The following is a 57671-nucleotide window of genomic DNA, read 5'->3' on the forward strand; positions in this document are numbered from 1 at the left end:
ATACTTCCGAATACAATGACTCGCTTCATTTTATCTCTACTCTCCTTGCAGAGGTGGTTGGTAGTTTACATCGTTTTTGACTTCAAACTGACACGCCGTTCTCGATCTAGTTCTGCAACGAACATAGTTGGGCACACTGCATTGTTCTTGCCTATGACAACTTGATTAACTGTCTTGAGCAAAATAACAATGTCCAACCACATACTTTGTCGCTCTACATAGTCGCGATCACATTGAAATCTCGCTTGCCACGACAACATGTTGCGACCCGAAATTTGTGCTAGCCCTGTAATGCCAGGTCGTACGGTAAACCGAACCCGCTCCGCTTCGTAATAGTAAGGGTTGTATTTGCTAGGAAGTGGACGTGGTCCTACCAGACTCATATCGCCCTTTAACACATTGAACAGCTGCGGAAGCTCATCCAAGCTGCTCATGCGAAGTATATTGCCTGCTTTTGTCAAGCGCTGCTCATCAGGCAGCGGCTCCCCATTTGGCAGGACTTCATCACTCATGGTACGGAACTTATATAATTTAAATGACCTCATGTGCAAGCCCGTACGTTCCTGATTGAACATAACGGGCTTGCCAATAGTCATCCGTACATATATCGCGATTAAAAGCAGTAATGGGCTCAGGAAGACGATTAAAATTAAAGATAATACAACATCAAACAAACGTTTCATAATAATCTCCTTTAATATCAAAAGAGTTGTTCACAGCGACTACATGTATCATCCATTTATACAGGCTTGATCATCATTCAAGATAAGGAATAGATGGGTCGAAGAGCGGATTGCACACCTTCAATGACTCTGTTCTGATCATCAACTGCCAAGCTTGAGCCTGATGGCAAACAGATTCCTCTCTCGAACAGCATGTCGCTAACACTCTCATTTTCTTCATGCCGGTAATAACGACAGCCTTCGTACAGCGGCTGTACATGCATCGGTTTCCATACTCGACGAGATTCAATGTTCATGACTTCCAGCTCCTGCACCACATCAAGCGGTGTAGCCTCAATAAGATGAGGGTCCAGCGTAAAGGTCGTAAGCCAACGCGTCGAACTTCCCCATAATGGATCTGGCATAAATGAAATGCCTGGTCTGTCTCCGAGCGCCTGTTGGTATCTTTCAAACACAGCTTTACGCAGTGCAATCCGCTCGTCGATCACATTCAATTGGCTGCATCCAATAGCAGCAAGAATGTTGCTCAGCCGATAATTATAGCCGACTTGATTATGCTCATAATGATAGGCAGGCAGCTTGGCTTGAGCTGCCAAATAACGTGCATAGTCCAACTTGTCGGTATGATTGGATACAAGTGCTCCACCTGCTGATGTCGTAATCAGCTTATTTCCGTTGAAAGAGTATATCCCGTAATCCCCAATCGTTCCCGCCATTCGTCCCTTGTATGTCGCTCCGAGTGCTTCTGCTGCGTCCTCAATCACACATATGCCGTACTGCTGGCATATTTTCATAATGGCATCCATATCTGCGCATTGGCCGTATAAATGCACAACGATGACTGCTTTGGGCAGCTGACCAACCATGCTAGCCTCATACAGAGCCCTTTCTAATGCGCGTGGAGACATATTCCACGTCTCAGGCTCCGAGTCTATAAATACAGGCTCTGCACCTAAATAACGAATAGGATTCACACTAGCAACGAACGTAAGCGAAGAACAAAACACGATATCCCCCTCTCTTACCCCAGCCAATTCGAGCGCAAGATGTATCGCTGCTGTGCCAGAGCATAGAGCTACCGTTCCTTCTATTCCTACTAATTCGCTTATCTGACGTTCAAACTGCTCAACCATGGGCCCTAAAGGCGCAATCCAGTTGCTGGCAAAAGCCTCTGCAATCTTCGCCAGCTCATCTCCGCTCATATGCGGGGGGGATAAGTATATACGGTCAGACATCTTCAACATTTTCACCTTCTAATCATTAAACTGGTACTCTCAATGATGTTTCCCGCTGCGGCACAAATGGTCTTCCCATTGAAATATATTCAAATCCTAGTTCGGCCATCTTTTCTGCCTTCCAACAATTTCGACCATCAATAACTAAAGGTCTGGACATCGAACCATGCAGCGTCTCCCAATCGGCTTCAACGATCTGTTCCCATTCCGTCAAGATCAAACATGCATCGCAATACATAACTGTATCCTGTACAGAAGGCATATATACGACTTGATCACCTAGTACATGACGAGCCTCATCGGCAGCAACAGGATCATAGGCACGAACGATAGCACCAGCTTCTAGAAGCTTTGGAATAATCGTCAATGAAGGTGCATCCCTAACATCATTCGTATTCGGCTTAAACGCTAGGCCTAGAACTGCAATTCGTTTGCCTGCAAGCGAACCAAGTGACTGCTGCAGCTTATCAATGACGATAAGACGCTGCTTTTCATTCGTATCAATAACGGCTTCAAGAATCGAGAACGGGCAGCCAGCTTCTTTCGTTAAATGACGAAGCGCGTACGTATCCTTAGGGAAGCAAGAACCTCCATAGCCGATTCCTGCCTGCAAAAATCGATGACCAATTCTACTGTCGAGCCCCATGCCTTGAGCCACTTCATCTACGTCAGCGCCAAGCTGATCACATAGATTAGCAATGGAATTGATATAAGAAATTTTCATAGCCAAGAAACAATTAGAAGCATACTTAATCAGCTCCGCGCTCTCGATAGATGTCTTTAAAACAACAGTGCCGAACGGCTCGTGAAGCTCTGCAATAATAGCTGCAGCCTCAGGCCGATCGGCACCAATTACTGTCCGTTCCATATTCAAGCAATCATAAACGGCTGACCCTTCTCGTAAAAATTCAGGGTTGGATACGATGTCAAACGAATATTGATTGTTCGATGCCTCTCCAATCCACTGAGCAATCAAACGTCCTGTTCCAACCGGAACCGTACTTTTGGTCACGATTACTTTGTAGCCATTGATCACTGTTCCAATCATACGTGCAGCTTGCTGAACGTAGTCCAGATTGGCTTCCCCCGTCTGCGACATAGGTGTCCCAACTGCAATAAAGATAACATCTGCTGCTTGAATAGCAGCGGCTATGTCCGTCGTAAAGCTTAATCTTCCTTGCTGCATACCTTCCGCTACCAATTTATCAAGTCCAGGTTCATAAATAGGAATTTCACAACGTTTCAATCGTTCTATTTTAGTTGCATCCACATCGCAACAAATCACTCGATGCCCCACATGAGCGAAGCAAGTGCCTGATACGAGCCCGACATAACCCGTGCCAATTACCGCTATTGAATAGCTCTTCATCCTATGATCCTCCCGCCGTATATTCCATCAACTGATTACGTCTATCTGCAGCAACAGCGCCGTTCAGCACGGAATGCTGCTCGACAGTCTCTATGAGATACGCAAGCATGTCGTTAGACAGTTCCTCTCTCCTCAGTGCAAAATCTACCGTCGCTTTCAAGAAGCCAAGCTTATCCCCGACATCATATCGAGTGCCTTGGAACTCATAGGCAAGTACCGCCTGCCACTGATTCAGCGTCATTATTGCATCTGTCAGCTGAATTTCATTGCCAGCCCCAGGCTGCTGATGCTCCAGCACTTCGAAAATTTCAGGTCGTAACACATAGCGTCCCATAATGGCATAGTTCGATGGTGCTTGCCCTACTGGGGGCTTCTCCACTAAGGATTTCGTATGCATAAGGGAAGGCTCTACGGAAGGACCAAGCGGATCAATGATTCCATATTTGCGAACATCCTCATCTGGAACATACTGTACGCCTACGACAGAACTATGGTACCGATCGAACACGTCCATCAACTGTTTGATACAAGGAACTTCCGACTGCACAATGTCATCGCCAAGTAAGACAGCAAACGGCTCATTTCCAATAAACGTTCGTGCGCACAATATGGCGTGACCTAAACCTTTAGGTTCTTTTTGACGGATATAATGAATGTTAGCCATTTTTGAAATATGTTGTATCTCTTCTAGCGCATCTAGGTTCCCCTTCGCTGCTAGGCTTTCTTCCAACTCAAATGACTTGTCGAAATGGTCCTCGATCGCCCGCTTGCCTCGACCGCTAATAATCATAATGTCCTCTATACCCGATGCGATCGCTTCTTCCACAATATATTGAATCGTCGGCTTATCTACGATCGGCAGCATTTCCTTGGGCTGTGCCTTCGTTGCAGGAAGGAATCTCGTACCTAAGCCAGCAGCTGGAATAATTGCTTTTCTTACTTTCATTTCTTTCCCTCCATCCAGTTCTGTCTCTACCCCATAAAAATATTAATAAGCACCTCTCAGGACTGATACGGAATTGCGTCCAGCATCTTTTGTATAGGCCAGCGTACGTGCAAGTCCAGCCTGCAGGTCTATCGTAGGCTCCCAGCCCAAGCGATTACGCGCCTTTGCATTGTCCAAATAACTATGCTCAATATCTCCAGTACGCGGTTCCAAATATATCGGATCATCTACCCCTGTATGTGCTTGCAGTTGTCGATACAACTCGATCACACTCGTAGGCTCACCAGTGCTAATATTGACCGTCATACTTCCTTCGGACGTCAATGCCAGCACATTCGAACGGGCAACATCCTCTACATGTACAAAATCTCGTGTCTGATTGCCATCTCCGTAAATAATCGGGCGCCTGTTATTAAGCATTTGATCGACGAAAATCGATACAACACCGCCCTCACCTTTCGAAATTTGCCGTTCTCCATATACATTGGCATAGCGTAAAATGGAATACTGCAAATCAGGCAGTTGTTCATGGTACATTTTGATATATCTTTCAGGCGTATATTTGGAAATACCGTATGCTGACATAGGTGCTATCGGATGCAGCTCATCAATGGCTAAGTACTGCGGATTTCCATATGCAGCAGCCGAAGAAGAGTAAATAAAGCGGCTAACATGGTATTTTTCGCAGCACTGTAACAAGCGAATCGTACCTACAATATTTACTTCCGCGTCAAATATCGGCTCACGAATCGAGCGCTGCACATCGATCTGAGCAGCCATATGAACGATGGCATCAGGCTGCTCTTGTTCAAATACTTCAGTCAATTGCTCATCCATAATCGACATCTTATATAGCTTCGCTTCATTCGGTACATTCGCTACATTGCCGCTGCTGCCGTCATCAATCACAATTACGTTATGATTCGCCTGCAACAATTGATCAACAACATGCGATCCTATAAACCCAGCTCCACCCGTTACGAGTACGTTCAATGAAATCCCTCCTCCCTACTGCTATTTGCATAAGTAGCCTGTTCATGATGATCCGTTTTGGCTTTACCACGACTAACCCGTTGTTTATGCAACGAATGATAGAAATAAGCATGTGCCTGAACAACATCTTCAGGATCAAAATCCCGCAGCGCCCGAATATGTCCATTCACCCCTAAACGGACACACTCCTCAGGGTGCTTGATAAGCCAAATCATGCGTTCGGCCAGCTCGTGCATATCACCTGGCTCAATTAACAGACCCGTAATTCCATCCGTAACGGAATCCATCATTCCCGTTGTTCTTGTGGCTATCGTTGGTTTACCTGCGACCGCAGCCTCGATCAGCACATTGGCAAACCCTTCACGATACGACGGCAATACTAAACAATCTATCGCTGCATAAAACACACCAAGCTCCCTCTGAAATCCTACATGAATGATGCTGTCATCATGTTCAATCGTTTCTACTGTTTTTTCGGAGATCGGATCCCCTTGCTCCTTTTCTCCAACAAGAAGTAGTACAGCATGAGGAATGACTTTTTTAACGAGATGAAAAGCCTCGACGAGAATATCTACCCCTTTGTCCTTTGTTAATCGACCAATAAAGCCAATTACGGGTGTATCCTGAGAAATACCCAATGACTGGCGCAGTGCTTCTGACTGCTTTTGCCGTTCATCTGTCAAAATAAACGGCTCCGCCTTCACACCTTTACAGCTGCCATTATGGAGCACTTCCACCTTCTCAAGGGCACATATACGATTGCGATGCAAAACGTCCTTCAAACTAGGACTAACCGCGATAACTTTATGCGCACAAGCTGCCGACAGGCGCTCAGTCGTAACCATTAGAGCCCGCTTCCATCCCTTTAACGTTTCAAAACGCAATCCATGGCATGTATAAATCCGAACTGGCACTCGGCATAACCAAGCTGCAATACTAACGAGCAAGCCAGCCTTTGGCGTTCCAGCATTAACGATATCCGGCTTAATGCGCCGAATAAGTCGAATAGCATTCCATAGCGACACGACGTCTTTCGATAATGATATTTCACGCTCTATGGTGAGCTTCATGTGCGTCGCTCCTTCTAGCGCTTGTGAAGAGGGAGCACCGTCACTCATAACAAACACCGCGTATCCCTGCTCCTGCAAGTAACTGAGTTGGCGTTCAAGAAAAGATACTCCGCTCTCAGCAGTAACGGCGAATAGGATGCGATGATTTGCTTTCGCTGTTTTAGAAGCTTTAGCTGGTTGTGGTATTATGGAGTTTTCAGACTGCTGTAGAGCAGGCGATGATGGTTTTTCCTGTGTCGCAACTGCTGATTCGCGTTTATCCGACCTCGACATAGTAGCCTTATCCTCCTTGTACTCAAATTTCAACGTGCTCCTTTTCCAGTCAAAACGACCTTGATCGTCTTGAGAAAAATTTTCGTCTCCATCCGTACAGAAGGATTGGTTATGTAATGCATATCATGTTGAAACTTCTCTTCCGGAGTGAGATCGTACCCACCATTTACTTGTGCCCAACCTGTTAACCCAGGCTTAACGAGCACTCGATTCATAAAGCCGGGTATTTCTTGATTAAACTGCTGCATGAACGCATTTCGTTCGGGGCGAGGCCCGATGAGACTCATTTCGCCTTTTATTACATTGAGTAGTTGCGGAAGCTCATCTACTCTTGTCTTACGAATGAATTGTCCAACCTTAGTAACACGCGCATCATGCGTGGCTGCCCATCGAGGACCGTCCTTCTCTGCATCGATGACCATAGACCTTAATTTAATGAGCTTAAATTCCCTACCTCTATAGCCAACGCGATCCTGCACATAGAAAGCCGGACCTGTGGATTCCATCTTAATGCATACAATGACTGCCACTACGATAGGTGCAGTTAGCAAGAGAAGCATTGTCGCAAGCACAAAGTCAATGATTCGTTTAGCCAGTAGAAATAAGATGGAATCGTTCACTTTGGGCTGAATATATACCGTTTCCGAGCTCTTTTCACTTAACGTGAGTTCTGTTATTTGACCCATAACGAACCTCCCACAGCAAGAACTGGTATCCTAGTGAATGATCAGCCTAAACCTCATCTATACGTGAATCACACGCTCTGCTGTACGCTGCTCTTTATAGGTCAAATACCATTCAGCAAAGCGTTGAATGCCAACTTCAATCGACGTATCCGGATGGAAATCAATATCCTGCTGCAAGCTGGATATGTCCGCATAAGTTTGCGGCACATCACCAGGCTGCATTTCCTTCATCACAAGCTCGGCTTGAACGCCAAGATGCTTCTCCAATACACGAATGAAATCTAGCAATTGAACAGGTTGATGATTGCCAATGTTGTACAGCTTGTATGGAGCTTGTTCCCCATCTCGTTGTGGAGCAAGCGGAAGCAGCCTCATAATTCCTTCTACAATGTCATCAATGTAAGTGAAGTCGCGCATCATATTGCCGAAGTTATAGACATCGATCGGCTTGCCAGAAGTAATGCGTTCTGCAAATGAAAAATAGGCCATATCAGGTCTTCCCCAAGGTCCATACACCGTAAAGAATCGAAGACCCGTTGTCGGCAGATCATACAAATGACTGTAGGAATACGCCATTAACTCATTCGATTTCTTCGTAGCTGCATACAAACTAACAGGGTGATCGACTCGGTCCTCTACGGCGAATGGAATTTTCTTATTCGCCCCATACACAGAGCTAGAAGAGGCGTAGAGCAGATGCCCTACGCCTTGTAAACGGGCAGCCTCCAATATATTGGCTGTCCCAACGATATTCGATTGAATGTAAGCTTGCGGGTTCGTCAAACTGTAGCGAACGCCTGCCTGGGCTGCCAGATGCACAATTACATCCGGCTTTGTCTCCCGCATTAATTCGTGAATTCTGTCACCTTCTTCAATAGATAAGCGATAAAAGCGGAACGGTTCTTGCGGAACTTCTGCTGCTTCCCCTGCTTGCAGCAATACTTTCGATTGTTCCAGCAAACGTTCCAGTCGCTGCTCCTTCAAAGTGACATCGTAATAATCATTCATATTGTCTATGCCGACTACTTGATAGCCAGCTTCCAAACAGCGAGCCGCAACATGAGAGCCTATGAAGCCAGCGGCGCCTGTAATCCAAATGTTCATCCTTTCACCATCCCCGAATTCGATAAAATGGACTGGCGTACCGCTTCTTCTTTGAAAGACTGCCAAAAAGCTGTACGTCTCTTATCCAAAACATCCTTTGTATATTGTTGTGCAGTCGTAAAGTTAGTTGCAGCAGCATTCCGCTTCATGTCACGATTACTTATCATTACTTGCATCTTCTCCGCTAGCCCAGCAGCATCACCAGCTCGGAATATCCATTCCTCCGGCAGCAATTCAGGGATTCCTCCTGCGGTAGAGCCGATAGCCGGCAGCGCGCGGCTCATTGCCTCAATTAATGCGCGAGGAAGTCCTTCTTGGAAGCTCGGCTGCATGTAGAAATCTAACTCGTCTAGCCAACGGAATACTTCTTCACCGCTTGGCACAGGATCACAGAATTCCACGCGATCGGCTACGCCCCAACGTGCAGCGAGCTCGACCCATTTTCCTTTATCCCCTTCACCTAATACCCGAAGCCGAAGCATTTGTCCTTTTAACATGGATAGTGCTTCGATGGCGGTATCAACACCTTTGTTATTCGATGCCAGTGAGCCAACAATCCCTACCGTTTGCCAACCATCTGTTTGTTCATCCACACGCTTCAAACGATGATCCAGCACTTGTTGAGGTACTGGTGGAACCTCAACATTTGAACAGTTGATATGGTATCCCCAGCTTGGATAATGATGCTGTAAAAACGCACGGGTTACATAGAGCGCATAAGGAGCTTGTCGAACCGCATTCTTCGTTCTCCACGTCATAATCGGTGCATAACATTTGCCCTGCCATGAGCCATGATTCATCAGCGCATCCCATGCGTGACCAACAACTTCAACAGCCCACGGCTTGCCAAGCCGCTTAGCGACAGCAATCGCTACTGTCCCAATCTCGCTTGGTAAGCGTGCAATCAATCCATCGGCATCTTTAAGCTGCTCCTCTATGATGCGAGTAACCTCTTTGCGCTTGGTTAACTGCGAGACTGGGTTGCTTATGGAAGGAACACCATGAAAGCTCACGTTAGGACCGCTCGATAGTTTACGGTTCAAGCGTGGTTCATTCTCTCCAACCTCCACCACTCTCGTTACAATGGCCAGTTTCTCACAGACTTCCAAGTAACGAGCCCATACGGTGTAATCAAAATAATTATGATAAAGCTGCTCTGTACCTCTTACTTGTTCAATACGCACATCATAGGCAAAGACGAACTTCATCGCGATACTCCCTTCCTCACTGTACCGTCTTCCTGGGAAATGGCTTCAGTCGGACTAAAGTTATCTGGAAGCGGCGTTTCTTCAATTCCATGCTTTTTCAATACATCGCAGATAAGCGCTTCATACTGTTCAACGACATAAGATAGTGTAAATTTGTTTAAGCGCTGAAACTGAGTATCTATAGAATCCGCATGAGAGACTGCAATTTCACGGCTGGACTCAGGTTCAATGAAGTTGCCAGCATACTGCTGACTCCATACACTCGGTACCTCTTCATGCTGCCGTTGGGCAGTCAATTTCACCAAATGTTTTTCTAGTGCATCTGCCATTCCTTCAACATCCCCACACGGCACCAGTAGAGCAGAATGAATGCCTTCCAACACCTCTTCTGTACCTGTTGCCGTACGTGTAGCGACGATGCTCGTGCCCAAAGCCACCGCTTCGATCAGCGCTGTAGGCAACCCCTCTACATCAGAGCTCTGGACATATATATCAGCTTGACGCAGAATGGGCAGTGGGTTAGATGCATATCCTGGAAGTTCTACCCATGACCTTACATCTCTATCCGCGATAAGCTTTGTTAGACGTTCACGCTCTGCACCTTCACCGATAATAAGCGCTCTAACTTTGTATCCTCGCTGATGAAGCAGATACACGGCCTCGATGAGCAAATCATATCGCTTTTCAGGCGACAATCTTCCGAGCCCTAACAGCACGGGTATTCTCGTTGCCTCTACCTCTTGATTACCATCTGTATTTGCTGCATCTTCAATGATCTCGCTAACGTTTCTTGTTCTAGCTTCCACCAGCCCCTGCTGCAGCCAGTGATGCTCATAGTTTTCATTAGCACGTCTATAGAAACTGTCATTCAACACCGCATTATAGATGACATGGACCAATGACCGAGGAACTTGAAGAATATACTTCAACTCTTCTCCCATCATGTGCGAGCAGCCAACAACCGCATCGGCTCTCTTATAGCACCAACGTCTCATCATGTTTACACCCTTACCTCGATGGCGGCTAATCGAGCTGTGTTCACACAGCACGGTAGCAAACCGCAAACCTGATAAGCGACGCCCTACAACATTAAGCACATTGTTTTCCCACATATGCGAAATGACTACATCAGGACGAACTTGACGCAGCACTCGAATATAAGCTTTCCAAGCACTTCGGAGTCGAGGCGCGTTCATTTCGGATACCTGTACATAAGAAGGAAGGAGGGACATATAGGGTCCCTCCTTCCAATTTACGATAAGATGAAGTTCATATCGCTCGGGATTGAATCCCTGAAGCAGCATACTGACAGCCTTCTCCGCACCTCCGCCAGCCAATGACGTAATTAGCATAGCAACACGCAGTTTTTTGCGAGTCTCCCCAATCATTGCTCTCACCTCAAATTAGCTACTTCCTTTAGCACGAAACGTATTCGCTTTATGACGTTCTGGAATCCTCTTCATAATTTGCTCTAGCACTTTCGGTCTCATAATCGCTGCCAATACCACAATAAATATGACGAATACAAAAGCATAGGCTATATCCATCACGACAACGTTCATAGGACTTCGCTGGAACATGATCGCTAACGGCAAGCAAATATATTTGAGCATCGAAGTGCGAGATATCCACACTAACAGCACACCTACTACAAAAAATTGCACCACTATTCCCATGTGTCCCCCAACCATCCATGCTTGTGCAATCGGGGAGAACCCTCTTCCTCCGCCTTCATTAAAGATGTACGGATAAAAATACCACACATACCAATCACCCAACGTTCTTGGTTTCCCATGCCCGAATACAGATTGATAGACGACAGAAGGTAGCATATACGCCACTGATGTTAAGTAAGAAGGGTCTGCTTCTGGATAATGGTCAACACTAGTAATATCTAATGTGACAAGAAAGCCCGCTCCTGTCTCCCCAGTAGAAAATGCCCATCGCTCAGGAGGAAAAGAAGATAACGGAACATCTTCAATAAGACTGAGCCTTGCATTATTGAACAGCGACGAAATAAATACCATCATAATTAGAATAAGGACGACATGTTGGAATCGACTTATACGGATGTAACCACGATCGATAAAGAGCGCCAAACTTGGCAGCAACGCGATGACAACGTAGAGACGACTTCCTATCAAGAAAAAGAAAAAGAACGTTAGCAGCAGTACAATAAAACCAAACAGTTTCAGTTGAGCGCGCGTGCGCACAGACATCGCCAATAACAACAAGGAGCTCGTTATAATAGATTTCCATGGCAGTGATATTCCCTCAACAGTGCTAATAGCTTTAAATCGTTCAATTCGATTAGCTGCTCCTAAAGAGGCGAATCCACCTAAACGTGTTTGATCATAGGCCATAATCGCAATTCCAATTAGTAACACAATTAGCGCAGGCCAGAACAGCAGCGGCCTGAAGAGACGATTTTCTGCTTCTTTCTGCTCGATATGTTCGGGCGTCCACAGCGATTTACTAAATTTGGGGCGCCCTTTTTTCAAGCGAATGACCGATGCTACCGTTATACCGATCAACATGCAAATATTCGCCAATACATATAACTGTATAACGTTGACCAGTTCTTCTTCCGTTCGTTCATGAAGCGAACCAATAATATGATCCAACGGATACGTAATGCTGTAAAGGGTGAAGAACAGTAAAAATAACGTAATCAAATTGTTGAACATGGAGCGGATTTGATTGCGTTTGCCATACCATATACTGAACGATAAATTCATACCCACAAGCAGCACGATATAAAATAATAATGGCTGTTTGTCCAGCCACTCATACATTCCATATATGATAGCCAGCATAACTAGGCCTGATAGGACTGTTACTATTGCTAGTTTGTATGTACGTCCCATTTGTCACCCACCTGTCTTTTCAGAAAGAAGTACGTTAGTTTTCAATTTTTGACGCATCAGGACTTTCATACAGTTACGCCAAGCAACACCCGCCAAAGCAACAGATAGCGAATTGGAGACCAGCAGTACGTAACCAGTACTTTGCATAGGCATATCCATAACGGTTACCGTATATTGCAGCACGATAGTGATAAGCACGGTACATAAATGAATAACAAGTTGTGCCCGAAACACTCTTGCAGCTGTCAAAGCAAATCCAAGCAAGGAACCGATGCAGCTAAACGCGGTTGAAATCGTTAGGATCAGGAACAAGTCACTATACTGTGCATAATCAGCTCCATACAAAATCGTTAACAGCCAAGAGCCCAGCAACCAGCTTCCTAGAGTCATCCCTACTCCAATCGCGCAAATCATATAAGCTGCCTTTCGCAGGACGGAACGAAGCGCTGGGCGATCAGCTGCTGACCATGCTCTTGCAAGATGCGGGCTAATGCTCTGACCGAGGGCTGAAACGACAGTAGTAGCCGCTACCATCACATACATGAGAGCTGAGAAATAGCCAAGTGCAGCCTCGCCATAAGCATCAGAGATGAAGTAGCGAGGTACGTTCGCTTGCAGAGATACAAGCATCATCACGACTCCCATCGGCCAACATTGCTGCAATAGTTTCAGCCCTGCCCGTCTGCTTCCGCTCCATGTAAAACCTTCGAGCCGCCTTGCTCTCGGTATATCAAAGGCAATCAGTATGCATCCCCATGTTAGAGCGTACACAGTCAAAGCTGCGAGCAAACTTTGTGTGTATAGATAAGCTCCACTGAATAAAGACAAAGACAGCAACCCACGCAGGATGAGAGATTGTGCACTCCAATCCATACGATGATGCTGCTGCCACCATCCATACAATAATTCACTAATGGATTCGAACCATTTCGATATCCCGATTAACACAATAGCCATACATATTTCCCAGCTTGAAATATACATCGCTGCACATCCGAGTGTAGCGATTAATGCTAAAAAAGAACTTATGATGCGAAGCTGAACATACACGCCAGTAGCGTACAATTGTTCTGTATCGGTAGCCAATATTCCGCGCAGCTGCATATTTGTAAATAAAAAAATAGGTGCGCTAATCGCCAAAGCTAACGAAAACACACCGACATCTTCTACAGATCCACGCTGTGCCAGCACGATCAACAACGCCCACTGACAAGCGGCATACAATACATTGCCTGTAAGCGTCCACGAGAACAGATGCCACAAGGAAGTCCGTCGTGTGTGCGCATTATGATTGGCCCCTGCCATGCGCTTGCCCCGTCTACTTAGAAGACTTCCCATCCATCTCTCTCCTTTTCGTTATACCAAAGACAACTTCTGCTCTCTCCAATCGACAACCGCTTTTTTCTCATCTGGTTCTTCCATACACGTAGTCGCTGCAACCTGATTCGTAAATCCATCTTCGTTAGGCAGCATATAAGTCGGGATTAGCCGCTGCAGCGCTTCACGTATAGGTGGATTTTCTTCATTGAGGATTTCTTTTATAGCAATGACTTCCTCTTCAAGTACCTGCTGCGGTACAATTGGTGGCCGTCCCACAAAAATACGTGAATGTTTCGTTACGTTCAATCCTTCTTCTACAGTGAGCATTTCCTCAAATAACTTCTCACCAGGCCGTATCCCTGTAAATACAATTGGAATATCAACCTCAGGCTCATAGCCAGACAAGCGGATAACCGCTCTAGCCAGATCCACGATCTTAACTGGCTCGCCCATGTCAAGCACGAACACTTCTCCGCCTTCTGCATAAGCGCCAGCTTGCATAACAAGCTGAACAGCTTCCGGTATCGTCATAAAATAACGGATCATATCAGGATGTGTAACGGTGACAGGCCCTCCACTTTGAATCTGTTCTTTGAACAAAGGAATCACACTGCCGCGGCTGCCCAACACATTGCCAAATCGAACGGCTGCGAACACCGTCGAGCTTTGTTTGCTTAAGCTTTGAATATACATTTCAGCTGCGCGCTTCGTCGCTCCCATGACACTTGTCGGATTAACCGCCTTATCGGAAGAAATAAATACAAAACGATCTGCACCGTAGCGATGCGCTGCCAAAGCAACATGAATCGTTCCAAATAAATTGTTCTTCACTGCTTCCGTTGGATTGCGCTCCATTAACGGAACGTGCTTATGAGCGGCTGCATGGAATACGACCTGCGGCTCATAGGTAGCAAATATACGATCAATGCGAGCTGCATCTTTCACATCAGCGATTATCGTTTCTAACTTCAATCTTGGATACTTGGAGCGCAATTCACGCTCGATGACATAAATACTGTTCTCCCCTTGTCCCAGCAGCAGTAATGCATGTGGCTCGAAATGAGCAATTTGCCGACAAAGCTCTGAACCTATCGAACCTCCTGCTCCGGTAACAAGCACCGTCTTCTCATGCAAATACGTAGAAATATGGCCCATATCAAGACGGATTTGTTCTCTACCGAGAAGTACTTCAATGTCGACATCACTAATCTTGTTAATCGTTACTTTTCCTTGAATCAGATCATTCAACAGCGGAATCATCCTCACTCTAGCTTTCGTTTCGATACAAATATCGACGATAGGCTTCAACTGCGACATGGAGAGTGATGGGATGGCAATGACAATTACTTCAACGTTATATTCCTTCACAAGTTGAGGAATATCCCGCAGCATCCCCGCAACAAGAACCCCATGAATTTCACAATGAAGCTTAGAGATGTCATCATCAACGATACATATTGGCTCCATCGGCTCCAAGAAAGTAGATTTCTGTTTAAGCATCTCTCTCGTTATAAGACTGCCACAGCTGCCAGCCCCAACAACGAGTGTCCTCGTCCGTTCGGATTTCATTTTTGAGTGTTCGCGACCTGAACGCACTTGGATCAGACGTCGGATAAATCGGATCGCACCGATTCCAATCAGCATCGTTTCCAACAACGTCAAAATAATGCCAACCGACATATTTCCACCCAAACACAGCCATGTAACACAAAAGGCGATCAATACACTTGTACAGAGTGCCTTAACAATGGAATATAGTTCTCCTACACTTGCGTACTGCCATACTCGATGATAGAGCTTACATATGTATAAGCTTGCTAGTGAGAAGACGACTGTTAATCCACCAAACAGCATTCCGTGCGGCATAAACTGTTCTTTCCACCCGCTCCCATATTGCAAATAAAAAGCGAGCACAATACTACTGCTGACGACAGCTGCATCCAGACTCATCAGAACGAATAACCGCTTGGCTTTGTTCATGCTATGAATCGTCCCTTCTTCCCTTTTGACCTATTAAAAGATACAGCTATGTCGTTTATGCCACAACATGACATGGTCGTAAACGACACAACTCTCTCTTTTACAAGAGACATAGGGCATTTAACCCTTCCTCACATCGCACCACCGACGATAAACGTCTAAGGCGAAAATTCGCCCACAGTACGACCGAGTACCTCCAATGATATAGGTGTAGGAGATATTACCTTGCCTGCGAAAATAATCACAAACGACATTAGCCAGTTACTTGCTTGCTGCAGACATCTTTAACCCTTGCTGGGACCGAGCCCCTTTTTTCATCCATTTCTTATCCATATGTTCCTCACTTGCATTCAGCACCGTGCCAAGTATATGAGCATGAACGCGTTCCAATTGGGATTGAGCCTGTTGCAACGCCTTCCATTTTGTTTTGCCTGGTTGAACAACGAGCAGAACACCATCCGAACGAACCGCAATTTGCTTTGCTTCGTTTACAAGCAGCACTGGCGGTGCATCGAACAAAACAATGTCATAGGCTTCGCGGGCTTGTTCAATGAATTGATCGAACTCGGATGAGGCAAAGATTCTACCTGGATCGTCCAGGAGATCTCCCGCACTGATGAGGTCTAAGTTGTGAATCGATGTTTCTTTGGCAAATTGTGACGGGGGGGTTGAAGTCTGTAATAGTTGTAACAATCCTTTTGAACCATCTATGCCAAATACTTCATGCAGACGGGGTCTTCGCAGGTCTCCATCTACAAGCAGCACCTTTTTACCTTCTGAGGCAAAGGCTACAGCTAGATTCGATACCGTTGTCGTCTTCCCCTCACTCAAACGTGAGGATGTAACCGTAATAACGCGCGGCGCATACATTTCTTCACCTCGCTGAACGAACTGCAATTGTGTACACAATGAACGATAAGATTCAGCTATTGGAGAAAAGGGCTGCCGCTCCATAATTCGCGCGTATTTATCACTGAGTCGTAACATAAGCGTCCCCTCCTGACGTTGTCGATCTTTGTTTAGACGCTCTATCATGCTTGCTGCGGACATGCTTCCTATTCATCTTAGGAATAACCGCCAACGTCGTAAGACCCGTTGCCAATTCAATATCTTCTTCGGTATACACACTGTCGTCGAAGAAAGAGATAACAAGTGCCAAGCTAATTCCTGCAACAAAAGCAGCGATAGCAGCGATAATGACATTCATAAGCCGATTGGGCTTAATCGGGCTTGCATCCGCATTTTTATCAGCTGAGGTTAATAATGTGACATTGTCTACGTGCATGAGGCTTGGTATTTTTGCAATAAACAAAAGCGTTACTTCGTTTGCAATCCGTGCTGCCATCTGGTAGGACTCATTCTCTACGGAGATCGTTACCACTTGTGTATCATTTGTTGAAGACACCTTAACCATCGAGAGCAGTTGAGTAGTTGTGTACGGGATGTCAGCATTTTTTCGCAGTACCTCTTTTAAAATCCAATCCGTACGAATTAACTCTTTATAGGTCTGTATTAGCTTAATATTCGCATTTAGCTCGTTAATGTTGATCGTTCCTTGCCCCTCTTCAAATTGCGTCTTATTGACAATAAATTTGGTCGATGCTTGATAAACAGGCTTTAACACCAAATAGCTGTAATAAGATGAAGCAATTATGCCGATAACTACAAAGAAAGCTATTATCCCCTTTCGCTTCCATATCGTCTGCAGCATATGTTTAAGATCGAGTTCCATCTGTTGACTTATCCTCCTTATGATTAATGAATACTGTTCCTAAGCTTTTTAGAAACTTACTCCTTACATCAATAGTCTAACTTTCAACAATTCGATAACATGTTTGTATAATCGACTTATTTTACTGAAACACAGTCCTATAATAAGCAGTCTATAAATGGATTCGAAGCTCCCCCTTACTTCGTGACCCTGTAGAAACAAGCGGAATGCTGCGCATTTTTACAAGGAATCAAACCTATTGATGTCGAATAAATGATTTAGCTAGAATTAATGATGGTCACAATGACATTCCACTTCGAAAAATGGTATAATATGTACTGGGACATCTATATTTTCCATATACCTTCACTTGTCGTTCGCAGTACTTGATCGCTTACCCTTTGATACATCTCATGAATGCCTTTTTGTGTTGGCATCATACGAACCAACTCATCATTAAGCAAACGCAATAAGCGCGAACGTTCTTCAGACATAATCTGAAGACGAATCCCGTAACGGAATAGATGTTGATCAGGATCACACCATACTACACGGCCAAACAGTATGATTTCCTGTTCATGTAAACGGAAGTTGAAGCGAAGAACATAATCACGTTCATGCTGGAGCGGCAGATCTAGATGTGAAAACATATACAGTCCATAAGGACTTACAGAGGTGACTATAACAGGACATGTAAGAGAAGAATTCACCGGTTTCTGGTTGACAAGTTCTACGCCCATGGATGCTAATACGGGACGCTTCAAAGTAAGTCTTAGGCTTAAATGATGAGGAAACCCACTTATCGACATGGTTGTATCCCCTTTACTAAGCAAAAAATAATCATAGAACCGATGATGAGTGAAGGTGAGCGCATATAACGATACATTTTGTAGATTTATATTGGGATTAGAAGGTTGATTTTGATACGATTTGTAACTTTTCACCTCTTTACTTTACGATACATAATGTAGCATGTCAATCCTTTTTAAGTTCTATTTTTTAATTCATGCCTACAGTGATACATTTCGTCACGTAACAATAAAAAGGTGTACAGTTACCCGTCACAGAGGAGGATACAAGATGACAACAGGGAGTCGAATATCACAGTTAAGAGAGTCAAAAGGTTGGACTCAAGAGGAACTTTCCCACAAGTTAGGTATTACGAGAGCAGCATTGTCTCATTATGAGAAAAACCGACGTAAACCGGACTTTGAGGCACTAACACAATTAGCGGATTTATTCGAGGTATCGATTGATTATCTCGTTGGCCGTACTTCACTTCCTCAAATGGAACTTTCACCTGAAGTACATGCTTTTGCTGAGCAGTTGGAGTTGGCTGAAGAGGAAATACTGCAACGATTCAAATTAACGGTAGATGGGGATGAATTAACCGAAGAAGAAGCTAGACGTTTCATCGCCTTCGTACGAGCTGAGCGTTTAATGCGCGGCACCCTATCCTAAAATGTTTCTAAACACGGAACAAGCGTGCAGACGTTGTACATTCGTACGGTCCACACGCTTGTTTCTATGTTTTAGGATGAGATTCCTGTATGTTCTTTTTATTATATTCGTCCCATCGTTCTAAAGGTATATCCAGTTGGTTGAGGATTTCTTTAATATCTACTGTGATCGTTAGCGGATTATCCTCGGTTTGTTCTACTATCGTGTGCTGGGTCTTACCAGTTACATCGTGTCCTACCTTCATTCTCCAAACCTCGTTTCTCTCAGAATCCCGCAACTTATGGTATCTCTCTATTAAAGTATCCAGTTACGATAACCCTATTATATCCATATAGAAACGCTTAAACTGTCGGACAATGGAGGAGCGAACACGAAATATCCCTTCTATTTTTGTCGAATCCTATGAAAAATGAGTAATTACCTGTCACACGTGATAGAACTCGGCTCCTGAACTTGTCGTCCGCGCTGTATCCACGCATGCACCATATAGCTGCTTAATGACAAGCCTGCAACAATAATGGATACAATGACGACCATATTCAATCCGCCTGCATCATAAGCAATTCCTAAAGCTAGCGGCCCAATCATACGTCCTAAGGAGCTAATCCCTCCTACTAAGCCTAAGTAAAATGGAGCTTCTCTACCTGCCACTTTACTAAGAAAGGCTGGAACAGCAGGCGATACTAACATTTCACCCAACGTAGCCACAATCATAGCAAATATAAATCCGGTATAGCTCGGCCATATCCAAACCATCATATAAGCTGTACCGTACAAGGCTGCACTCCAAGTTAATTGAGAAGTAGCTTCAACAGCCCAATTTCGCTTCAACCAACTAAGTAGTGGTTGTCCAGCAAAAATGAAGATGCCATTAATGGTCCACAGCCAGCTGTACATCTTCATCTCCATTCCTTGGTCAGTCAAATGTGGAGCAACACCCGAACCCCATAGAGAATTGGCAAGCCATATGAACATGGAGCCGCAGCCGATGAACAAATAAATATGGATAGAGCGAAGCTTAGTCGCTAATGAAAGATGGGGCAACACCCCTTTTTCTCTATCGGCTGGCAAAGTCATGCTTCCTGCTTCAGACCTATCTGACTTCGACCTGATACTCGAAGTTGTTACCACTCGTCTAGAAGTAACTTCATTACTCATGTAAAAGTGGAAAAATACCGCGAAAGCCGCAGAAGCTGTCGCATTCATTAAGAATGTCAAATTAAAAGAAATATCAGCAAGTACACCGCTCACCGCTGTTCCCAAGGCTACACCAATATTGTTTGCTACATAAAAAGAATTGAACAGTTCATCTCTTCGTTCAGGCCAACGAAATCCAATAAACGACTGCATCGCGGGCATTGAAATGTTGGAGGCAAAGCCAATTGCAAACATCGTAATGACATACCCCCACCAGCTTGAATAAGCTGTCACTACAAGAGAAGCTTGGAGTATGGCCGATGCCCCTAGTGCCCCTATCAGAAGATTACGAACTCCCCATCTATAATAGAAGGAACCACCGGCAACTTGCCCAATCATTCCCCCTAAAAACTGCATCGTAATAACAAAGCCTGCTTCTGCCAAACTCCGTCCCAACTGTTGATGTACAAATATCGTCGTTAACGGCCACATCAGAGCCGAACCTGCCGAATGAATCATACTGGCCCAAATAAATACGTTCATCTCACGGGTATTTTTACTGAATATAGACCATGGTGATTCCATCTAGATGTCACTCCTGTCTTTGTCGTCATCCTATGTTATGTAAGCAAAAAAAATAACCTTAATCCTATCTACCATTATACATGGTAGATGATGGATTAAGGTTATACAAGCTTAATCGTTATAACACTAAATTCATAAGCTATTGACTAGTTGCCGCCAACACGGGACAACTCACGCATATTCGCTTCGAATGCCGCCAACAAAGCCGCTTCCCCCACTAAGCCCTTCGCTTCGACTTTTTCAATTTGCTCCAACATACGCTTATAGTCTTTCGGAATAATACGTACGAACTTAGGCAATAACTCCTGCCACTGAGCCAGTACTCTACTACCAATCGAGCTGCCTGTGTAATTCACGTGCTTCTCGATCATGTTGCGTAATTGCTCTATCTCACTTTCATTCTCTACGCGCTCCAAAAGTACCATTTCCAAGTTACAGTTATGCACGAATGTGTTGTTCATATCAAGTACGTAAGCGATACCCCCAGACATACCCGCGGCAAAGTTTCTACCCGTAAAACCAAGTACAACTACGCGTCCACCAGTCATATACTCACAGCCATGATCGCCTACACCTTCTACAACGACATTTACCCCGGAGTTACGAACAGCAAATCGCTCCCCGGCTATACCATTAATGTAAGCTTCGCCGCTAGTTGCTCCATAGAACGCGGTATTGCCGATAATGATATTTTCTTCTGCTGCAAATGTTGCGCGCGGTGACGGCTTCACAACTAACTTACCACCTGACAACCCTTTGCCGACATAGTCATTGCTGTCGCCTTCTACTGTCAACGTCATTCCCTTCGGCACGAATGCACCGAAGCTTTGACCCGCTGAACCTGTAAATGTGAAGGAGATTGTATCCTCTGGCAAGCCTTGCGCGCCATACTTACGAGTTACTTCGCTGCCTAGAATTGTACCTGTTGCACGATTCACATTCGTAATTGGGAATGTGCCTGTTACAGGCTGTGCCTGCTCCAAAGCTGCTTGAGCCGTAGGCACTAGCTGCAGCATATCCAGTGTCTCCTCAAGACCATGGTTCTGTTCGCGAACTTTCGTGCGAGCTGAACCTGCTGGAAGTTCTGGCTGATACAACACAGTAGATAAATCAATATGCTTCGCTTTCCAGTGATCACTTACTTCTTTTACATTCAAGCACTCTGTACGTCCGATCATATCATCCAACGTGCGGAATCCTAGCTCTGCCATTAATTCACGCAGCTCTTGAGCAACGAATTTCATGAAGTTTACAACATGATCAGGATCGCCTTTGAAGTTTTTACGAAGCTCAGGATTCTGAGTCGCTACGCCGACTGGACAAGTGTCCAACTGACATACACGCATCATAATACAACCAACTACAACGAGCGGCGCTGTAGAGAAGCCGTATTCTTCAGCTCCAAGCAATGCTGCGATCGCGAGATCACGGCCTGTCATCATCTTGCCATCTGTCTCAAGGCGAATACGGTCACGCAAGTTATTAAGAATAAGCGTCTGATGTGTCTCTGCCAATCCAAGCTCCCACGGGAGACCTGCATGACGGATTGAACCTTGAGGGGACGCCCCTGTTCCACCGTCATAGCCGCTGACGAGAATAATGTCTGCACGGCCTTTCGCTACACCAGCAGCAATCGTGCCGACACCAACTTCAGACACAAGCTTCACGTTAATATTTGCGCGTGGATTCGCATTCTTCAAGTCATAAATAAGTTCCGCCAAATCTTCAATCGAATAAATATCATGATGCGGTGGCGGTGAGATAAGACCTACACCCGGTGTCGAACCGCGAACTTCTGCTACCCAAGGGTATACTTTACGTCCTGGCAGCTGTCCACCTTCGCCTGGTTTTGCGCCTTGCGCCATCTTAATCTGAATTTCTTCCGCGTTTACTAAATAATTAGAAGTGACACCGAAACGTCCAGACGCTACCTGCTTAATCGAGCTGCGGCGCCAGTCACCATTAGGATCCTTCACAAAGCGTGCTGGGTCTTCTCCACCTTCACCGGAATTCGACTTCCCGCCGATGCGATTCATCGCTATCGCCAGCGTCTCATGCGCTTCCTTCGAGATGGAACCGAACGACATCGCTCCTGTTTTGAACCGTTTGAAGATGGATTCTAACGATTCCACTTCCTCTATAGGAACTGCTGCTCCGATTGGCTTAAGCTCAAATAAAGAACGCAAAGTACCATTTTGGCCGTACTCTTTCTGTACGAAACCAGCATACTTTTTGTACAATTTGTAGTCGCCTTTGCGGCATGCTTCTTGCAGTGTGTGTATCGTTTGCGGATTGAACAGGTGTTCTTCCCCGTTCTTGCGCCATTGATAATCACCGCCGGAATCCAATTCTGTATCGCGTCCCTCTTGAACAGCGTAAGCACGATTGTGATGTGCAAGCGTTTCTTGCGTGACTTCTTCGAGACCAATGCCACCGATACGAGAAGGTGTCCATCTGAAATATTTATCAATAAAGGACTGTTCCAAGCCGAGCGCCTCAAATATTTGAGCTCCACGGTACGACTGCACCGTAGAAATACCCATCTTAGATAAAATTTTGACAACGCCTTTCGTTGCTGCCTTAATATAGTTCTTCACTGCTTTATCATGCGATACATTGCGGATCAAGCCTTGGCGAATCATGTCATCTAATGTCTCGAATGCCAAATATGGATTGACCGCACTGACGCCGTAGCCGAGCAACAATGCGTAATGATGAACCTCACGCGGCTCCCCAGATTCAAGCAGCAAACCAACTTTTGTACGCGTACCTTGTTCAATTAAGTGGTGATGCAAGCAAGAGACCGCCAACAAAGCTGGAATCGCTGCATTCTCCGCATCAATGCCTCGGTCAGATAAAATAATAATGTTGTGTCCTTTGCTTATAACGCGATCTGCCGCTTCACACATGGTCTGCAAAGCCGCACTCAAACCATTTGCCCCTTCATTTGCTGGGAACAAAATCGGGATCGTAATAGACTTGAACCCTGGTCGTCTAATATGACGCAGCTTCGCAAAGTCCTCATTGGATAGAACTGGCGTAGCCAATCTAACATGGCGACAGCTCTCTGGCTCCGGATGCAGCAAATTGCGCTCAGGTCCGATCGTCGTTCCTGTAGCAGTAACAATCTCCTCGCGGATCGCATCGATAGGCGGATTCGTCACCTGCGCGAACAACTGCTTGAAATAGTTGTATAGACGCTGAGGACGCTCAGAAAGTACAGCAAGCGGAGCGTCATAACCCATCGATCCAATTGGTTCAACACCGCTTGATGCCATCGGCTCAAGCACTTTGCGCAATTCTTCAAAGGTGTAGCCAAACGCCTGTTGGCGTTGTTGAACATTCTCATGCTTCGGCTCTGGCACTTCAGGTGCCTCTGGCAAACCATCAAGACCAATCAAGTGCTCATCAAGCCAATCTTGATATGGGTTTTCGTTAGCAATTTGCTGTTTAACTTCCTCATCCGAGATAATTCTACCTTGCTCCGTATCGACGAGCAAAATACGACCTGGGCGAAGACGGTCTTTATATAAAATCTGTTCAGGTGCAATATCCAAAACACCTGCTTCAGAACTAAGAATGATCAAGTCATCCTTTGTCACGTAATAACGGGATGGGCGAAGACCATTACGGTCCAAAATAGCACCGATCTGTACGCCATCTGTGAACGCCATTGCAGCTGGGCCATCCCATGGCTCCATCATACAGCTATGGTATTCATAGAACGCGCGTTTAGCAGCATCCATGCTCTCGTGATTGGACCATGGCTCAGGCACCATCATCATTGCCACATGAGGCAACGAACGTCCAGACAAATAGAGGAATTCAAACGTGTTATCGAACATCGCTGTATCTGAACCGTCTGGATTGATGACAGGTTTGATCTTCTCTAGCTCAGCACCAAATACTTCCGATTGACAGAGCGTTTGACGAGCGTTCATCCAGTTCACATTTCCGCGCAGCGTGTTGATCTCTCCATTATGAATCATAAAACGGTAAGGGTGGGCACGTTCCCAGCTCGGGAACGTATTTGTACTAAAGCGCGAATGCACAAGGGCAATGGCAGTCTCTAAAGAAGGATTTTGCAGATCCAAGTAGAAATGACCTACCTGCTCCGTTGTGAGCATTCCCTTATACACGATCTTGCGGCAAGACATGCTCGGAATATAGAACGTATCTGCGCCTTCTTCATTCGTATAACGGATTGCTTGCTCTGCACGCTTGCGAATGAGATATAGCTTGCGTTCGAATGCCAGATCGCTCTGAATGTCTTCACTACGACCGATGAACAGTTGACGAACGTAAGGTTTTACTGATTTAGCAGACTGACCTAATGTTTCATCGTTTGTTGGCACGGTGCGGAAACCTAAGAAGGTTTGACCTTCGTCTTCTACAATACGACGAAGCTCCGCCTCGTGACGCTCCCGGATGCGGACGTCTTGGGACATAAACAACATTCCAACACCGTAGCGTCCCGCTTCCGGCAATTCCACGCCTTGCTCTTGCATCTGTTGTGCAAAGAAACGATGCGGCAGCTGCAGCATGATGCCTGCCCCATCCCCCGTATTAGGTTCGCTTCCTTGACCGCCACGATGCTCCATACTAACCAAGACAGTTAGCGCTTGGCGAACGATGTCATGGGACTTCTGCCCTTTGATATGAGCGACAAATCCCATACCACATGCATCTTTCTCGTACTGTGGATCGTATAGACCTTGCTTCTGAGGTAAGCCGTATGCTTTCATAGGATGCAACCTTTCTATATGTTAATATAATAATTAGTGCATGTATTTATAATTATTCATTTTAAGTATTGTATCATTTTATCACCGCCCCAAATTGAAGGCAATTCAAACTTTTTATGCTCTTGATAATTTTTGTTTTACACAAAATATGATTTTCAACGTCTATTACTTGCAGTACAGCCTCAATTACATATTAAAAATGAAGGTTTGCGGTTATAAACTCAGCCAAATCAGAAGCTTAATCTGCTCATTTTCGTCATACGGTTTACGCTCGGCGTGGAGCTGACATGCATAAACCGGACAAGTTTTGTGTATTTTTATACAAACTATTGTATAACAAACACAAATCATCTTCGAAAGTCCCCGTCTGCGAAATGACTATATACAAATCGCAGCCCCTATAACATAGGGGCTGCGACAGAATGTACATAACCTTTTTATGCTGTTGATGATTGTTCAGCAAGGCACACTATTTGACCGAAACTCGCATCGAGACAGATTTGCCATCGAATGTAAATTTGATCGATGCGCTGCCTTTAGTCACTGCTGTTACTTTTCCACGTTCTACTTTCACTTTTGAGCTTGAAGGCACATACTTCACTTGTGAAGTGACATCGACCACTTCACCCGTATCGTAAATCGCATTTACCTTCCAGTCAGCCGTTTGACCAACTGTCATCTTAAGTGAAGAAGAAGCATTCGTCTCCAATTTCAAGAGACGCGGCTTAACATGAACAGGAATGACGAGCTGATTACCTTGATATTCACCAATAATCTTTGTGCTTCCGAGCGCGAGACCTTTCACACTCGAGCCACGCAAACTCGCAATGTTTTCATTTTCCACTTTCCAGTCGATACGGCTTGTCAGCGTAGCCTTCTTGCCATCTCGATACACACCCGTAACTTTGAAGCTCTTGGACTTGTTGATATTCACATAGACAGGATTCGGCTCGATAACGAAGCGAACGACTTCCTGCTCGATTGTGATCTTGATGCTAATCTTTACGTTTGAGTAAGTACCGTTCAGTGTTACTCTGCTCGGCACAAGCCCTTTCATCTTGCCATCACGGATCAGCAAGTTCGTGTTGCTTGCTTCCCATTTTATATCTTGGGTTACATCAAGCTCTTCACCATTTGTGAATATAACGGTTGTCTTAGGCAATGCAACCTCACGGCCTGTCACGATGGACATAACCGTTTGGTCTGTACTCAGCATCAACGCCTTGCGCAATACTTTCACGTCTGTGCTCAATGCAAGACCGTTCGACGTCACCAATAGTTGAGCATCCCCGCTGCTTAAAGCTTTCATTTTGTCCTCTTCTACTTCAAGTACAGCTGGATTGCTGGACGTATACGTAACCACATTGCTCAAGTCTACTTTGTCACCGCTAAACGTAATACCTTGAACTTTCGGAAGAGGCTTCGCATCTTCCACGTACAGTTCCTGTTTGAACGGCTCCTTCGCATCTTCCTTTGCATCTGTCCATTCGAGCTTCTCGATTTTCGGGTATACTGTCACATTAATCGATTTGGATAAACCTTTATAACTAGCTGTGATTTTAGCCGTTCCTGCTGCTTTCGCTTGAACAATGCCATGTTCAACCGTAACAGCCATTACGTTGTCTGAACGCCATTCAGCTAGTGCAGTTACTTCTTCTGCTACCCCTTGATCATTCAAAGCAAATGTCTTCAAGTTAATCGTCTTTGTGTCTCCCAGCATAACATGCTGGTCCTCATCCGGCGTAATGCGCATTGCCTGGTGAGAAGGACGTACAACAGCCGTTACGCTCTTCGAGCGGCCAAGGTAAGTAACCGTTACCGTAGCTGTACCAACATTGATCGGCTTCACTTTGCCGTCTTTTACTTGAACGATATTGGAATCACTTGTCGTCCAAGTTGCTTTCAATGTTACATCTTCTGTTGCGCTGCCCTTCTTCTCAGTTGTCGCAGTAAGGGCGTATTCTGCACCACCATATTGGAATTCAATTAGCTTGTTCGGAGACAGCTTCAACTCATCGTAAGCATACTCTACTTTGACTTCAATCGTTTTGGTGAGCCCTTTATGTTTCACTGTAATCTTCGTTGTACCTGCAGACTTAATGTCAAGAACGCCTTTATCCACGTCCACGATATTCGAATCAGCAGTGGACCATGCTGCTTCTGCTGTTACGTCATTTTCTGTACTGGACGATTTATCGGAGGCAAATACTTTCCACTTTGGCTTCGCACCAAGCATAGTAGTGAAAGATGCTTCCACCTCTTGTCCACTATCCGCATTGCGAACGACAAGTTGTTCGAACATATACTCAGACACTACCGTCTTTTTCAACGTAAAGCTTTGATACTTAACTGTAATTTCAGATGTACCTTTGCCGACACCACTTACCCAGCCATTCTCTACCTTTACGGCAGACGGATTGGAAGAAGTCCATGTCGCTGCTCCCGTAACATCCCTCAAACTCGTTTCTCCCTTAATAGATGCCAACACTTTCATCTGCACAGATGATCCATCTACAATGACATGTACAGGAGATACCGTTGATTCAAATTGAAGTCCCGTTACCGTTTCTGCAGTCGATGTCTTCGTTGTAGTTGATGCACTAGCAACGGATTGCCACGGAGATATACCTATCATTAATGTAACAACAAGAAAACTTGCCAGCCATGTTGTCATTTTGCGCCCGAAAGAGCGTTTGCGTACCGCTAAATTGCTCAAGCTATATTCCCCTTTCCCTACTTCATACCAAAGTATGTCGCAAAGTCATGTATATATTGATATATCGGCAGTTGGAAAGGTTTTTTTTATGATAATCCAAATGTACGCTTCATTAATATGAAAATTAAGACTTTATAACTAGTTCCTCTATAAATTTACAACCAAATTATCTGCTCTTATTTTCCAAAAAACATCCCCATTGGACTACGTACTGACCGTTGTGGCGCCAACTTATTACCAATATACTGCAATCCTATACAAAGCAGCATCGTAAGTACAGTTGTCACGAGTACCATCCCGTATGATCCATACCATACCGAACTACTAAGCTCTAAGCTTTCCAGTACAAGCACATGGGCAAGGAATATAAAAAAGGCGTACTGCCCAAGGTTCATAACACCCTTCATCCAACGCGCCTCCGCGAATACAAGCGCACATTTCCAGACAAGCAAAATGGTACAGCATACATAAATAAACACCGTAACACGGTAGAAATGAATCGAATTGCCAAGGTCTGATGAAATGCTAAACGACAAGTGAACATCTGCGAGCTGAAGAACAAGGGAAGCAAGATACAAACTTGCACAAAAGGCAAGTGATTTGTTCTTCACGTACTGCAAACATTTTTCAAAATGCAGGCCAACTGCTAACCCAAATACGAAATAGCCCATCATGCCAAATAACGTAGGGGCAATTAAAATTTCCCAAGCTTTCCCGAGCGATGCAGGTATGTACTCAAATGAAGAAAGGAATAGAAGTTGATACGCAGCCGTGTACAGAAGTTGAATGCTGCTGATGATGAGAAGAAAGCCTCCGACGTTCCATTTTAGACCTTTGAGCCAGAGAGGCAGAAGAATGATACATTGCAATAAAAGAGGGATAAAGTACAATTGATGAAAATATCCTTTGCCGAGCACAAGGGCAACGACAAGATGCTGCAGCCCCCATGGGTTGATCATAAACCAAGTGAACAATAGGCCAATTACTGTCCAAAGCAAGTATGGCAACAGTAAATCGCTTCCTCGCTTCAAGATCAAACTTGGATAAGAAATGGGCTTATCCTTAAGACGATACGTAATTAGCAGTCCCGACACAAATAGAAACATAGGTACCGAAAACCTGCCCCATGCGCTCGCCCATACCAAGGGCAGCACTCCCGCTTCCATCTGTCCTCCCCATCCGGCATGGTCAGAATACTGCACTGCAATTCCCATTGAAATAACATGAATGAGAACGACACCCATAATCGCGACGCCACGCATCGCTTCCAGTTCCCATCGTCGATTTACATTTGTCACATTCGTACCTCCTTACGATTTGCCGCTAACCGTTACGTTTATACTTGCTGCAACGAATCTTATGAAGTCTTACAACCAATTCGAGCTTATCCCCCTATTTCCTGCTGAACATGGAAAAAACCCTCAAATGCAAATTAGCACTTGAGGGTTTCTCTTACTTCCGATTATTTCATTCCACGTCTAGCATCGATAAAGCTTCATTTATGATTGCAAGCATTAGTTCGCAGTAACCGAAGCTTGATCGCCGCGTGCTTCACGCGCCTTCACAACGAAGTAGCCTAGAGTTAATGCACCAAATGCAACGATATAAATGGCAAGAATTCCTGATTGGCTAAGCAATGCGCTTGTATCGCCGCTTGAAATAACTGCTTTAAAACCATTTACCGTATACGTCATTGGCAACCAGTCGCCAATCACTTGCATGAATGTAGGTGTCAGCTCCACTGGGAACGTTCCTCCACAAGATACAAGCTGTAAAATAAGAATTACGATTGCAACAAATCTTCCCGGGTCCCCAAGCACGGTTACCAAGGACTGAATAATAAACATGTACGTCATACTTGATAAAATACTAAAGCCGATAAATTGAGCTGTATTTTGTACTTCCAGCCCTAGGCCGAAAATAAGAATCGCATCTGCCACTAGTGCTTGAACAACACCAACGGATACAAACAATAGCGTTTTACTAACAAATCGACTCCACCCAGAAGCCAATGGATCTGGCGATTGAACTAGCGGAAGTACAATCGTTAGAATAAGCGCACCCACAAATAATCCAAGTGACAAGAAGTATGGAGCAAAACCTGTACCGTAATTCGGTACTTTATTGATGCTAGATTCTACAACCGTTACAGGTTTAGCGTACATTTCGATTCGTTTTTCTGAACCTTGCACACTCGCTGCTTCGTCTGCCGCTTCTGTTAGCTTACTCGCTAGTTCACCTGAACCGTCTTTCAGCTCACGCACACCGTTTTGCAACTTGCCTGCACCATCATTTAGTTTGCTGCTGCCATCTGCAATAGTCGTTATTGCTTTCGTAGCTTCTGTGACTCCACCTTTAAGCTGCGCTGCACCATCAGCAAGCTGCTTCGCTCCAACGGTAAGCTTACCGCTGCCCGCAGCAGCCTCGTCTAGCTTCTCGCCGAATTGATTCATACCGCCAACAAGCTGAGTTTGACCATCTTTCAATGCAGATGCTCCCGCTACCAGCTTAGTTTGGCCTTCACTTAACTTGCTCGCACCTGCTTGAACTTCACGACTTGCTTGCATAATCTGCTTCATAGCAGGGTGATTCGCTAATTCAGGGCTTGCTTTCACTAATTGCTCTAGGCCGCCTGCGAGCGCCTTTGTTCCTTCAGCCAACTCTTTGCTGCCTGCTGCAGAGCTTTTCAAACCTGCTTGCAGTTGAGTTGCCCCTTGCTCACTCTTGCTAGCCCCTTGCTCTAATTGATCATGTGCTTGAGCAAGCTGCTTCAGGCCTTGATTCATCGAGGCTGCACCTTTGTTCAACTCTGCTGCGCCTTGGTTAAGCTTCTGTGCACCTTCCGCAAGCGGAGACGTACCTTGCTTCAGCTTTAGTGCCCCATCAGAGAGCTTCGCCAAGTTCGTTTTCAGCTCAGCTGTACCATTAGCTAGTGTCTTCGTACCATCGTGGATTTTGGTCGCACCGTCTCCAGCTTCACCTAGTCCATCAGATACTTTCTCAATCTGCTCAAACATCAACTTTGTGTACGATTCCGTAATCGTACGAGATATTTCGGAGTTGACTTGATGAATAGCAGTTCCCCCAATTTGAGCAGCTAAGAAGTTATGGCCTTCATTCGTTTGGAACAACAATTCTGCCTGCTTCGGCTCGTCATCCATTAAACTTGCTGCCCGCTTGGAGAAGTCTTCTGGAATCGTGATCATCATGTAAAAACGATCTTCCTTCAATCCCGCTAGTGCTTCCGGTGAAGATACGAAGTGGAAATCAAGCTCCTTGCTTTCCTTCAGCTCATCCACTAGTTCTTTACCGATAGTCAGCTTCTCGCCTTCCATTTCAGCACCTTTATCTTCATTTACAATCGCCACGGGCAAATCTTGCATCTTCCCGTACGGATCCCAAAATGTACCTAGAAACAGCGCACTGTACATAACCGGAATCATCATAACCGCAATAACTGGCACCAATACCTTTGGATTGCGCAGTATGTTTCCCCACTCTGCAAAAAATAATCGCAAACTTTTCACACGTTCCACTCACCTTTGTGCTAAATATCATGTTTCTAATTTGATAAAACCCCCTGACCAAATAGTTCATTTGGTCATTTTAGGGCAAAAGAAACGCCTCGCCCGCTCTGCTATAAAACATACAGCGCATAAAACAGCTGCATATCTAGCTGCGATTGGACGCGACGTAATAAACCTATAACAAATCTTGCCCCTTAGTAGGCAAGCTGCTAATTAACGATATGATGCTTAACCATACAAAGGTTACTCATCCTTCGATTCATACGGTGTTACTCGTAGAATCCCCTTCATAAAGTATTTATAGAAGGTTTCCTTTATCGTATCCTTATCCAATGGATCATAAATCTTATTCCATTCCGTTGTTAAAGATCGATACAATTGATACATAATAAAGCTCATAATACGAGGATCGCCCTGCTCTAGCTCACTGCGGTCCATAGCTGCTTGAAGCTGAGCTTCAATGTACAGCAGCAACTCACTTTCAAGACGATTCAGTGCTTCATTAGCCATTGGTGTTCCTACATCACGCAGCTCTTGGGAAAGTTTCATTGCTAATTCATGACGACTACGGAACTCTAATGCTTGATCGAGAATACGAAAAACCTTCTCATGAAATGGACGCTGTTCGGCAGATTCCTTATCTGCGATATGCTTCATCTCAAGTATGACTTGTTGCAAAATCTCGTTGAACAGCTCTTCTTTATTCGCAAAGAACGTATAGATCGTCCCTTTGCCGACTTGAGCAATCTTAGCGATCTGATCCATCGTCGTTGCTTTGTACCCAAACAAGGCAAATGACTTGGCAGCAGCATCAATAATTTGTTTACGTCGATCCAAAGACATACGATCACCCCTCTCTGCTTCTGACTGCTTGACTGAATGACCAAATTGTTATTTTAGTCATTTTGCTCGTTTTTCACTTTACCACATTGTTTTTCATCTTGCAACTTCAATGTTTTTTTGGAACAATATCTAAAGATTCCTTGATGCTTCCAATTCGATTGTGGGGTATAATAATGAAGGGTGAGAAACATGCGTAAAAAGAGGATCCTTCTTCTATCCGAAGGTTTCGGTACAGGGCATACACAAGCTGCATACTCATTAGCTGTCGGGCTTAAACATATAGCCCCAGACGTCCAAGCCCGTGTTATCGAGCTCGGCAGGTTTCTAAATCCTACCGTCGGACCGCTTATATTTGCAGCTTATCGCAAGACGGTCAGCACACAACCAAAGTTGGTCGGTCTTCTGTACCGCAAGAAATACAAAAAGTCACTTCATCGCTTTACTCAATTAGCTCTGCACCGTATATTTTATACGCAGACTTCTCAGGTCGTTAATCATTTGCGTCCTGATGCAATTGTCTGCACACATCCATTTCCGAATATCGTCATCTCTCGATTGAAGCGTTCAGGACTTCATGTTCCGTTATATACCTTGATTACCGATTATGACGCTCATGGTACATGGATAGACGATGAAGTAAGCAAATATCTTGTATCTGCTGATGAAGTACGTGACAAGTTGCTTGCTCGCGGCATTGAATCTGATCGCATTGTCGTTACAGGCCTGCCTGTTCATCCAAAGTTCTGGAGCCGCCAGACACAACAGGAAGCCCAAACTTCCTTGGGGCTGAAGACAATGCCAACCGTCATGTTTATGGGGGGCGGATGGGGTCTCTCCATTAATGAAGAAGCACTACAATACATAGCCGAGTGGCGAGAGCATGTACAGTTTCTATTCTGTATGGGCAGCAACAGCAAAACGATTCAGCGTATGAAGCAAGATCCATTATTTCAGCATCCTAACATTCATGTTTACGGATATACTCATGATATCCCGCTAATGATGGACGCTTCTGATCTTTTAGTAACGAAGCCTGGTGGAATGACCTGTACAGAAGGTATGATTAAAGGAATTCCAATGCTGTTCTATTCTCCTATTCCTGGACAAGAAGAAGAGAACTGCGACTATTTTATTGACCATGGTTACGGAGAAATGCTTACCTCACATGAAACACTTATAGCATGGTTTAAACGGTTGCAGAATGATCTGAGCGACGTAAGAATTACGCGTCAACAGCGAGAGTTCCCAACCCAACTGCTGGAGAAGTGCCCACGTGATGTATTAGAACTTATCAACAACCAAATGTTTGGATAAGCAATTATATGGAAAAATTCATCCCGATTTTCATTTTTGCACCAACTTTTCTCACTTACTATCAAACATTAAATTGAATATTTATTTGAACAAGAGATAAGGAGAGAGCTAGATTGCTATATCGTACATTCGGTGCCATTGGATATGTCCTCGTAGTTGCTGGTATGCTGACACTAGCACTCGATTGGACCTCCTTCACCCTTTCCTGTATTATCGCCATTGCTGGACTCATTAGTCTTGGTATTGAAGAAAATCGAGCAGGCAAACGACATTGGCTTGTCAAATATGTAGATTATGCACCACTAGTCGTGCTGGGTTTCTTCTATATTCTTGTACGTGAGCAGCAGAGCCTAGCGGTATGGTTGCTTTCAGCTATTATTCCACTAAGTGCGCTTAGCGGCTGGTATGCTAATCATTTAGCTCGTAAGCCACGCTTCCGCAGCTTGCGTAGGATTGAAGATCTAATTCCAGAAACACCTGGAACCAAGAAGGAACATCATCCTCATCAGCATCACCGTCAGTAAACAGATGTCCATTGACAGCATAGGACAACAACATTACTTGATGTACAACGACACCTCCTTCCAAGATAACTCTTGGGTGGAGGTTATTTTTTTTGTTCTCTAATCCAACAGAAGGGGCTGCCCTTCAGAAGAACAACTCTCCCCTTTGGACAACCCCTCGATTAGTTGGAACTATTCAAATTATTCATTTACTAGATTACACTTCCACCGAACAAGAAGCGATGTTCCCAAGCTTTGCCCGTGATCGTATCTACACGAACGCCTCCAGAGTCAATGGAGTACGTATGCAATACTTGTCCATCACCTAAATATACACCCACATGAGTAATGCGCTCTGTATTCTTATTTACCCCAGCATAGCTGGAAGCTTTGGAGCCTTTATAGCTCATAAAGAACATCAAGTCGCCACGTTTCAATTGGGAGATACTATTTTTAGCTGTCCCTTTATTCTTCACATAAGAACCTTGTTGACGGGAATCTGCTGGCAGTGTAACTCCTGCGGACTGCTTGAAAATATGACGGACGAAATCAGAGCAGTCGAAAGTTTGCGTATTACTGCGGTTGGAACCGAACTCATACGGTGTCCCGAGATACGACATGCCTGTCTTAATTACGTCTTCCACCGAAGAGCTGATGGGCTGCTTATCGTCATTGTTCGAATTGTTTGCATTTACGGAGTTGCTCGAACCCGTAGATGGATTGCTTGTCCCATTAACTTTAATATACTTGCTGCTGGAACTAACAAATCCAATGTTTCCTTGTGAATCTTTCACTTTGTACCAATTAGCACTTGTCTGTTCTAGTACGGAAACCGCTTCACCCTGTGTTAGCTTGCGAATTACTTTACCAGAAGTAGAAGCTGCGTCACGCATGTTCACACTGCTTTGAATCGTTGCCGTTTGTGCTGTACTAGCAGCCGTGTTCATATTGTACGAGTAGCTTGTCCCATTGTCAGTGCTGCGTGGAGCAGCTGATACAGGCGCTGCTAACATTTGAGCAGATAGTGTAATTGTCGTTAGTGCGAGCAAAGATTTGCTGAAAGTTTTCATATTCATTAATTTATTCACTCTGTTGTTCATTATCGTTCTGCCTCCCTAAGATGTCGATTCTTCGTTGCTGGCTTACAACAATAATGATCACATGTGTGTATGTACACATTGTAATCTTTTATAATATTAAATCAATGAATCCTAGTAATGTAACTAGATTCCATTTGTCTATACTATAACAAGTTACAATTTTGACATCTAGAGGACTTTAGTCTTAATTATTACGTTTTGTAACTATTTTACTAGTTCTAAAGAACTATATTAAATGATTTATTTTCCTTTTGTCCGAATCATAAGGAAGACAAAGTAAGGAACACCAACAAGTGAAATGACAATACCAACTGGAAGCTCCGCAGGCGACACAATCGTTTTTCCGACATAATCAGAAAAAACAACGATTAACATACCTATTAGTCCACAAACGGGCAGCAGCCTACTATGAGTCACACCAACGAGCCTTCTAGCAATATGCGGCGCCAATAAGCCAACAAATCCGATACTACCAGACACGGAAACACAAGCACTCACGATACCGATGCTGCAAATGAGAAGAATGATTCGTTCGCGGTTAATCGCAATTCCTAAGCTGGATGCACTTTCATCCTTCATTTGCAGCAAATCCAAAACAGATGCCTTTATCAGCAAAATAGGCACAAGGATAATAATCCAAGGCAGCATAGCTATGATATATAACCAATTCGCATTGTAAATACTACCTGTAAGCCATACGGTAGCTGCTTCGAAGTCATTCGGATTCATTTTCAAAGAGACAAATAAAGTCAGTGCACCAAATCCGGAAGAAATCGCGATACCGACTAACAAAAGCCGCTGCGGATCCAATGTCCCTCGATACCAAGCCAGCACAAAAATCACGACCGCTGCTAGCAATCCGCCGACTAACCCGAAGATTGGCATAATCATCGTCCCGAGCCAGCCATCTGTAAATAACTCACCTTGAAATAAGAACATAAAAATAACGATCGCAAAGCCCGCTCCCGCATTTATTCCAAGAATCCCTGGGTCTGCTAAACCGTTTCTAGAAACACCTTGGATCACAGCCCCTGCAATACCAAGCCCAAAACCAACCAAAGCGGCGACAATCATTCGAGGCATGCGAAATTCGAATAGAACCAACTCATGCTCAGGCTTGGTGTCTATCTGCAAAATAGTCCGCAGAATTTCCATGACCGTAATGTCAAAATCACCAGCCGTAATATGTAAATACAAGCTCACCACAATAAGACATACGAGTGATATAAAAGCGACCCAAAACGCACGTAATGATGTTCTATGCATGCTTGCCGCCTCCTCTCGTACGAATTAAATAGAGGAAGAAGGGAACACCAAACAAGGCGGTAACTACGCCTATCGGCGTTTCAAACGGCATGTTCAAGAAGCGACTTATAATGTCGCAAAACGCCAGGAACATGGCTCCGATGACTCCTGCACAAGGCACAACCCAGCGATAATCCATACCGACCAAAAAGCGAGTAATATGTGGAATCATTAGACCGATAAAGCCAATCTTTCCTACAAGCGCAACCGATATCCCTGTCAAAATAATGACCGATATCGTTGCAATTCCTCTAACCAGTTTCGTTCGCTGCCCTAATCCGCGAGCTACTTCCTCACCAAGCGCCATAACGCTAATCTTGCTAGCAACCAGCATTGCGAACACAATACCCACAATAGCAAACGGAATCGCTAGCTTCACATGTTCTGGATTCACTTGATGAAGCCTCGCATTATACCAAAAGCTAATATCTTGTGAGATTTGAAAATACGTAGACAACGCCATCGAAACACTGCTTAAAAATGTGCCAACTACTGTACCAAAGATAGCCAACTTCACCGGTGACAGTCCGCCAGGTATGATGGACGCTATACCATACACAAATGCTACACCCAAGGCGGATCCTAGAAGTGAGAACAAAATCATTTCCATGGACGATGCATTAGGCAAAAGGATCATAGACAGTGTGATGGCAAAGGCGGAACCGTCTGTTACACCTAAAATAGAAGGAGAAGCTAAATAGTTGCGTGTTACTCCCTGCATTAGTGCGCCAGATATAGCAAGGAACGCCCCTACAAGGAGCGCTCCTATTGCTCGCGGCAGACGGGAGTGTATCACAATCTGATGATCGATATGATTCGGGTCGAAACGAACAAATGCATCCCATATCGTGCTTAAGCTGATCGGCTTAGAGCCGTAAAAAATAGAGCAAACAGCTAATGCTATCATCACAAAAGGCGATAACGCGAGGATGACTATAGGTATGCGATGTGATATTTGCCTCTTCATCTGCTCACCCAATATCCTTAGGAACCAAGCTTCTCAACAGCAGCTTTGAGGAACTGCTGTTTACTCCAGAACGTTCCACCTTGTGCATCTGGATCAACAACATTAATAAACACCTTGTTGTTTTTAACTGCATCGAGATTTTTCCAAATTGGATTGTTTTGCAGCTCTTCTAGTATTTTTACGTTCTTCTTATTCTCGGACTCCGCAAATTGTAGGAAAATGACATCCGGATTAATCTCACTGAACTTCTCAATCGAAATGATTTCTTGTTTCTTCGTAGCTGCTATTTCTGCTGGTACGGATAAACCAAGCTCTTCATACAAGGTAGGATTGAAGAATACCGACTCTGCGTATAAACAAAGTTCAAGCCCACGCAATCGAAGCGCAATAACCTTTTTATCCTTATACTCCGCCCCAATCTTCGGCTTCGCAGCTTCTAGATCTTTCTTATACTGTTCGAGCAAATCATTGGCCTGGTCTTGCTTGCCCGTTAGTTCTGCTAGCAATAGCAAGTTCGCCTCCCAGTCCACTGCTTTGTGAGAAACAGGAATTGTCGGTGCAATCTTCTCCATCTTCTCCGTCTTGTCTGCTGGGAATTTCGTCGAGCCTAGTATAACGTCGGGCTTAAGCTTCAGCATAGTTTCAAAGTTCGGCTGCTGCTTTTGACCGATATCAGTCGCCGTTTTAGTTATATCTGCGAACATTTGCGGGAAACCTCCACCAACTGAACTCGCTCCAGCAAGATTAACGTCTAGCACAAGCGCGTCTTCCATTGATTCGATACTTCCCGCAACCACAATATTTTCAACTTTTTCAGGGACGGTATAGGTCTTGCCCAAATATGTAATCTCTCTCGTTCCTTTAGCCGTTTCTGTCGATGCTGTCTGAGACTGACCTGATTCTGGTTGTGAAGCGGTCTTATTATCTGTCGCTCCATCTTGCTTCGAGCTGCCGCATGCAGCTAATAGGAAGACCATAACGGAAATAAGTGCAAATTGCCAAAAACGCTGTTTCATTGTTTTCATTGCCTGCCTCTCTATTTTTCAATCCATAGGAATTGATAATTATTCTCATTTAGATTATAGAGGAGCAGCTTCTGTCCGAACATGGACAATATCCAGTTTCCATCATGTACGAAGTCCAGAATCATGTAACAGCACTCATCTGAATTCTGCTTGGTATGAAAAGGATAATTCAGAAATTGTAATTTAGTTCTTCAACACATACGCCCTTCATTTGTCATACGTTCGTTCGAACTAAAAACTACTCTTGTTATTGTTAACCAATGTGGTAAACTTCACCTACAAGGCAGCATGACGATGCGGACGGGCTATGGAGTAAGTTGATTATGTAGAGAAAAATAAAGAGAGGATAGGGGTAAAATGAATTCATTTTTGCACGCTATTAAGCAGCATACGAAAACGACCTTTGCCATTCAGCAGTTTCCTATTGCCATGATCATCAATGTGTTTCTCGGTATTTCTTTTGCTTTTGTAATGCCGTATAATTCTCTATTTGCGATTGATGAAGTTGGTATGAGTAACAAAACCTTTGGTATATTCATGCTTATCTCATCGATATGCGGTATTGTATTCAGCACCTATATCGCTAAGCTATCTGATCGTCTGCCCAATCGCGGCTTCATTTTAGCCATGTGTGCAATCGCTGGGGCAGTCGGTTATTTGGGATTCGCCTTTTCAAGAAATTTTTATGTACTGCTCTTTGTCTCTTCCCTGTTCCTTGGCATATCTTCATCGACATTTTCGCAAGTGTTTGCCATTGGCCGTGAGATTTTAGGAAGATCAACCGTACCTTCCTCTCAGATTCCACTCTATATGAACATCTTGCGTACGATTTTTGCTCTATCTTGGACGCTTGGGCCTGCCATTGCAGCGTTTGTTTTGCTTTATTTAGGATTTACAGGACTATTTGTGGTAGCGGCAACCTGCAACGTTATCGTAGCGATCATTTCGCTTTTATTTTTAAAAAGCAGACAAGAAAGTCAAATGGCCAAAACATCTCAAGCCAACATTCCGCTCACCAAGATCGTATTTCAACCGTTTATTTTTCTTAACCTGCTTGCCTTTACGTTTATTTCTGTGGCAAATACGCTTAGCACGATGAATATGGCTCAATTCGTCACCAAAGAACTCGGCGGTACAGAAAAAGATATCGGCATCATTTTCAGCATCCCGCCTGTATTTGAAATTCCATTTATGCTCGGCTTTGGCTATTTAGCTACTAAAATAATAAGTGATAAGCTAATTAGGCTGGGCGTATTTATCGCCTGCATTTATTTTATTTTGCTCTCCTTTGCAGCAGAAACTTGGCATATCTTTATCGTACAAATATTGAGCGCTGCCTACATTTCGATTACGAGCGGAGTCGCCATTACCTATTTTCAAGACTTTTTGCCGCAAATGCCAGGAACCGCAACCAACTTGTACTCCAATTCCAATAAGGTTGGATCGATGATTGGTTTTGTACTATTTGGCTTTATCGCGGATGGCTTTGGATATCGCAGTGTATATTTCGCTTGTGCGGTATTTGCCATTGTGGCCTTTACATTGTTGCTCGCATTAATAAAGATGAAACGGGCAAAGTTTGATACCGTTCAGGCAAGGCAAGTGAGTTAGAGGCGATGTAAGGAGCGTATCGAGGTCACCTGGAACCTGAAACTTGGAAACTTCCTCTAACGGTTCCCGCAGGCGTTATTTTCAGCAAATCATCCACAGTAGAAATGTAACGGTCGTACGAGTGCTTATTTTAGCCATAATGGCGATTAAAATCGCTCCAACTGGCAAATAAGCTCACTGACATCCTTTACATCTCAAATGAAGTACATATTAGCTGGATAGCCTCTGCGGCAACCGTTAGTACGGTCGGTAATATTAGTTAATCAACAAGCTATCTGTAAAATACATAAAGGCAAAGTTATCTTCACGATAACTTTGCCTTTTTCTCATATATAGCGATAAGCAGCACAGTAACCGTACATTATCCTCTTACTAAGAAGGTTCCCCTTTTAATAAGGGCTCCACATGTACTTGAACCTCGGTAATATTATGCGAATGCATCATTCTATGCTCTACCTCATCGCAAATCCGATGACTCTCAATTAAAGTCAACTTTGGATCAACCAATACAATTACATCGACGAGCACACGATTGCCATGAAGGCGTGCCTTCACATCCCGAATCGCATGAACACCGTTTGTATGGGCGATCGTCTTGCGCAGCATCTCCAATTTTTTTTCATCAAAGCCATCGGTTAACGCATGACTCGCATCATAAAAAATATCCCATGCTGTCTTAAGTATGACGATGCCGACGGTCAATGCCGCAAGCGGATCAAGCCACGGAAATCCCCATTGAGCTCCGAAAATACCAATTGCTGCACCGATACTTACCAACGCATCAGATCGGTTATCATGAGCAGCGGCCATTAGAGCTTTATTCTGTATCCGTTTTGCAAGCCTGCTGTTATAGAGGTAAACCACCAGCATAACGACTGCACACAATAGAGCAACCCAGCCTGTCACAACATTCGGAACATGCGTATCTGAAGACCAAAGGGATTGAACGGTCGATACAATAACCTGTATCCCTACCGTTGCCATAATAAATGAAGCAACTAATGCAGATATCGTCTCTGCGCGAAAATGTCCGTACGGGTGATCGCGATCGGGCGGCTTCTGCGAAATTCGCAGGCCAATAAGCACCGCTACAGACGCAACGATATCCGTCAAGTTGTTCCATCCGTCTGCCTGCAGCGCAGCAGAATGATAGGCGAAGCCAAAGCCAAGCTTCGTCATGGACAGCACAATATAGACGATGATGCTAACCCATGCTCCTCGTTCACCTTTTTTCATATCTGCATATTCTTTCAATACAACTTCCTCCCAGCTAATCATCATTAGAGCAAATGATATCAGTATGATAATAAGTTGGTTCTTAAGCCGATAACCTCAAGTATTGCTCTTTCCGTATTACATGGTAACAAATACAATTGCTGTGGGTCTAGAGAAACAGTGTTGACCTGTAACCGTTCTGTTTCCCTCGCAAAAAGGTGTTGCATCTGTTCCGTAAAGTTGGTTGGATGTGAAAAAGTTGCTGCTATGCAACTTATCATAAATTTTATTAGCTCCTTTTCCTTAAAAGGATACATCGATTCTATAGTATGCTCGCTTAGAGAAGAGTTCATAAGCGAACACGAAAGGATGTTTACATTACCGTATGTTCTCGTTAACGATTACGGATTTATAATCTTATGTTCCACGCAAAAAAGCGCCATCGTCTAGGGGTTCATTCCCATAACGACAGCGCTGTAAATAGATGTTATTTAGTTAGTTTCGGCTTTATAACAATCCCTAGTAAGCTCAATCAGAGCTTTTTTCATCTTATAGGATTGCTTTCCAAGTTACATAGCGATTCTAAAATGGTTAGTTACAAGGTGTGTTTCCTGGCTAAGCTTAACGTCTGCCTCTGCCACCAGAGCGACCAGCTCCGCCAGAACGCTGCTTGCCACCTTGGCCTTGATGGGATGCCCCTGCACCACCAGATGCACGCCCGCCGCCGCGACGACCAGAGTCATTGCTTCTGCCAGATGCACGATTATCCGCCTGAGCTGGCTTACCACTGCGCCCGCGATTACCAAATCCGCTATCTGCTTGTCCACCACGGATGTTGCGTTTCTCTCCACGGGATGCTTCTCCGCGAGAACTAGTGCGCTTCTCACCACGTGCAGATGCTCCTCCACGGCCAAAACGCTCTTCTCTGCTTGCAGACTCCGTTCTGCTGCCAGAACGTTCCGCATGTCCTGCAGCTCCCGTTCCACGACCACTGCGCTTGCGTCCTGCATCTTCACCGCGAGAAGAAAACTTCCGCTCTGCCCCGGACTCATTTCTACCTGCGCCGCGTCTTGCCGTGCGTTTGCCAGATGAAGCAGATTCCTTATAACGATCAGATTTTCCGCCTTTAGACTTCCCAGCTCCTAGCGCATTATCAATACGGAAGCCCGGTACTCTCTGAATTTGCAGCAAGTACGGACGGTCTTTCGCAGTAACAAATGTAATTGCGACACCCTTCGCACCCGCACGGCCTGTACGGCCAATACGGTGAACGTAGCTTTCCGCGTCTTGCGGAATATCGTAGTTGAATACGTGCGTGACACCTTCCACATCCAAGCCGCGTGCTGCAACATCTGTTGCAATGAGGAATTGGAGCTTTGTATCTCGGAAACGTTTCATTACTTGCTCACGCTTCAACTGAGACAAATCGCCATGCAGCTCATCTGAATTATAGCCAGCCTCTAACAATGCTTCATTTAAAGCAGATGCACGACGCTTCGTACGACAGAAGATAACCGCTTGGAACGGGTTCTGCTCATCAAGCTGCTGGAATAAATCATCTTGTTTCGCACGATCCGTCGTCTCAATGATCATTTGCTTAATATGATCCACCATTACTTTGCGTGATTCAATACGAACGTTAGCAGGATCTTTCAAATAGCGATTCCCCAAACGTCTTACTGAATCCGCCATCGTTGCAGACAACATGAGTGTCTGACGCTTGTATGGCAATTGTTCCATGATTTCCTCTACTTCAGGCAAGAAGCCCATATGAAGCATTTGATCAGCTTCATCGAGTACAAGAGTATCGATCTGAGATAAATTGATCGTCCCACGACGAATATGATCGTTCAGACGTCCAGGTGTCGCGATGATCAACTGCGGTGTTCTACCGCTTAGCTTGTGGATTTGCTTCATTACGTCTTGGCCGCCATACACTGCCAATACGGAAATGCCACGAGTAGCTGCCAATTTGCGTGCTTCGTCTGTAATTTGAAGTGCCAACTCGCGTGTAGGCGCAACGATTAGTGCTTGTACACGTGCTTGATCAGGCTTCGCCTTTTGTACAATCGGCAAAAGAAATGCCAACGTCTTACCTGTTCCTGTTTCTGCTTCCGCCATGACGTCTTGGCCTTTCATCATGACTGGAATAGCCTGCTGCTGCACAGGTGTAGGTGTATCAATTCCGTTTTGCTTCAAATATTGCAATATCGCTGGGTCTAAGTTATAAGCTTCGAAACCTTTCAGGTCGTTCATCTCCCTTTTGTTGTCGGTTCATTTTTAGGCATGGCCGCTGTCTTAAGGAGAAACATGTATATGCTTCACCCGTCCCACCTGACCGCTGTGCAATCTCACTTTAATACCGTGAGGGTGGAACGGCGAGTTCGTTAATATATCCTTGACGATTCCGCGCGTCGTCTTACCTGTACGCTGATCTTGTTTCAGAACGATATCGACATCTAGTCCTGCACGGATATGCTGACGCTGTTGCCCGTTCACTTGTCCATTGACGGTCATTTTTTCTGATGCTCCTATCTGCTTGCTGGTGGTTATGCGTTCATTTTACCCATATTACAAGAAAGCGAGCAACAGCGCCATATAATTATAAAAGGAAGGAAGATACTTGCAGAGGTGAAATGTTTCAATACACAATGGAATACACCCCGATATTCAAGTCTGTATATACAAATAACTTTCGGATGTACTGGTAGGCTGCGATTCTTCAGCGCAGGGGAAGGGGATCTTTTGCAGCTTCATCTTTATGCGGCTCCTCTAACGAGTGCCACAGACGTTATTTTCACGAAATCACCTAGTATAGAAATGTAACGGTTGTAGGCGAGCTTATTTTAGCATTTTTGGTCAATGAACTAGCTTTATTTGAAGAATAAGCTCTGTGACGCCCTTTATCATTCAAAATACATCCATATACGCTGAATAGGCTCTACAGCAACCGTTAGCGCGATTTCTAAGTCCCAGTTGTAAGAGGTGGTTAGCCGCGCGACCACCCCTATTTAGATAAGGTCGCCCGCTTGTTTGTATTGTCCCACAGCAATTTGAGCTGCAATGCTTCCGCGATGTCGCGTAGCGGCACATAGACGTGTCCATTCACTAAGTGTCCTTCCAGAGCAGATGTCTCGCCTTCGGATAGCTTCACATTTACAGGTACTTGGCTTGCCTGAGATGGCTTGTCCACCGTTCCCTTTGAACTAGCATCCTTCATATCCGCCAATACGCGCTCAATCATGCGGGTAAACGTTTGCCAATGAGGCAGCAATCGGGATGGACAGCCTTTTCCGCTCCAATGGCGATGCGGCACAATTCGGCTAAGTGGAATATTGTGTTTCTTCATTAAATAAGCAACAAGCCACGAAGCTTGTCGCCAAGCCAACATTTCATTCATACCCTCGTACATGCAAATTTCAATCCCAATGGACATGGTGTTGCCCAAGCCTTTTCCATCACCCGCATGCCAGCCTTGTTCATTATCTTCAAGATGCTGAATAATTTCGTGATCATCAACCGTATAATGCCAGCTTTTCTTCGCTCCGCCGCTACCATTGAGCAAGTAACGAGCATGCGCATCGGCAGTCGCGGCATGATCTGTGTTATCTGTATTATGAATCGTAATATAGAGCGGCTTCATTGCTCGCTTTGGTTTATTTGGTGCCTCTTGCAGCAGCAGCCGCTGTTTAACGCTGTACGTCATCGTCATCTCCCCCCTTTTTCGTGCAATATTTCAATTGCTTTTTTAATTGTTGATGGAATTGGAACACCCATCCGTCCTGCATTTTCGATAATAGATAGCAGCTCATTCGCCATATAGAAGAAAATCGTCGCATCGCGCAGCATATGCTGATCTCCCAATACAAGATCCACTTGATGAGCGATGGCGATAATAAGAAAAATAAAAATTTTACGCGATATCCCAACCAACCCAACTCGACTGCGCAAAGTCCCTGTTACGCCTGCTGCGATAATTCCGGTAACATAATCGATAATGATCATCATGAGTAGCACCCGCATTAATGTCGGCCATCCGCCGAACATAAAGGCTGCCATTGTTCCAAACGCCCCGAAAGTCACCGTTGCAGCCACTTGTTCTGTTGTCTTAATGCCGACAAAGTCGGCCAATAATTTAGTATAGTCATTCATAGGCTTGCTGCCCCCCTTTAAGTGAATTGCCCTCGGGTAGAGATTACGAGAAGCATGGCAGGAGTGAGTTCTGAAAGTTTTAAATCTTATTATTCATGAATTGGATTCCCCTCCTACACTCATCCCTGCCTGCTGCTTCTCAAATTCAACCGAGGGTATAAAAATAGCGCTCATGCTATGTGCATGGCGCTTTACTGTGCCGTTTTGCTAATCATTTTTTGCATTTCTGTATCTGTAATGACGTTATATTTTACATAGAGCTTAAGCTGCTCCGTTGTTGCCCAACCGCAATTGTAGTAATACTTAATACGCTCATAATCTGTTTTAAACATTCGTACCCACTCCTTCTAGATTTAATAATCGCAGTTCCAGTGCAACTAGCGCTGCACCTTGGGAAGCGTTCTGATTTCTGAGTTCCATGACTTCCAGTTCTCGGGCCACTAACTGCTGCCCAAGTGTCTCGATTGGGTTAGGCTGTAGCTTTGGTTTGAGTGCTTCGATTTCTGCTTGAGTTAGTCCATTCTTCCAGAATTCCGAACCATTCGTAGTTGGGTCGAGCTTTATGGCAGCTCGGTAACCAGCAACGTCGAATTGCGGCTCATAGAGTCCCTCTGGCATTGGGATGGCTACCGTATAGCCGGTTACTTTTGTATTCGGCTGGTTGGACTTAGGCTGTTGTGCTTGACCATCGACGGATGTTACCGTTTCGACGATATCAAAAACGCCTGCCACGGATTCCATGACAAGCGTTGGTTCGATATATTTACCTTGTAGGTCGATTATAAATGCTTCTTTCATATTTTCACCTCACTTATATAACTGAAGTTAAAATGTATGAACTGTCCAGCAGTACCGCTAGATGAGTCTATATACAAATTTCCGTTTGTTTCAAGGATTAATTGTACAGCTTTTGTGTTAACTGCGTTTATATCGAAAGTAACGGCACTGACACTCGTTCTTTTATCTGGTGCGTCTACGCGTGGGATTTTCAATAAAGAGGTTTCCTTAGCTGTTGTTCCCAAGGCCAAACCACCTATAACATAAACTGTATTCTTTTCCCTACGATAGGCAGCTTCGAATCCTGCATTGTTCACCCAACCATTAAGCGATGTCAACTTAATCCAATGCGACTTTTTATTATCACTCTGCGTCTCCACAACAGTTAACCGGCGCTCAACGTCTCCAACGTGGCCAACCAATTCCGCTACTGTGCCGCGAATGTTTGCCGCTGCTTTGACGTTGATTGTTGCAGCAATTGTGGGCACAAGCATCGTATAGGTTGCGGAGTAGGTCGATGTAGGATCGTATTCCGCAGCCCAAATAGCCGCACGTTCCATTCCGTGCGCGTCGGAGTTCGCTGAGCGAACAAACCCCCTCACGCTTGTACTATTAGCATAGACATGCCAAATATGCGCTACGGGATGCCGTGACGTTGTTGCGTAAGCTTTCGAGTTCCAATAGTACGCGTTTTCTCCTGCCGTTCCTTTCGTAAATTGTGCCTTCTCACGAATTACAATACCGCTGCCCACCTCGACCACGTTGGAGCCTGCCGCAAGTACTGCACCCGTCTCGTAATTTTCGACTGGAACTACCGAAGGTAACGCTTTGAGGTATTGTAGACGGTAAGGCGTCCATAACTCATTTATAGGCGCCTGTTCTGCTGGTACCGTGGAAGTCCCCCCGGCAAGTCCATCAGCTCCTTTGGGGTGCCTATAACACCACATCTTTAAAGTTCCATCTGTACGATTATATGGCAGTGTAGGACTCCCGTTGCTCGCGTACATCTTCCATCCGTCAAAATACGCTTTGATCTCGTCCGTTGTCGGCGTGTAGGCGTCGCCCCATCCGCTGTCCGAATTTGATACACTGAATACTAAAATGTTAGCGTTTGGGTCGGCAGCATCAGTCAATACATGCTCATCAGCCGCTGTAATCATTTCCCCCTGCAACTTACGGTGCAGCATCTTACCGTCATACTTTGTAACGAAAGCGGTATCCTTCTTTGTAGGATTCAGTGATTCTGTGAATATGGTTTTATAACCTGCACCCGTGTCAGCGTGTCTGTACGTTATACTAGCGTCCAACGTAACCTTTTCCCATTTTTCTAGAACATACGGAATTCCGTCATCTCCCGTATACAGCACATCAGCAGCAGCACCCGTTATAGGATTAGCCGCAAGTTGCGCCTCAACAGCCCACATACTACGCTTCTGCGGCTGGAAAGGGATTGGCGTGCTGCCGATGGTGAGCAGCGGATTTTTGAAATCGCATGACTTTAGGTAGTCATTGACACCCTCCCCTATTACGTTACCGAAATGAACGCTCATTTGAACGGTTCCTACGGGCAACGTAAAAGTAACAGTTTGTGCTGACGTGTAGGGGACAACCGACTCCGTCCCGATAGTGTTTCCCATAGCATCCCAGGCGTTGACACCAATACGTCCTGAGTGTGTCGCGCTTAACGTATAGGTATCACCTACCTTAGCAGGCATGTACACGGACGCTTCATCCTTTGCCGCTGTCTTCATCGTAAACGAAAATAGCTCACTAATGAGCTTGATCCCTGCGTGCATATTGCCCCAGTCCGTAAACGGCGGCAATAAATTTTCGCTCTTCACAATGACATACGGGTTGGTTACGTTGGTCATGCCGTCGACGTACGGGTAGCGCTCGGCTATGTCATCAGAGGACAAACCGTCCAATGCCGCAAATTCCTCATCTGAAATCTCGTACATCCTCATGGAATCGCAGTATGCATTTACTCCATTAGTACCGTTAACTACAATATCAAAGTTAGTTGTTGTATCAAACGTAGGCCTGAATTTGAGCCATACAATTTCGAAGCGATCTCTATTTAATATCAACTTAGAAGTTGCGTCATGTCCAGGAATATTCATATATGCATGAATACCCGTACCATTTTTTATTCGTGCAATAGCAACGTAGTTTTTACCGCTTTTAAACGGCATGTCAGCCACATAGGCGACGCCGCCTTTTGTAACTTGTGCTGCATCATTACCAGCTATAATCTTCAAACAATGCCCGCCTGTATCCGCAACAGTTGTATCTATTGATATACGTGCATCATATGGACGCAGCCAACTTATATTTTTCATATCTCCATTACTTCCGAACAAATTAACAAGCGTTCTTCCTGTAATGCTTTCAACTTTTAAAGATGTATCTATATCAGACTCAATCACCTGGACACCGGGCTTAAACTGAATAGCCTTACTTTTCGCGTTTGCAAGAGCCTGCTCATTCAAATGACCTTCTCCATCTAAACGAACGATGCTATTAGCCGAAGGTACAGCACTGACATCTCGCCCATCAACTGCATGCTGCTGAAGTTCATTCAACGCCTCATACGTCGAATTCATCTGCCAATTGAGCCACGCAGCAGGCGGTTTATCCTGCGCCTTCCAGCCTTCATCCAGCTTATTTTGCGGGGGCTTCATTCCTTTTTCTTTCCATTCGGGAAGCTGTTTCTCAAAAGCCATATATGTTCACCTCTTGTTAGATTGTTTCTTTATAATTGAATTGATTAAGAGAATCTCCTTACTCATTTCTTCAGAAGTAAGTTCTCTTTACAGTTCTCATCACTTCAATAAATAAAAGAACGAATACCGTTAGCACTCGTTCTTCTAGATTGGCAACTTATAATCATCTCCAGGCACATAAAGGTCGCCAAGCGAACCACCTTGTGTCATCGCTTCGTCCGCAAGACCATGCTCACTAACTTCCAGTCGATCAGCTAGGGAAGCAAGCGCGAACGTTCCTGTCAGCTCCACTTGGCTAACACGAACACCTGCCGCAACAAGACGCTCAACAAGCGTAATAAATTGCACAGGACTCAAACCCGCGCTATTAAGCTTCTCATACGGCACGGACGACACATGCACCGCCGCAGGTTCTGGTTGAACAGGATCGCTATGCTGCTCAGACAAACGAAACTCATGCGGCTCAGCCTGGAGCGCCAGCGCGAGCACTTGAATAACCGAGTCCAAGCTGCCGTTTGCATTCATACGCGCAAGCTTGGAGCGCAGCAGCATTCGATATACTTCATCAGTTGCTTGTCCACGCGGCTGACCTACATTGCCGCCGATTTCATCTAATGTTGAGCCTTCTGCCTTATCAATTGACTTCCACTCCGACATTACACGCACCGTCTCAGCAATATCGTTCATTTGCTTCAGCCATACTTCAACCAGAGCACCAAATCGACTGCCATCCTTCGCAATGACATCCGGCAGTAGCGACATAACGTCAGGCAGCTTCTTAAACATGAGTAACCGCCACCTTAATGCGCTCCGGCGCTACCCGCGCTACATGATAGAGTGGAATGCTCACATTGTCAGATACTAAAGGCTCTGTACCTAGCTTAATTTTCAAGCCCACGACCTCTTCGACTCCAGTTACCTGCTGAACAGCTGACAACAAACGGCTGTATACAATGCGCGAACCTTGCGGCAAGCCGGAGTAATCCTGTTGGTCCGCACCAACCCCACCGACATACTGAGCAATCGCCGTACGAATAGCATCCGCACCTTGCGCAGCAAACTGCGCGTTGACAGATACATTCACATCTACGTGAACATCTAGCAACTGCATACGGTTGAAGCGAATCGAATGCTCGCTCCCACTAACGTCCTTCACTTTGACAACCTCGTTGCCGTCTGTACCAATACCCGCAGCCTTCTTATCAAAAATCGTTTTCGCAATCTGTTCAGATTGACCACCATATACATAAGCGCGAATCGACTTTGCTGGAATCCCCTCCGTATCCGTCTGCATCGTGTCGTTAACTCGCACCGACGCCGAACGTACATCAGGCAGCTGCAATAGCGAAGATACGATTGCATCGATTGTTGCAGCATGGCTTCCGTCACGTGCAGCTCGTAACCTGTCACGGAATTCGATGTCATTTTCCCGCTCACGGCCATCTGCTGTACCCGCTTCATTCGTTACCGAAGTAACTTCCTTCACAGGATTCAATATCTCCGTAATCGAAGCTGCAGGCACATTGCCTGAGGATCCTAGCCCTACAGAAACAACTGGCACCGTCCCTTTCCCTTGAGCATCGAGCGTACATGGAGCTGTTGTTGTAAACCATATTTCTGACTTCGTTCCCACACTGAATCCCGCTGGAATCGTATAGGTTGGTGTTCCTTTAAAGGTAACAACACCTGTCGCTGGTGTCTCAAGCTTCCGTTGTAATCCGTAGAATACTGCTAGCGCATCCAACTGCACTCCGGTTGCATATTGAATGTATGATTCATGGTACACCTGCTCGACATCTTCCCATAACACAGATAAATGCCAAGCAAATATTTGCATCATCATCCCGAGCGGGGACGTTTCCGAAGTGTTGACATCCTCACCAAGCCGAGTAGTCAGCTCACCTACCATTTCTTCATAAATATCGTTGTACGTCTTACGCTTCAAACCCGCTGCTGTTAACATCGACCTCGACCTCCTCTCCTTCTATACTTGTCATGACGACATGTATGTCGGCTGTTCGACTTGCCTTGTCATACTGAATATTAATTTCATCTACAGACGAGATACGCTCTTCATCAGCTAACGCTTCCAGTACAATTTCCCGCATTTGATCCTCATCGAATGGCTGACCTATTAGCAGCTCATGATTAAGCCCCATCTCTGGAGTGAAAAACGATTCTCCTAGTCTTGTGCCCAATCGCACACGAACCGCTTGCGCAAGTTCTTCTCGTCCTTCCACCCATTTTACGTTGCCTTGTTCCAATACAATGTCGCCATCTTGCAGCAGCCACGTTTTCATCCGCCGCTCACCTTCCCTGCAATGACTCCACCACCGCGATTGGATTCCGTAAAGACAACAAGCACCCGTTGGCCTGCCTCGTAGACCAAGCCAGGAACCTCCACAAGCGGCAGCTCATATCGAATAAGTCCTTCTTCATCTTCCAATTCCACATCAGCTGTCGAACCATTCATTTGTACAATCGATCCGAGCTGGGCAGGCGACATGCCCCCCAAACGATGATCGAGCCAAGCTTCCAAAGCGCCAACTGTTCGATTAGCCCCCATATGCTTTCCCTCCTCTCCTTGCCACTCATGTCACCAAATCAACCTCCGTTACGAACTGGTCATTCGAAGCTTGATGCATTCCCTGTTTCACTTCATAAATTCCTTTGTAATCTTCGCTTTCCAGTTTCACCTTTACACCTGCGCGAAGACGGTGATTCAATAGAGAGGTTATTTTGATCCCTTTCTTTTTATCTCCATCTTCGAAGCGTTCGGGACTGCCAATTAAGCCTGTATCTGGCGCAATAAGAATCGGAGCTTCTGCTCTCTTCTTTCCTGCTGCCTTGAAATGCAGTTTGCCCTGACTGGAGTAAGTGGTTGACCCACAGGCTGCAGCAACTCGACGTATCGATTCCATCACATCTCCATTAGCAACAAAGCCTTTAGCAAACGTATAATCGTCACTCAGCACCATTTGACCACGGAGAATATGATCTTTATCCATTAAATCTTGTAAAATGACGCTAGCTTTCGTTCCCGGACGATACGTCTGCTTAACTGGTTGTTTTTTACGTTTTACTACATCTTTCACTTGAAGCGTTGTAAGCCGATCAGTCTGCTCACGAGTTGTACGAATTTCTACAATTGTCCCCTGCAAAATAGTGCCTATATCATTGCCGTATCCCGCACGTACAACGACAGGCATCTCATTGCGAAAGCTTGAAATCGTCTGCTTCGTTAAATTGTAAATTTCAATCGTCGATTCGTTAGGCTCAGCATCATCATCGAATTCTGCCCTGACGCGTATCGTCAACTCTTCACTTTTGAATGTTTTACCACCAATAACGACTTCCAACTGTCGTTTATACAATAACTGCATTTTCATCCCCCACATTCAGGAATACAGAGTTGCCCAGTGTCTCCCAGCTCACCAATTCCTCTGGATCACTGCCATACGGCACGATGCTTTCCAGCGGGAAATCAGTCGTTTCCATACTCTCGAACAAAGGCACTCCCCACACGAGCTTAACGCCCAATGCAAGAGGAGTGCCTCCTTGTGAAATATCCATCGTAAAATAATCATGCTTATTGTTATACCGCACATCGAATGTGTACGTTCTCGTACCCATATCCATATCAAAGGAATAGGGCAGCCGCTCTTTCTCGATAGTCAATATCGCCATCCCGAACCTCCTCTCTTGCATGTGTGTAACAAAAAAGATGACCTAGCTTTCGCATTACGCGATACCCAAAATCATCCCTGGCTGTAAAGAACGATATTCAGAGTAATATCGATTGCGAGCTTTCAGAACCGTGGATGATATCCCATACATAGCCGCTATCGTGTCCCAAGTTTCGCCGCGCTTTACTTCATGAGTAAGTACACCGACAACTGTCGGATTCGGTCCCTTATACTTCTTCGCAGGCGGCTTAGGTACTGGGGCTCCTATTGATAGCACCATTCCTTCTTCCACTTGCTTGTACTTTTTATCCCATTCCTGCACTTGAGCATACTGCTTATTCCACTCTCTCAATTGATGCGGTTTGTACCCATAATATTGAGCAATTGTCTCCCACGTCTGTCCCCTACGCACGAGATGGTTAAAAGGACTATGCGGATGTGTAACTTGCTTGCTACCTCCATCCCCCTTCTGTTGTGTAGAGGGGTTATTAGAGGACTTCTTCGAAGTCTTCATTCGCTTTTTTGTTGCGATATGAATCTGTTTCAACGTTAGCGAGAAGCTCATTCCATTACTAATCGAGTTATCGTGGGAAGTGCTAAAACTCGTAATAATACAGTTGGTCAACATCGTTCTTCCAAAATACTGCAGCAGTTGACCTTTTTCCATTGCTTTGACGATCTGATAACGAGATTGTGGTGCCTGATCACCGAGGAGCAAGCCTTGTAAATTTAAAGTTACGCCTTCTCGTTGAATATGGTCGGTAATCGTACCGCCCTTTTCTACATTGTGAGTACTCACTTGAACTGAATAAGACGGTTCCTCCGATGTAACGAAAAGGGATACGCCGCCTAATTTACTCCATTGCTGTTTAATAAGACATCGCCCCTCCCTTTCCTTGTATCGGTGGTGCTGGTGGCTTTGGTTTCGGCATTTTATCTAGAATATGACGCTCAAATGAACGGAATGAAGCATCGTACTGCTCTTTCGCAATCCGCTTAATCTCTTCAATCATTTTCTGATCAACATAACCCGTAACATTGAGATTCATTACAACGTTGCTGCTTGTGTTAATATCCATAGTTCCACCACCTGCTCCGATCGGTGCCGGAACTGTAGGCACGGTTGTAGGAATAGGTGTGCCTGCTACTGCCGCTGTTGGCGGAACCGCCGTAGCTGCTAATGTGGCTACTGGCACGGCTACTGCGCCGGCTTGTACTATCTCCGAATTAGGTTTAAACGAAGTCGTTGTCGTTGAAGATGCTGCTGTAACCGCTGTTTGTATTGGTTCAGCCGGTTGCTTAGGAGGTTCAGGCTTCTTCTCTTCCTTATCTCCGCCAAAGAGCCATTTATCAGCAGCCCATAAGCCAGCATCTAATGCTAAGCCACCAAGAAAACCCGCTGGTGTGAATCGTAAAAATCGGGTCGCTTTACTAACAGCACGAGCACCATTAACGAAGCTTTTACCCCAACTTGCCTTTTTAGCTGTTGAAGCTGTATCTGCTGCAGCCTTTGCCTGCACCGATGCTGTAGAAGCAGTCTGAGCAGCCTGAGTTGCAGCTGTTTGAGTCGCTTGGGTTGTTGCGTTGTGCACAGTTTGAATTGCTCCAGCCACGGTAGCCGCTGTTGCAGCTGTTTCTACGGCAGCAGCTGCTTCTGGATTTTCATCAATAGCGCTCGTTATCATATTAGATACTGTAGAACCACCAACAAAACCAACTGCTCCTGCTATTATTGCTGCTTTACCTTTCATTTTACCAGCAGGGGACTTATTGGCTGAATCACCCGTCGCCTCGGCTAATGAAGGATCAACATTCGGTTTACTGTTTGCAATATCGTTAATGTTGTTATTTGATGAATCATTTTGTGCACTTGATGCATTTTTTCCTTTGTTTTCACCTTTTCTAGCATTTTTTTTGTCTCTATTTTTCTTTCTCCTACTTTCTTTCGTCCCATTTCCTCTAGTTTTCCTAGTAGTTTTGTTTTTATTAGATCTTTCATTCTTATCGGTTTTATTATCATTGTTGTCTTTTTCTTTAGTATCTCTTCCATCTTGCTTCCGATCATCAGTAGATGAGCCACTACTTTGTTTATTTCCGTCTTTACAACAACAGCAACTGCAATCTTTTTTAGTTTCATTTTTGTCTTTATCTTCGTTTTCTTGTGCTCCTTGATCTTCCTTCTTACCGAACCTACTTTTAAGATTCGTAAAAAGGGTTCTTACCTCTTTAAATGAGGAGCTCAAAGCAGCAATTCCAACCGTTCCAGCTACTGCAGCAGCACCAAAAGCGATAATCGCTTGGGCATAACCAGGCATGTGATTGAAGAAATTAACAAGCCCAGAAGCTATTTTGTATAATGCGTTCATGATTGGTGCAGTTGCATTTACAATATTATCTTGCGCTTGAGCAGCCTGACTCTTGAGTTCATTCATCGCACCAACTGAACCTTCTGATAATGGCGCTACTTGATTTTGTGCTAAATTTCCACCAGTAGCATAATACTGCTTTTCAAAGTCAGATATCTTACTTCTATTATTGACCAGCGCAAGTATAGCTTCAGCATCAGCCTTAGGGAACATACTGGATACGGTTTCTTTCTGTTTTGCCAATCCTTGGCCACTAAGCTGCTGACTTAATTGGTCAAGTGCATTCGTTACGTCGTTTGAACCTCCATTTTCAGATAGTTTTTTCGTCTTATCTGAAGTGGGGTTTCTCATTTCAGACATAATTGAGTTCAATGCTGAAATACTGCTTGAATTACCTATTTTTTGACCATTCAGTACATGAATAGCTGAAGCTAATTCTTCGATCTGTACGCCCGCCTTCGTTGCTTCAGGGGCAATGGATTCCAGTTGCCCCCCCAAGTCTTGGAGTGACATATTAGATCTTTCTTTTGTGAAGGTCATAATGTCCGACAACCTGTTCATTTGATCAGCTGGAATACCATACGAACTGGAAACTCTATCGCCCACTCTCGTCGCTTCCATTAGATCAACTTGGTTAGCAACCGCCATATTATTAAGCGCAGGTAACATCTGTTTAATGTCATCAGGACTTCTCTTAGATTCTAAGAGCATATATTGAGCTCTGTGCAATACATCTGCGCTAACCCCGAGCCTTCTGGTTTCGGCATCACGTAATTTGCTTAATTCTTCTACAAGCTTATCATTGCCATTATCAAATTTTACTTTGATAATTTCATCTAAGCTTCTTGAAGTATGTGTGTCCTGAAAAGACTTGCTAAGCATATTCGTGGAACCAGTCTGACTCTGAAAAGATAACTCTTTGTCAGGCTTAGAGTCTGAGCCCGAACTGCTCGCGCTGCTTACAGAAGAAGTTGAGCTAGCAGCTGGCTGACCTTGCTTTCCATTGTTTGAATTTCCTTGAACACTAGTAGAACCAGAAGATTTGGCAGCTTTAGCTAATGCAGTTTCCAATTTCGAGAATTGCTCGATTTGGGCTTCCATCTTCTTGATCAGGGATACACCCACCTGATTGAGAGTGTCCAGTCTCTTCGATACTCCCTGCAGCTCACGCGTATTTTGCCGCTGAATATTTACATCCATTTATCCCCCTCCTTTCCCCAACATCCATTCGAGCGCGGCTGCGGCTTCGCATAGTTCCTCAATCGTCATGCCGCACGCCTGCTCATAGGAAACACCGCCCCGACTGCCGATGACGACTTGCCATAGCAGCTGACGGAGCGGATTATCGGAGATGGCTCGTTTATACGTCGGATGCTGCGGATTCCAAGGGTGTTTCGACCAGCCCCAGGAAGCGTGCACATTCCAACCACAGCGGTGTCATCAGATCAACCTTGTCCTCAAGGCCGTCCCAAGACAAACGCGGAGATACAATCACATGATTCAGGAAGAAATCCATCGAGGATTCCAGCTTCCAACCTCCATCAGGCTTCAAAGCTGTGTCATAAAGACGCATCAGGGCGCGAGCGCCCGGATGCTGAAGTACGTACTCTTCTTCTTGAACCGTAACCGTCTTTTGTTTACTCATCGTTCCATGCTCCTCTCATTAATTAAGATACGATATGTGTGTAATCCAACACTTGAATTTCAAATTCGCGGTCTTCCAGCTCAGCTGCAAATGCAGCCGCCGGCAATTTCTTAATAACCGCCTTCGTGCCGCCAATGCGTTCACGCGGTTGGTTATGAGATACAACCCAGACCGTGAACACTTTCTTGTCGCGAGCTAGACGCGTTAGCATACCTACTTGCGGGGAAGTGGACATCAATGTCAACTTTACGGAACCAAGCGGATTGTTTTTATGAGCCAAGGCTACTTCACCACGCGCACCTACATGCGCAACAGCCTGCTCTTCATCTTTTTCACAAGAAACGAATGTATTTTCACCAAAGCCTGTAATATAAGTACCATTAATAATGACGTTTACCGATTTCGCATCATAGAATCCAATAGACATGTACTAGCACCATCCTTTTTCCTTTTAATAAGTAGTAGAGTTATAGCTTTATTTTAAAAATGAAAATAAATGTTACGTACTAGTCAGCATTCACGCTGTAAGCTAGTACGACTCAAGAACATCCTTTAGAAACGGATTACACCGCTCACACGTACTTGATGCACCGCTCCTGCCACCTCGAACCAGAACGAACCGCCTTTGTATTCACGGCTTGCACGATCAAGTGGATCCACTTCATCACGAAGCAAGAACTTCGTACCGAAGAGCGCTTCGCCGCTCTCATCTGCTGCAATAATGCCCATATCGAATGATTCAAGCAGCACGTTAACGACCGTACTCTCAATTTGAGCAATACCGCCATTTGTATAAGGTACTTTGTCGGATTCATTCAGCAGC

General features: G+C 44.9%; 51 protein-coding genes (2 of these 51 cut by a window edge). 4 read left to right on the forward strand and 47 right to left on the reverse strand.

What is annotated here, in order from left to right:
- The 17 genes from NQ117_RS10650 to NQ117_RS10730 all read right to left on the reverse strand — a co-directional run.
- Nucleotides 1-29 carry the 5' end (the start) of a formyl transferase gene (locus NQ117_RS10650; protein WP_258277912.1) on the reverse strand. It extends 733 nt beyond the left edge of the window, so only the first 29 of its 762 coding nucleotides appear in the window; its start codon is at nucleotides 27-29; its stop codon lies off the left edge, out of view.
- Between the two features lie 36 nt (nucleotides 30-65).
- On the reverse strand, nucleotides 66-683 hold the full coding sequence (locus tag NQ117_RS10655) for a sugar transferase (RefSeq protein WP_258277913.1): 618 nt from the start codon (nucleotides 681-683) through the stop codon (nucleotides 66-68).
- A 77-nt stretch (nucleotides 684-760) separates the two neighbouring features.
- Entirely contained in the window at nucleotides 761-1924 is a 1164-nt protein-coding gene (locus NQ117_RS10660) for an aminotransferase class I/II-fold pyridoxal phosphate-dependent enzyme (protein ID WP_375163060.1), read from the reverse strand.
- A 19-nt stretch (nucleotides 1925-1943) separates the two neighbouring features.
- Nucleotides 1944-3287: a UDP-glucose dehydrogenase family protein gene (locus NQ117_RS10665; RefSeq protein ID WP_258277915.1), complete on the reverse strand. Its 1344-nt coding sequence runs from the start codon at nucleotides 3285-3287 to the stop codon at nucleotides 1944-1946.
- 1 nt (nucleotide 3288) lies between these two features.
- Entirely contained in the window at nucleotides 3289-4233 is a 945-nt protein-coding gene (gene galU / locus NQ117_RS10670) for a UTP--glucose-1-phosphate uridylyltransferase GalU (protein WP_258277916.1), read from the reverse strand.
- 42 nt (nucleotides 4234-4275) lie between these two features.
- Nucleotides 4276-5226, reverse strand: coding sequence for an NAD-dependent epimerase/dehydratase family protein (locus NQ117_RS10675; RefSeq protein WP_258277917.1), 951 nt, complete (start codon nucleotides 5224-5226; stop codon nucleotides 4276-4278).
- Nucleotides 5223-6569: a glycosyltransferase family 4 protein gene (locus tag NQ117_RS10680; RefSeq protein WP_258277918.1), complete on the reverse strand. Its 1347-nt coding sequence runs from the start codon at nucleotides 6567-6569 to the stop codon at nucleotides 5223-5225. Before NQ117_RS10680 ends, NQ117_RS10675 begins: the two co-directional genes overlap by 4 nt.
- 29 nt (nucleotides 6570-6598) lie before the next feature.
- Entirely contained in the window at nucleotides 6599-7255 is a 657-nt protein-coding gene (locus tag NQ117_RS10685; protein WP_258277919.1) for a sugar transferase, read from the reverse strand.
- A 57-nt stretch (nucleotides 7256-7312) separates the two neighbouring features.
- Complete coding sequence (locus tag NQ117_RS10690; protein WP_258277920.1) at nucleotides 7313-8359, reverse strand: NAD-dependent epimerase; 1047 nt, start codon at nucleotides 8357-8359, stop codon at nucleotides 7313-7315.
- A complete protein-coding gene (locus NQ117_RS10695; RefSeq protein WP_258277921.1) occupies nucleotides 8356-9567 on the reverse strand; it encodes a glycosyltransferase in 1212 nt (403 codons plus the stop codon). Before NQ117_RS10695 ends, NQ117_RS10690 begins: the two co-directional genes overlap by 4 nt.
- Complete coding sequence (locus NQ117_RS10700) at nucleotides 9564-10955, reverse strand: glycosyltransferase (protein WP_258277922.1); 1392 nt, start codon at nucleotides 10953-10955, stop codon at nucleotides 9564-9566. The genes NQ117_RS10695 and NQ117_RS10700 overlap by 4 nt, the downstream gene beginning before the upstream one ends.
- 15 nt (nucleotides 10956-10970) lie before the next feature.
- Nucleotides 10971-12434, reverse strand: a complete 1464-nt coding sequence (gene wzy, locus NQ117_RS10705) for an O-antigen polysaccharide polymerase Wzy family protein (RefSeq protein ID WP_258277923.1) — start codon at nucleotides 12432-12434, stop codon at nucleotides 10971-10973.
- Between the two features lie 3 nt (nucleotides 12435-12437).
- Entirely contained in the window at nucleotides 12438-13772 is a 1335-nt protein-coding gene (locus NQ117_RS10710; protein WP_258277924.1) for a lipopolysaccharide biosynthesis protein, read from the reverse strand.
- Nucleotides 13773-13790: 18 nt separating this feature from the next.
- A complete protein-coding gene (locus NQ117_RS10715; protein WP_258277925.1) occupies nucleotides 13791-15734 on the reverse strand; it encodes a polysaccharide biosynthesis protein in 1944 nt (647 codons plus the stop codon).
- Between the two features lie 261 nt (nucleotides 15735-15995).
- A complete protein-coding gene (locus NQ117_RS10720) occupies nucleotides 15996-16721 on the reverse strand; it encodes a CpsD/CapB family tyrosine-protein kinase (protein WP_258277926.1) in 726 nt (241 codons plus the stop codon).
- Complete coding sequence (locus NQ117_RS10725) at nucleotides 16705-17466, reverse strand: YveK family protein (RefSeq protein WP_258277927.1); 762 nt, start codon at nucleotides 17464-17466, stop codon at nucleotides 16705-16707. The genes NQ117_RS10720 and NQ117_RS10725 overlap by 17 nt, the downstream gene beginning before the upstream one ends.
- A 326-nt stretch (nucleotides 17467-17792) precedes the next feature.
- Nucleotides 17793-18254, reverse strand: coding sequence for a PilZ domain-containing protein (locus NQ117_RS10730; RefSeq protein WP_258277928.1), 462 nt, complete (start codon nucleotides 18252-18254; stop codon nucleotides 17793-17795).
- Between the two features lie 271 nt (nucleotides 18255-18525).
- Between NQ117_RS10730 and NQ117_RS10735 the strand changes: the two genes are divergently transcribed.
- A complete protein-coding gene (locus tag NQ117_RS10735) occupies nucleotides 18526-18906 on the forward strand; it encodes a helix-turn-helix domain-containing protein (RefSeq protein ID WP_258277929.1) in 381 nt (126 codons plus the stop codon).
- Between the two features lie 64 nt (nucleotides 18907-18970).
- On the opposite strand, the gene NQ117_RS10740 is transcribed toward NQ117_RS10735, so the two are convergent.
- The 7 genes from NQ117_RS10740 to NQ117_RS10770 all read right to left on the reverse strand — a co-directional run bounded on the left by NQ117_RS10740 (nucleotide 18971) and on the right by NQ117_RS10770 (nucleotide 32459).
- Nucleotides 18971-19150, reverse strand: a complete 180-nt coding sequence (locus NQ117_RS10740) for a hypothetical protein (RefSeq protein WP_258277930.1) — start codon at nucleotides 19148-19150, stop codon at nucleotides 18971-18973.
- Between the two features lie 173 nt (nucleotides 19151-19323).
- Nucleotides 19324-20628, reverse strand: coding sequence for an MFS transporter (locus tag NQ117_RS10745; RefSeq protein WP_258277931.1), 1305 nt, complete (start codon nucleotides 20626-20628; stop codon nucleotides 19324-19326).
- Between the two features lie 146 nt (nucleotides 20629-20774).
- On the reverse strand, nucleotides 20775-25373 hold the full coding sequence (gene gltB, locus NQ117_RS10750; RefSeq protein ID WP_258277932.1) for a glutamate synthase large subunit: 4599 nt from the start codon (nucleotides 25371-25373) through the stop codon (nucleotides 20775-20777).
- Between the two features lie 469 nt (nucleotides 25374-25842).
- Nucleotides 25843-28089 (reverse strand): bacterial surface protein, encoded by a 2247-nt coding sequence (locus tag NQ117_RS10755; protein ID WP_258277933.1) that lies wholly within the window; start codon nucleotides 28087-28089, stop codon nucleotides 25843-25845.
- 176 nt (nucleotides 28090-28265) lie between these two features.
- A complete protein-coding gene (locus NQ117_RS10760) occupies nucleotides 28266-29387 on the reverse strand; it encodes an acyltransferase (protein WP_258277934.1) in 1122 nt (373 codons plus the stop codon).
- A 216-nt stretch (nucleotides 29388-29603) separates the two neighbouring features.
- Nucleotides 29604-31616 carry a YhgE/Pip domain-containing protein gene (locus NQ117_RS10765; RefSeq protein WP_258277935.1) on the reverse strand — a complete coding sequence of 671 codons (2013 nt, stop codon included), beginning with the start codon at nucleotides 31614-31616 and terminating at the stop codon, nucleotides 29604-29606.
- A gap of 243 nt (nucleotides 31617-31859) precedes the next feature.
- Nucleotides 31860-32459 carry a TetR/AcrR family transcriptional regulator gene (locus tag NQ117_RS10770; RefSeq protein WP_258277936.1) on the reverse strand — a complete coding sequence of 200 codons (600 nt, stop codon included), beginning with the start codon at nucleotides 32457-32459 and terminating at the stop codon, nucleotides 31860-31862.
- Between the two features lie 189 nt (nucleotides 32460-32648).
- Here NQ117_RS10770 and NQ117_RS10775 point away from each other — a divergent pair, with 189 nt between their 5' ends.
- On the forward strand, nucleotides 32649-33773 hold the full coding sequence (locus NQ117_RS10775; protein ID WP_258277937.1) for an MGDG synthase family glycosyltransferase: 1125 nt from the start codon (nucleotides 32649-32651) through the stop codon (nucleotides 33771-33773).
- Between the two features lie 113 nt (nucleotides 33774-33886).
- Nucleotides 33887-34297, forward strand: coding sequence for a permease (locus NQ117_RS10780; protein WP_258277938.1), 411 nt, complete (start codon nucleotides 33887-33889; stop codon nucleotides 34295-34297).
- A gap of 191 nt (nucleotides 34298-34488) precedes the next feature.
- Here NQ117_RS10780 and NQ117_RS10785 read toward each other — a convergent pair whose 3' ends face one another.
- The 4 genes from NQ117_RS10785 to NQ117_RS10800 form a co-directional block, all read right to left on the reverse strand.
- Nucleotides 34489-35376: a C40 family peptidase gene (locus NQ117_RS10785; RefSeq protein ID WP_258277939.1), complete on the reverse strand. Its 888-nt coding sequence runs from the start codon at nucleotides 35374-35376 to the stop codon at nucleotides 34489-34491.
- A gap of 240 nt (nucleotides 35377-35616) precedes the next feature.
- Entirely contained in the window at nucleotides 35617-36642 is a 1026-nt protein-coding gene (locus tag NQ117_RS10790; RefSeq protein ID WP_258277940.1) for a FecCD family ABC transporter permease, read from the reverse strand.
- Nucleotides 36635-37648, reverse strand: a complete 1014-nt coding sequence (locus tag NQ117_RS10795; protein ID WP_258277941.1) for a FecCD family ABC transporter permease — start codon at nucleotides 37646-37648, stop codon at nucleotides 36635-36637. Before NQ117_RS10795 ends, NQ117_RS10790 begins: the two co-directional genes overlap by 8 nt.
- 17 nt (nucleotides 37649-37665) lie before the next feature.
- Nucleotides 37666-38664 carry an ABC transporter substrate-binding protein gene (locus NQ117_RS10800; RefSeq protein WP_258278231.1) on the reverse strand — a complete coding sequence of 333 codons (999 nt, stop codon included), beginning with the start codon at nucleotides 38662-38664 and terminating at the stop codon, nucleotides 37666-37668.
- A 366-nt stretch (nucleotides 38665-39030) separates the two neighbouring features.
- Here NQ117_RS10800 and NQ117_RS10805 point away from each other — a divergent pair, with 366 nt between their 5' ends.
- Nucleotides 39031-40284, forward strand: a complete 1254-nt coding sequence (locus tag NQ117_RS10805) for a sugar efflux transporter (RefSeq protein ID WP_258277942.1) — start codon at nucleotides 39031-39033, stop codon at nucleotides 40282-40284.
- 372 nt (nucleotides 40285-40656) lie between these two features.
- Here the strand turns inward: NQ117_RS10805 and NQ117_RS10810 are convergent, their stop codons facing one another.
- The 19 genes from NQ117_RS10810 to NQ117_RS10900 all read right to left on the reverse strand — a co-directional run.
- Nucleotides 40657-41520 carry a cation diffusion facilitator family transporter gene (locus tag NQ117_RS10810; RefSeq protein WP_375163061.1) on the reverse strand — a complete coding sequence of 288 codons (864 nt, stop codon included), beginning with the start codon at nucleotides 41518-41520 and terminating at the stop codon, nucleotides 40657-40659.
- A 600-nt stretch (nucleotides 41521-42120) separates the two neighbouring features.
- Nucleotides 42121-43755 (reverse strand): DEAD/DEAH box helicase, encoded by a 1635-nt coding sequence (locus NQ117_RS10815; protein ID WP_258277944.1) that lies wholly within the window; start codon nucleotides 43753-43755, stop codon nucleotides 42121-42123.
- A 42-nt stretch (nucleotides 43756-43797) separates the two neighbouring features.
- Nucleotides 43798-43998, reverse strand: a complete 201-nt coding sequence (locus NQ117_RS10820; protein WP_144991618.1) for a YwbE family protein — start codon at nucleotides 43996-43998, stop codon at nucleotides 43798-43800.
- Nucleotides 43999-44506: 508 nt separating this feature from the next.
- Complete coding sequence (locus NQ117_RS10825; RefSeq protein WP_258277945.1) at nucleotides 44507-45205, reverse strand: N-acetylmuramoyl-L-alanine amidase; 699 nt, start codon at nucleotides 45203-45205, stop codon at nucleotides 44507-44509.
- A 2-nt stretch (nucleotides 45206-45207) separates the two neighbouring features.
- The gene (locus tag NQ117_RS10830; RefSeq protein ID WP_258278232.1) at nucleotides 45208-45558 is read right to left on the reverse strand and encodes a phage holin family protein; all 351 of its coding nucleotides are present in this window, start codon (nucleotides 45556-45558) and stop codon (nucleotides 45208-45210) included.
- Nucleotides 45559-45842: 284 nt separating this feature from the next.
- Nucleotides 45843-45983: an XkdX family protein gene (locus NQ117_RS10835; RefSeq protein WP_258277946.1), complete on the reverse strand. Its 141-nt coding sequence runs from the start codon at nucleotides 45981-45983 to the stop codon at nucleotides 45843-45845.
- On the reverse strand, nucleotides 45976-46449 hold the full coding sequence (locus NQ117_RS10840) for a hypothetical protein (protein WP_258277947.1): 474 nt from the start codon (nucleotides 46447-46449) through the stop codon (nucleotides 45976-45978). The genes NQ117_RS10835 and NQ117_RS10840 overlap by 8 nt, the downstream gene beginning before the upstream one ends.
- On the reverse strand, nucleotides 46446-49151 hold the full coding sequence (locus NQ117_RS10845; protein ID WP_258277948.1) for a hypothetical protein: 2706 nt from the start codon (nucleotides 49149-49151) through the stop codon (nucleotides 46446-46448). The genes NQ117_RS10840 and NQ117_RS10845 overlap by 4 nt, the downstream gene beginning before the upstream one ends.
- Nucleotides 49152-49295: 144 nt before the next feature.
- On the reverse strand, nucleotides 49296-49937 hold the full coding sequence (locus NQ117_RS10850; RefSeq protein ID WP_258277949.1) for a DUF2612 domain-containing protein: 642 nt from the start codon (nucleotides 49935-49937) through the stop codon (nucleotides 49296-49298).
- Nucleotides 49930-51114 carry a baseplate J/gp47 family protein gene (locus NQ117_RS10855; RefSeq protein ID WP_258277950.1) on the reverse strand — a complete coding sequence of 395 codons (1185 nt, stop codon included), beginning with the start codon at nucleotides 51112-51114 and terminating at the stop codon, nucleotides 49930-49932. Before NQ117_RS10855 ends, NQ117_RS10850 begins: the two co-directional genes overlap by 8 nt.
- The gene (locus NQ117_RS10860) at nucleotides 51086-51451 is read right to left on the reverse strand and encodes a DUF2634 domain-containing protein (RefSeq protein WP_258277951.1); all 366 of its coding nucleotides are present in this window, start codon (nucleotides 51449-51451) and stop codon (nucleotides 51086-51088) included. Before NQ117_RS10860 ends, NQ117_RS10855 begins: the two co-directional genes overlap by 29 nt.
- On the reverse strand, nucleotides 51448-51717 hold the full coding sequence (locus NQ117_RS10865; RefSeq protein ID WP_258277952.1) for a hypothetical protein: 270 nt from the start codon (nucleotides 51715-51717) through the stop codon (nucleotides 51448-51450). The genes NQ117_RS10860 and NQ117_RS10865 overlap by 4 nt, the downstream gene beginning before the upstream one ends.
- A gap of 25 nt (nucleotides 51718-51742) precedes the next feature.
- Nucleotides 51743-52534: a phage protein gene (locus NQ117_RS10870; protein ID WP_258277953.1), complete on the reverse strand. Its 792-nt coding sequence runs from the start codon at nucleotides 52532-52534 to the stop codon at nucleotides 51743-51745.
- A complete protein-coding gene (locus tag NQ117_RS10875; protein WP_258277954.1) occupies nucleotides 52518-52838 on the reverse strand; it encodes a phage baseplate plug family protein in 321 nt (106 codons plus the stop codon). The genes NQ117_RS10870 and NQ117_RS10875 overlap by 17 nt, the downstream gene beginning before the upstream one ends.
- Before the next feature lie 54 nt (nucleotides 52839-52892).
- A complete protein-coding gene (locus NQ117_RS10880; protein WP_483874616.1) occupies nucleotides 52893-53711 on the reverse strand; it encodes a LysM peptidoglycan-binding domain-containing protein in 819 nt (272 codons plus the stop codon).
- Complete coding sequence (locus NQ117_RS10885; protein WP_258277956.1) at nucleotides 53707-56403, reverse strand: phage tail tape measure protein; 2697 nt, start codon at nucleotides 56401-56403, stop codon at nucleotides 53707-53709. Before NQ117_RS10885 ends, NQ117_RS10880 begins: the two co-directional genes overlap by 5 nt.
- Before the next feature lie 160 nt (nucleotides 56404-56563).
- The gene (locus NQ117_RS10890) at nucleotides 56564-56848 is read right to left on the reverse strand and encodes a hypothetical protein (protein WP_028593344.1); all 285 of its coding nucleotides are present in this window, start codon (nucleotides 56846-56848) and stop codon (nucleotides 56564-56566) included.
- 22 nt (nucleotides 56849-56870) lie between these two features.
- Nucleotides 56871-57275, reverse strand: coding sequence for a phage structural protein (locus NQ117_RS10895; RefSeq protein WP_258277957.1), 405 nt, complete (start codon nucleotides 57273-57275; stop codon nucleotides 56871-56873).
- A 125-nt stretch (nucleotides 57276-57400) separates the two neighbouring features.
- Nucleotides 57401-57671: the final stretch of a DUF3383 domain-containing protein gene (locus NQ117_RS10900; RefSeq protein WP_258277958.1), read on the reverse strand. 728 nt of this gene lie beyond the right edge of the window; 271 of the gene's 999 nt are visible here — the last part of the coding sequence; its start codon lies beyond the right edge, outside the window; its stop codon occupies nucleotides 57401-57403.

The organism is Paenibacillus sp. SC116 (assembly GCF_024733555.1).
Lineage (GTDB): Bacteria > Bacillota > Bacilli > Paenibacillales > Paenibacillaceae > Paenibacillus_B.

Excerpts from the sequence above, each read along its gene's own strand:
- NQ117_RS10655 (WP_258277913.1), bottom strand. The coding sequence starts at position 683 with ATGAAACGTTTGTTTGATGTTGTATTATCTTTAATTTTAATCGTCTTC.
- NQ117_RS10665 (WP_258277915.1), bottom strand. The coding sequence starts at position 3,287 with ATGAAGAGCTATTCAATAGCGGTAATTGGCACGGGTTATGTCGGGCTC.
- galU (WP_258277916.1), bottom strand. The coding sequence starts at position 4,233 with ATGAAAGTAAGAAAAGCAATTATTCCAGCTGCTGGCTTAGGTACGAGA.
- NQ117_RS10680 (WP_258277918.1), bottom strand. The coding sequence starts at position 6,569 with ATGTCGAGGTCGGATAAACGCGAATCAGCAGTTGCGACACAGGAAAAA.
- NQ117_RS10685 (WP_258277919.1), bottom strand. The coding sequence starts at position 7,255 with ATGGGTCAAATAACAGAACTCACGTTAAGTGAAAAGAGCTCGGAAACG.
- NQ117_RS10690 (WP_258277920.1), bottom strand. The coding sequence starts at position 8,359 with ATGAACATTTGGATTACAGGCGCCGCTGGCTTCATAGGCTCTCATGTT.
- NQ117_RS10695 (WP_258277921.1), bottom strand. The coding sequence starts at position 9,567 with ATGAAGTTCGTCTTTGCCTATGATGTGCGTATTGAACAAGTAAGAGGT.
- NQ117_RS10700 (WP_258277922.1), bottom strand. The coding sequence starts at position 10,955 with ATGATTGGGGAGACTCGCAAAAAACTGCGTGTTGCTATGCTAATTACG.
- wzy (WP_258277923.1), bottom strand. The coding sequence starts at position 12,434 with ATGGGACGTACATACAAACTAGCAATAGTAACAGTCCTATCAGGCCTA.
- NQ117_RS10710 (WP_258277924.1), bottom strand. The coding sequence starts at position 13,772 with ATGGGAAGTCTTCTAAGTAGACGGGGCAAGCGCATGGCAGGGGCCAAT.
- NQ117_RS10715 (WP_258277925.1), bottom strand. The coding sequence starts at position 15,734 with ATGAACAAAGCCAAGCGGTTATTCGTTCTGATGAGTCTGGATGCAGCT.
- NQ117_RS10720 (WP_258277926.1), bottom strand. The coding sequence starts at position 16,721 with ATGTTACGACTCAGTGATAAATACGCGCGAATTATGGAGCGGCAGCCC.
- NQ117_RS10725 (WP_258277927.1), bottom strand. The coding sequence starts at position 17,466 with ATGGAACTCGATCTTAAACATATGCTGCAGACGATATGGAAGCGAAAG.
- NQ117_RS10730 (WP_258277928.1), bottom strand. The coding sequence starts at position 18,254 with ATGTCGATAAGTGGGTTTCCTCATCATTTAAGCCTAAGACTTACTTTG.
- NQ117_RS10735 (WP_258277929.1), top strand. The coding sequence starts at position 18,526 with ATGACAACAGGGAGTCGAATATCACAGTTAAGAGAGTCAAAAGGTTGG.
- NQ117_RS10740 (WP_258277930.1), bottom strand. The coding sequence starts at position 19,150 with ATGAAGGTAGGACACGATGTAACTGGTAAGACCCAGCACACGATAGTA.
- NQ117_RS10745 (WP_258277931.1), bottom strand. The coding sequence starts at position 20,628 with ATGGAATCACCATGGTCTATATTCAGTAAAAATACCCGTGAGATGAAC.
- gltB (WP_258277932.1), bottom strand. The coding sequence starts at position 25,373 with ATGAAAGCATACGGCTTACCTCAGAAGCAAGGTCTATACGATCCACAG.
- NQ117_RS10770 (WP_258277936.1), bottom strand. The coding sequence starts at position 32,459 with ATGTCTTTGGATCGACGTAAACAAATTATTGATGCTGCTGCCAAGTCA.
- NQ117_RS10775 (WP_258277937.1), top strand. The coding sequence starts at position 32,649 with ATGCGTAAAAAGAGGATCCTTCTTCTATCCGAAGGTTTCGGTACAGGG.
- NQ117_RS10785 (WP_258277939.1), bottom strand. The coding sequence starts at position 35,376 with ATGAACAACAGAGTGAATAAATTAATGAATATGAAAACTTTCAGCAAA.
- NQ117_RS10790 (WP_258277940.1), bottom strand. The coding sequence starts at position 36,642 with ATGCATAGAACATCATTACGTGCGTTTTGGGTCGCTTTTATATCACTC.
- NQ117_RS10795 (WP_258277941.1), bottom strand. The coding sequence starts at position 37,648 with ATGAAGAGGCAAATATCACATCGCATACCTATAGTCATCCTCGCGTTA.
- NQ117_RS10800 (WP_258278231.1), bottom strand. The coding sequence starts at position 38,664 with ATGAAACAGCGTTTTTGGCAATTTGCACTTATTTCCGTTATGGTCTTC.
- NQ117_RS10805 (WP_258277942.1), top strand. The coding sequence starts at position 39,031 with ATGAATTCATTTTTGCACGCTATTAAGCAGCATACGAAAACGACCTTT.
- NQ117_RS10810 (WP_375163061.1), bottom strand. The coding sequence starts at position 41,520 with ATGAAAAAAGGTGAACGAGGAGCATGGGTTAGCATCATCGTCTATATT.
- NQ117_RS10815 (WP_258277944.1), bottom strand. The coding sequence starts at position 43,755 with ATGAACGACCTGAAAGGTTTCGAAGCTTATAACTTAGACCCAGCGATA.
- NQ117_RS10825 (WP_258277945.1), bottom strand. The coding sequence starts at position 45,205 with ATGACGTACAGCGTTAAACAGCGGCTGCTGCTGCAAGAGGCACCAAAT.
- NQ117_RS10830 (WP_258278232.1), bottom strand. The coding sequence starts at position 45,558 with ATGGCAGCCTTTATGTTCGGCGGATGGCCGACATTAATGCGGGTGCTA.
- NQ117_RS10835 (WP_258277946.1), bottom strand. The coding sequence starts at position 45,983 with ATGTTTAAAACAGATTATGAGCGTATTAAGTATTACTACAATTGCGGT.
- NQ117_RS10840 (WP_258277947.1), bottom strand. The coding sequence starts at position 46,449 with ATGAAAGAAGCATTTATAATCGACCTACAAGGTAAATATATCGAACCA.
- NQ117_RS10845 (WP_258277948.1), bottom strand. The coding sequence starts at position 49,151 with ATGGCTTTTGAGAAACAGCTTCCCGAATGGAAAGAAAAAGGAATGAAG.
- NQ117_RS10850 (WP_258277949.1), bottom strand. The coding sequence starts at position 49,937 with ATGTTTAAGAAGCTGCCTGACGTTATGTCGCTACTGCCGGATGTCATT.
- NQ117_RS10855 (WP_258277950.1), bottom strand. The coding sequence starts at position 51,114 with ATGTTAACAGCAGCGGGTTTGAAGCGTAAGACGTACAACGATATTTAT.
- NQ117_RS10860 (WP_258277951.1), bottom strand. The coding sequence starts at position 51,451 with ATGAAAACGTGGCTGCTGCAAGATGGCGACATTGTATTGGAACAAGGC.
- NQ117_RS10865 (WP_258277952.1), bottom strand. The coding sequence starts at position 51,717 with ATGGGGGCTAATCGAACAGTTGGCGCTTTGGAAGCTTGGCTCGATCAT.
- NQ117_RS10870 (WP_258277953.1), bottom strand. The coding sequence starts at position 52,534 with ATGCAGTTATTGTATAAACGACAGTTGGAAGTCGTTATTGGTGGTAAA.
- NQ117_RS10875 (WP_258277954.1), bottom strand. The coding sequence starts at position 52,838 with ATGGCGATATTGACTATCGAGAAAGAGCGGCTGCCCTATTCCTTTGAT.
- NQ117_RS10885 (WP_258277956.1), bottom strand. The coding sequence starts at position 56,403 with ATGGATGTAAATATTCAGCGGCAAAATACGCGTGAGCTGCAGGGAGTA.
- NQ117_RS10890 (WP_028593344.1), bottom strand. The coding sequence starts at position 56,848 with ATGAGTAAACAAAAGACGGTTACGGTTCAAGAAGAAGAGTACGTACTT.
- NQ117_RS10895 (WP_258277957.1), bottom strand. The coding sequence starts at position 57,275 with ATGTCTATTGGATTCTATGATGCGAAATCGGTAAACGTCATTATTAAT.